Below are 42,487 nucleotides of genomic sequence, written 5' to 3'. Positions count from 1 at the left end.
CCGGCGAACCCTCACCCTCGCAGCCTGATTCGATCCCCTGACCCACCGACACAAAAACACAGCCAGATCTTCCCGCTCGCATCCGACCTCCCGTCGGGACCGCGCACGTACGTAGACAACTCCATAGTGTGAGAGCGCGTGGTGCTGCCGCCCCGGACCCCGTTGCGGCGGTGGCACCACGGTGCCCGAAGGGCCTCAGTCGTCGGCGAGGCAGTAGCCGGCACCCCGGATCGTCTGAATTGAGTTGGCGCCGAAGGGTATATCGATCCGCTTTCGGAGGTAGCGGATGTACACCTCGACGATGTTGACGTCACCTTCGTAGTTCTCGTCCCAGATCGCTTGCATGATCTCGGTTTTGGTGACCACCCTCCCCTTGTTGCGCATCAGGAACTCGAGCACCGAGTATTCGCGGGGGGTCAGCTTGATCGGGGCATCGTCGCGATGCACGCCATGGTCGGACGGGTTGAGGGTGAGCGACCCCGCAGACAGGACCGCCGGCCTTTCGCGGACGCCCCGCCGCAGCAATGCCCGCAACCGCGCCTTGAGGACAACCACCGAAAACGGTTTGATCAGGTAGTCGTCGGCACCGTAGTCGAGCGCCTCGGCCTGGTCGTATTCACCGTCCTTGGCCGAGAGCATGAGCACCGGAGTCCACACCTGCTTGCCCCGCAACCCTTTGATGACCTCATAGCCGTTGAGCTTCGGAAGCATGATGTCGAGCACGATCACATCGAAGTCGTGTTCGGTGGCCTGCCACAGTCCCTCGGCACCGTCCCGTGCGGTGACCACACTCCAGCCGTCGCTGATCAGCATCCGCCGGACCGTCTCGGCCGCGCGAACGTCATCCTCGACCACGAGAACACGCACTACCGAGCCTCCTCCGGGCTGACCATCGCGATTCCAGCGTAGGGCAGTCCGTCGACCTGATCACACCGAACACCAATCGATGGCGTCGGCTAACACTGGTACCCGTCACAACGAAAGACATGTCATGAGCAGATTCTTGTCCGCTCCGCCTCCCGACACCGGATTGCGTCCTGTGCAGGGCCCGCGAACTCTGCCGTTGATCTCGACGTTGAAGCTGGTCCGCAAACCGACCGATCTGGCCGTGTCGCTGCGGCATGGGTACGGCGACATCGCGTTGACGAGTGCGCTAGGCCGCAATGTCGTGGTGGCACAGGGACCGGCAGCAGCCGAAGAGCTGACACTCAATCGCGACAAAGCCTTTTCGACAGAACCTGTCTATGGGTTCGCATTGGGCAAGTTCTTCCAACGCGGAGTCCTCTTGATGGACTTCGAAGAGCACCACCGGGATCGCCGGATCATGCAGCAAGCGTTCACAGCAGACCGGCTCGCTTCGTACCACCGGCAGGTGGTGCGCAAAGTGCGGGAGTCGATCAATGAACTTCCGGTTGGCCCGGGCGTCGACCTACGAGCGGTGTTCAAGAACCTCACGTTGGACATCGCTCTGGAAGTGTTTGCCGGTGCGGAGCTCGACGCCGCCGCGGCCGCCGCCCTGAACCACGCCTGTGTCGATCTGATCGAAGCGGGCGGCGCGCTGATCCGGTTCCCGATCCCGGGCCTACGGTGGAGCCGTGGTCTACGGTCCCGGCGCCGGCTCGAAACTTTCTTCAGCGATCTCGTTTCGGCGAAGCGGTCCGGAGAAGGCGACGATCTGATGTCCGAATTGTGCCGCGCAGAGGTGGATGGTCAGCGTCTGAGCGACGCCGCGGTGATCGACCACATGATCTTCATGATCTTCGCCGCCCACGACACCGCAACCGTCGCGCTCACCGCCACCGCATGCGAGTTGGCGAAGAGCCCGGAGTGGCAGGACTGCGTCCGGGCCGAGGTTCAGATGCTGCCGGAAACCATCACCTACGACGATCTCAATTCGATGCCCCTGGCCGAGCTGGTCATGAAGGAATCGATCCGGCTTCGGCCTCCGGTCCCGGTGTTGCCGCGCGCAGCCGTGAAAGACACCGAACTGTGCGGCTTCCACATTCCGAAAGGCACATTTGTCATCGTCCTTGTTGGTGCAAACCATCAGATCGACGATGTCTGGCCCGATGCCGCCCGTTTCGACCCGGACCGATTCCGAACCTCCGAACATGATGCCGGCCGACATCGGATGGCGTGGATGCCATTCGGTGGTGGCGTTCACAAGTGCATGGGTATGAACTTTGCCCGGATGGAAGTACTCACAGTCCTGCATCGCATGCTTCGCGAGTACGAGTGGTCGGTGCCGCAAGACTTTTCGATGCCGGCCGAAGACGGTTCGCTGACCGTGAACACCGGCTTCCCGGCAACCGTTCGCAGACGCTCAGACCATCCTGCGGGTGATCGTAGCCGGTAGATGGCGCAGAGCCAGGTCGATCGCGGTCCATGGCCAGCGCGGCACCACCGTACGGTCGCGTTCGGAGTCGATCGCAGCAACCAGAGCCGTCACTCCGGAATCGAGATCGGTCATCATCCGTGTCTTCACACCGGCGTTGATGTCGGTGGAGATGTAGCCGGGCAAGATGACGCTGACCTTGATGGGCGAACCGGCCAGCTCTGCCTGCAGCCCCTCGCCGAGTGCTGACAGCCCCGCTTTGGACGCCGAATAGGCGGCCTGCGCCCTCGGGAGCCCGTGTACCGCGCTCATCGAGCTGATCAGCACCAGATGTCCGGAGTTCTGTGCCCGGAAGATCTCCATCGCCGCCTCGACCTGGGCCAGCGCGCCGATCAGATTGGTCTGCACTGTTTGGAGATTGGCGTGGGCCTTCCCGGTCCCGATCGGGGCGCCCTTGCCCAGCCCGGCGTTGACGATCACGCGGTCGAGCCCACCGAGTTCCTCACGGAGCGCACCGAACACGATCGGAACGGTGTCGACGTCGGTCACGTCCAGTCCCGCCACGGCGATCTGCGAGGCCTGCCCGCCCAGCTCTGCCTTCAACTTATCGAGCCGCTCGACCCGCCGGGCGCACAATGCCAGCGCATGACCTTGTGCCGCATAGCTTCTGGCCATCCCCTCGCCCAGTCCGGAGCTGGCACCGGTGATCAGTATCTTGTTGCGACTCATGGCAGGAACCTACCCTCTTGCGCCGCACGCGGCGGTCACCGGATTCGGTCGTACCGCCGACCCGCCCGGCAAACGGGACACGAATGTCCCATCGCCCCACCGAAACGCCAGGCCCGGAACAGGGAAGTCGGTGCTGATCATGTGGGCACCCGACGCCAGCGCCAGTGTCGGACGACGATGTTGGTCGGCTTTTGCCGTCGACACCGGATCATCGGATCGGGTCCGCACCAGATATCCCCGGTTCACCAGCTCACGAATCCGCAGGAAGCCCTGTCCACGCGGATCGTTGTGCATGATGAAAGCCGAATCCGGTTGTCCGGGAGGTGGAGTCGTGAATGCCACCCGACCTTCCAGGCTCGGCCGGCCGGCGCGATAGTTGTCGCGGATGTAGTCCTGATCGCCGTAGTCGAGGAAGAACAGCACCGTGCCACGGACATCGTCCACCCGTGGCCAGCCCGGCCCCAGCACCGCCTGCTCCAGAGTCGATGCGTCGCCCCGGATCCGGTCGGGTGTCAACAAGGCCGACTCGGTGTCGAAGACCGAGCGGATCTCGGTGTCGAGTGCATCGAGCACCTGCGGCGACCACCGCGGAACCCTGGCGCCACGCAGCACCAGGGCCCAGGGCCACGACGCCTTGAGTTCGAGTTGGATCACCACAGGGCTATGCCCGGGATGTGCCCGCGACCAGCGCTTCACGGTCTGCAGTGCGCCCGCCAACGTCGGAACGCTCGTCCGATAGTCGGCGTCTGGTGCGTGCATCACCTTGAATCCGGGCCGGTGCCAGAGAGGTTCGGGGCGTGGTCCACGTCCGCGCCACCTACGCGCCAGCGGCCACGTGTACCGGCCACCGTCAGGGTCCGGATAGACGTCCAACTCGATCCCCCGCACGTGCTGGTCGCTCAGCTGCTGGTCGAGCGGAAGGTGTTCGTAGCGGTACGAATCCAGATTGGAACCCATCAGCCAACCGATCCGTTCGTCGGGTGCCATCAGTTGGTGCGACGAGTTGTGGGTGGCCATGAACTGGATCTGGTTGATGCGCAAGCCCTCCGGAAGCGGATCCGGGGTCATTTGAGCAATCTCGACATCCGTCGGTCGGCCAGGATCTTGCCCCCGGTCTGGCAGGTCGGGCAGTACTGGAATGACCGGTCGGTGAACGAGACCTCGCGCACCGTGTCGCCGCAGACCGGGCACGGCAGACCGGTGCGGGCATGGACCCGCAGCCCAGATCGTTTCTCCCCCTTCAGCCGCGCCACCTCCTGGCCCTCGAGCCGGCCGATCGCGTCGCGCAGGACCTCACCGGTGGCCGAGTACAGCGCATCGATCTGCTCGCCCGTCAGGGTTTTCGACGTCGCAAAGGGTGACAACTTGGCGGTGTGCAGGATCTCGTCGCTGTAGGCGTTGCCGACGCCGGACAGGATCCGCTGATCGGTGAGCACCGTCTTGATCCGGGCCCCGGTCGTTTTCAGCACCTCGGCCAAGTCATCGCGGCTCAGCGACAACACATCCGGCCCCAGCGTCTTGATCCGTTCGACCTCGGCCGGATCACGGACAATCCACACCGCGAGCCGTTTCTGGGTGCCCGCCTCGGTGACGTCGAACCCTTCACCGGGCATCCCGCAATGCACCCGCAGCGCGATGGGTCCCTTGCCGCCGGGGCGGGGCGGCGCGGGTGACAGGTTGTCCGACCAGCGCAGCCATCCGGCCCGCGACAGGTGGATGATCAGGTGGATCGGGCCACCGTCCTCACCCGCGGTGGTGATGACCAGGTATTTCCCGATCCGGGTCACCGTTTCGATGGTGCGCCCGGCCAGCGCGGTGTACGGCGGATCTGCGGTTTTGAGCACCGCCAGGGAGGCGACGTCGACACGGCGGATGGGGAATCCGGCAGCCCGGCCGTCGACATAGTCGGCGATCGCCTGCACCTCAGGTAACTCCGGCATCTGCCCAGTATGTTCTAGTATCCAGATGCGCTCCAGTGGTTCGGTGACCGATGCCGAGTTGGCCAGGATGCTGGCCGAAGGCGCCGGGAAGATCCTGGTGGACATCCGGTATCAGCAATTGCTCGGCGGATATCTGCTCGGTGACGTCGGTGATGCGATGGCGCAAGCCTGGATCGGTGCGATCCTCGCCCAGCATCGTCCCGCCGACGCAGTGCTCTCCGAGGAGGCCACCGACAACGGCCGCCGGCTGACCTCCGACCGGGTCTGGATCATCGATCCGCTCGACGGCACCCGTGAATTCTCGTCCGGACGCGACGACTGGGCCGTCCACATCGCCCTGACGATCGACGGTCAGCCCGCCGATTGTGCGGTCTCGTTGCCGGCCATCGGCGAGATCTACACCACCGACACCGTGCCCTCGGTCGGCGGAGACCTGACCGGCCGGATGGTCGCCTCTCGGGGCTGGGCCTCGTACGAAGCCGGGCACGTCTCGAGCCGGCTCGGCCTGGACATGGTCCCGATCGGTTCGGCGGGCGCCAAAGCGATGGCCGTCGTCCGCGGTGACGCCGACGCCTACGTCCATGCCGGCGGACAGTACGAATGGGACAACTGTGCACCGGTCGGTGTCGCCCAGGCCGCGGGACTGCATTGCAGCCGCATCGACGGATCCGACCTCGAATACAACCGGCGCAGCCCGTTCATGCCCGACTTCGTCATCTGCCGCTCCGAACTCCGGGACCCGATCCTCTCCGCACTGGCCGAGATCGCCTAGCAACCCCGAAAGTGGTGGCTTTTGGCGACGCTGACCTGCGGAAATGCTCGCCAGAACCCACCACTTTCGGGTCAGGATCTGAGTAGGTAGATGTCCATGATCCAGCCGTGCTCTTCGCGGGCTCTGGTGCGGGTCGCGCGGATCTGCTCACCGACCTCGCCGACGGTCCCGGCGATCAGCAACTGATCGGGTGTGCCGAGGTAGGCGCCCCACCAGATGTGGTCATCCGCCGACGCCGTCTGCAGGAACGTGCAATCGGCATCGAGCATGACAACCTGATTGGCTGCGGCCCCTGCCGGGGTGTCGGCCAGCCGCCGTCCGGTGGTGATGTGGATCGGTTCACCGATGCGGTTGAGCAGGATCTTGTGCGCCGCGGTCAGGGACGCGAAGCTCGTGATGCCCGGGATCACGGTGTGCTCGAGCTCGATGCGACCGCGGGCGATGATGGTGTCGACGATGCGGAGCGTGCTGTCGTACAGCGCCGGGTCGCCCCACACCAGGATGCCCCCGACGCCGTCATCGGACAGCTCGGTGGCCAGTGCCTCCTCGATCAGGTCAGCGCGGGCGTCGTGCCAGCGCCGGACCTCCGCGGCGTAGTCGTCGGGCGTACGGTCGCGCGCCGGGTCCGGGACTTCGACGAAGCGGTAGCCGCCGTCGAGATAGCGGTCGCAGATCTCCTGGCGCAGGCCCACCAGGGACTGCTTGACCGCGACACCGCGCTCGGGTGCCTTGTCGAGCACAAAGAACGCGTCGACGGACTTCATCGCATCGATGGCCTCGATTGTGATCTGGCGGGGATCACCCGGTCCGATGCCGATGACAAGTAGTTTGCGCATGTGTCAGGGCCTGGCCTTGGAGAGTCCGTGGAATCGCCCGGTGATGTCGCCGATCGTCCGGCGCGGCAGCAGCCGGCGCAGAGCGAAGACGATCGGAGCCTTGTTGCCCTTGGCATACAGCGGTTTCGGGTCCTTCGACAGCGCGGCTTCGACGATCACCTCAGCCATCGGTGTGACCGCCAGACCCGAGTCCTCGTTGCGGCGGGTGGCGGCGGCAACAGTGTCGTAGTCATCGCGGTAGGGCGAGTTGTCGGCGATGTAGTAGCCGCGTCGGTCTCCGATACCGGTCGCGATGGTTCCCGGCTCCACGGTGCAGATCGCGATTCCGAAGGGCGCGAGTTCGCGGCGGGTTCCGTCGGCGAAACCCTTGAGCGCCGACTTGGTTGCGCCGTAGGACGACCGGAATGCCAACGGGAAACTCGACAACATCGAACCGACCATCACGATGGTCCCGCGCCGACGCTCCCGCATGCCGGGAAGCACCGCCTTCGTCAGGGCGATCGGGCCGAAGACGTTGGTGGCGAACAGCTTCTCGATGACGTCCATCGGGGTGTCCTCGAGCGGACCCATCTGCGATTCGCCGGCGTTGTTGATCAGGATGTCGACCGCTCCGGCCTGCTCGGCGCAGCGCGCGATGCTGGCCGGATCATTCTGATCGAGTTCGAGATAGGTGACGCCGGGTATCGGGTTGGCGATGGCGTCGGGCCTGCGGCTCGTGCCCAGCACCGTCAGCCCGCGGGCGACCAGTTGCCGGGCGACTTCGGCGCCGATTCCACTCGACGCACCGGTGATCAACGCGGTTTGACTCATCGTTCAAGCCTAGTGCGGCACCACGATTCCGCCGCCACAGGCCGCACCGGAACCCCGCCCGGCGACCACCCGGTGTCGGCCATCCCACAAAAATCAGTGGCGAACCTGGGAAATACCTGAGCATCCTTGATGCGTTGCACACATCAAGTGCGGTCGAAGGGGTGTCTGGAATTGTTGCTCGGAGTGAGTCTGGCGATCATCGCGGCGGTGGGCTATGGCCTGTCGTCGGTGATGCAGGCGCTCGGAGCCAGGCAGGCGGCCCGCGCCAACATCGACGACGAGCGGATGGCGACAGCTGCCGGTTCACCATCCTGGCGCTCAACCGTCGCCACCGCGATGACCGGGGTCTTTGTGGTGGGTGCGGTCTTCGACGTTCTCGGCTTCGTCGCCGGCGCCGGTGCGGCACGGATGCTTCCTCTGTTCCTGTCTCAGACGATCGTCGCCGGCAACCTCATCATCACGGCGCTCCTCGGGATCCGGCTGCTCGGCATCAAACTGCACCCACGCGACTACATCGCGATGGGCACGGTCCTGCTGGCCCTGTTGCTGCTCGGTTCCGCGTCACAGCCGCATACCGCGTACTCGACTCCTCGAGCACTGCACTGGGCGCTGCTGGCCGTGACCGTGGTGCTGGTCGTCTCGTCGCTGTTCACGGTTCGCCGGATCGGACGCGCGGGGTCGGTTGCCGCCGGTGCCGCCGCGGGCCTGCTGTTCGGGGCGGTGGCGATCGGTGTGCGGATCCTCGACGGCATCGAACCACTGTCACTGCCCACGATGCTGGCCGATCCCGCGGCCTGGGTGATCGCCATCGCCGGAGCGGCGGGGTTCTATCTGCACACCGTCGCTCTGCAACTGGGCGAGGTGAACGGGTCGACGGCGGCTCTTGTGGTGGGCGAAACTGCCGCACCCGGCATCGTCGGTGTGCTGTGGCTCGGTGACTCGACGGTCCCCGGCATGCAGTGGATGGCCCTCGCCGGATTCACGTTCGCCGTGCTCGGCGCAGTTGCGGTCGCGATGTTCGGGTCTGCCGAAGCCGAGCGCTCGGCGGAAGAGGACTTGACCAAGGCAGCGGACACCGATTTCGGCTCGACGCCGTTCACCGTACCGGCTGACTGCAGCTCGTTGGAGCATCCACCAGCGAACAGAACTCCGCCGGACGGGTCGGCCGATAATTGGCCGGAACGCCTCCGCCGGCAATGATCTCGCGGTAGGCGGCGACAGCCGGCGTGGCCTGGCGGGTCAGCGTGGGATCCGACATCACGTCCACCTGGTAGAGACCGAAACGTGGTGTGTAGCTGCCCCACTCGTAGTTGTCGGTGATCGACCAGTAGTTGTACCCGACGACGTTCATCCCGTCGGCACGCGCGCGGGCGAGCCAGTACGCCGCATCCCGCAGCTGGTCTTCCCGCTGATACCCGTCAGGCCGAGGGTTCCCGTTCTCGGTGGGCATTCCATTCTCGACGATGTACAGCGGCTTGCCCGGGAACTTCCGTGAGTAGTAGCGCAACGCGTAGTAGAGACCGTCGGCCGCCGACGTCGCCTTCCAGAACTCTTCGGTCGCTGCGTTGTACGTGTTCAGGTCTGTCGCCGACACCGAGTAGTAGTAGTCGATGCCCACGAAGTCCTGTTTGTCGGCGATCCGGTCGAGGAACATCGCGTCCAGCGCCGGCTGGACCGTCGGCAGGTACGCCGAGTTCGATGTCACCCAGGCTTCCGGCTGCTGTGCGTGGATGTAGTCGTAGATGCTCCGATGGACAAGCACGAGCTGGTCGAGCATCAGCGGGACGTTCTGGACCGCGATACCGCCGAACGCCAATTCCTTGAGATAGGTGTAGACAATCGGTTCGTTGACCGTGACCCAGATGGGATCGAACCGGGCGTAGCGGTCAACCACCTTGCGCGCGTTGGTCAGCCAGCTCGCGGCCATGTCTGGGTTGTTCCAGCCACCGCGATCGGCCACCCAGCCCGGATAGACCCAGTGGTCCAGGGTGATCATCGGGCGCATCCCGGCCAGCAGGATGTGGTGAACGACCCGGTCGTAGTATTCGAGTTCGCGTTGATCCCAGACGCCCGGCTCCGGCTGGATCCTGGCCCATTCCACGCTGATCCGGTACACCTTGACGCCCATGTCCCTGGCGTTGTTGATGTCCTCGACGTAGCGGCTGCGGAAGTCGACCGATGTGCCCACCGGATCGTCGACCCGGTCGCTGTTCGAGTACCGCCTCCAGTTGCTGTCCGGTGAGGAACCCTCGGACTGGAAACCGGCCGACCCGACGCCCCAGAGGAACCCCGGACCCAGTCCTCGATCCTGCGCAGCGGCCGGTGCCGCCGGAATCACGATCACACACACCAGTAGTGAGAGCACCACCGCGAACAGTCGTCGCATCTTCCCCCCAAGGATCAGCGTTCCGATCACATCACAAAGGCCAGATCGGCCAGTACCTTCTCGCCCAGTTCCCGGTCGCCGGAGATGACGACGGCCCCTTGCGAACCGGTGGCGCGACCGCCGGCCAGACGGGCGAATTCAGTGTAGTTGAATGTCAATGTCAGATCTGGATCTCGGTCGAGTTCACGAACAATTCCCGCGCGACCGTCGACCGCGATGTTCAACGTCCGGGGAACCGGGCCCTCGATGACAAACCGGACCCGGCTTCCGTCCGGGGCTCCGGCCTTCTTCCCGACCACGTACGGCATGCTCGCGAAGATCTCGTACATCGCGGCGACGATGGGGATGGGGTCCACGACCAACTCAACACCGAGTGTGTCGCAGAGGTCCAACTGGTGCATCCAGCAGTCGAAGACCCGGATCCGCATGAACCTGCCGTAGGTGTCGGGCCCGGCCGGTGTGAACGAATCGGCGTCGAAGTCCTCCTGCGTCATCGCGGCCAGGGCTGCGGTCCGGCGCGCGATGACGTCTCGATAGTCCGCGAGGACCGTGGCCCGGTCCTGCATGCGGTAGTACTCCAGCCACCGCTCGTTCATCGCTCCGATGCTGTTGCACACGTGGTCGAACGCATCGACGTCGGCCGCGACCTCGGGCACCGGATCTCCGAGCAGCATGCGCTCGGTGGCCATGACATGGGCCACCACATCGCCCACCGACCATCCGGGCAGAATCGACGCGCGACGCCACTGTTCGTCGGTGGTGGCGGTGGCCAGGGTCTCGACAGCGGACCACACGGCCGTCAACGCTTCGACGAGTGGTTCCTTCGGCAAGACGGTTCGGCTCATACCGGATGACGATACGTCCCACCGGCGCCGGACGCGGCCAAGAATGTCGTGGTGCCCTAGGCAGGATTCGAACCTGCGACCTACCCTTTAGGAGAGGGTTGCTCTATCCCCTGAGCTACTAAGGCGCTTCGGCTGACGACTTTACCTGCGCGACGGCGACACGCGGTCAGTGGCACGGAAAAAGCTCCGTCGCCACAATCTGGACACGCAGTTGACCGGAATCTGCCACCAGACGCAACTTAGTGGGACCTTACTGCAATACTTGTATTCGCTTGTCGCCGTTCGAGAGGGGTATGACATCAAAAAGTTTCTGGCACCGGCACTGATCTTCTTCGGGATCGCCCTGGTGACCGCTGCAATTGCAGTTCCGTTGTGGTTGGTTCCCAAGCTCAAAGTGGTTCCGTTGGACCTGGATATCACTTCGGTGGCGACCTCGGTACCCGCGGGGCTGACTGATGACAACAACACCCCGGCGCGCGTTTTCAACCGCTGCTCGATCAGTGAGCCGAGGGCTGAGGTCTTTGATGCGCATCTGACACAGCAACGTCGCAGCATCATCATCAACCCGTCGGACTCCGATCAGGCAACGTTGCAGTCCGGGCAGACGGTGATGATCGACCTGATCCGCGACGGCGACGAGACCTACGAGCCCACCGCAGAACCGGTCGACGCCAAGCGCACCTGTGAAGATGCCGTTCTCACCTCGAATGTCGATGTCGTGTCCGTGGATCGCGAGACAAGCAAGCCCAACGGCAACATCGCGCGCATCCACACCGTCCAGGCACCCGAGGGCACCGTCACCATCGAGGCCACCGACAACTTCGTCGAAGCACCTCGCGAGGGCTACCAGTACAAGTTCGGCTTCGACGTCGAGAAGACCGATCAGCTGTACTACGACGCCAACTCGCGCCAGGACGTGACCGCGACGTTTGTCGAAGAAGAAGAGATCAACGGACTCACCGCCTACCACTTCGTCAGTGATGTTCCCGAGGTCGATCAGGTCACCCTGCCGACACCGAACGGTGAGCCCGCACTGGGTACCTCGCTGGAGAAGCCGGCCAGCTGGTGGGGCATCAAGGGTGTCCCCGCCAACGAACTCGTGGTGATGGACCGCTTCGCGAAGGCCACCCGCCACGTCTGGGTGGAGCCCCAGACCGGCACCATCCTCAAGGGCATGGAAGAACAGCATCAGTACTTCAAGTCCCCGGGCTGGGAAGATCCTGATCTGGCCGCCCCGATCCGGGAGTTCCGGATGGACGCCTTCGCCGCCACGATGGAATGGCAACAGACCACCGTCGAACGTCAGTCCGACAAGGCATCCGGCTATGTCGACCAGCTCCGTCTCGGTGGTGTGATCGTTCCGGCGATCATCGGCACCGTGGGTGGTCTGCTCTTCATCGCAGGTGTGGTCCTGCTGCTCCGGCGCCCCAAGGACACCGGCGACAACACCGACACCGTGCAGTTCAACAAGGTCTGACCCTCGGGTCCGGCCGATATCGGTGCCAGGAAGCCCCCGAGCGAAAGCCCGGGGGCTTCCTGGCATCTCTGCGCCAGCGTCGATCAAATGCGAAGTGCGAGGGCCACAACCAGCCGGGTGGCCTGGTCCCCCAGATCCAGCCCGGTCAGTTCGTGGGCCCGACGGAGCCGGTACCGCAGAGTGTTCGGATGGATGTGCAGACCGGTGGCTGCGGCCCGGACATCGCCGAACGCATCGAGATAGGCCCGCACGCTCGACACCAATTCCGTCCCGTGCGCGGTGTCGTAGTCACCGAGCTCGGCCACTCGCGGATCGATCAGATCCGGGTTGGCGGTGAGCAATCCGACGATCTCGCCGAGGAGCACCGGTGTGCGCGACTGCTCCACGGTGGTCACCTGGTCGATCAAAGCGCCTTCGTGGAGGGCGGCATCGATCACCCGGTCCACCTCGCCCCGCAACCGGGCCGCATCGATCACACCCGCACCCTCGGCGACGACAGCCCGGATCCGCAGACCGAATTGTCGTTCCGCGGCCGCGACGGTGGCGCGCGCCCACCGCACCGTCGCCGGGCCTCCCCCGGTCCGGGGGAACAGCACGTAGACCCGGCCACCGACCGCGGCGGTCACCGAGTCGGGCCGAAAAGCGCTGGCATGCAACGTGAGGGCGGGCAGGTTCTGCTCGCCCGGATCCGGGCGGCGACCCCCGTTTCCGTCATGTTCTGACGGCGCCAGCCCGACAACGACGACCGGGCCGTCGGCCGGAATGTTCAGCGCCTGAGCAAGATACGTGACATCGACGTCCTCGCCGCGGAATCCGAGTAGCCGCTGAACCTGCTCTCCGTGCACCGACGGCATCGACACCGACTGCGCGATGATCCGCGCGGCGACCGCGGCGGCACCGGTGATCACCTCGGCGGAATCCGGAGCCGGATCGGCGTCGGTCTGCTGCAGCCACAGGGTCCCGAGATATGCCTGACCGCCGGGTTCCCGGATACCGACGGCCAGCCGAGGCCGCAGACCGAGGTCGTCGCGCTGCGCCACCGACACTACGTCCGTCGCGGCGCGCAGCGCACCGAAGACACCCCATTGGCGCAGCCAGTCGAGCATCTCCGGCGGTCCTTCACGCCCGAGAATCGACAACCGGCGCAGTTCGTCGGCATGCTCATCGGAGGTGCTGTACGCCAAGACGTGTGAGTCGGAATCCTCGATGCTGACGAGGCCACCGGTGCGGTCTGCGACTGCTTGCGCGAGTGCGAACAGGTCACCCGCGGTACCGCTGGCCATCGACTCCGCACTCCCCGCCCTGGCCTGCTCCAGGACCCGCCCGATCAGGTTGTAGATGCGCTCCCATCGCGCATGTGGGTCGACGGCCACCACTGCAACCCCGGCGGCCGCAGCCCGGCGCACCAATCGCGTCGTCGGCGACTTCACCAGAATCGCAACGGGCGGCCGGGAACCGAGTGTTGCCAACCAGGAGATCACCGGGTCGGCACCCACCCCGACCAGCAGTGCGAGGTCAGCGCCCCGCGCGGCGCGGCCGACACCGAGTCTGAGGTCATCGTCGTCGAGCAGCGCCATCGACGCCACGGGACGATCCAGACCGTCGGGTGCTTCGACGAGTGTGACCAGGGTGCCGTCCAGGGCCAGGAGCAGTCTCCCGAGGGTGCTCGACATCGGTGATCCGGGTTCCGACATCCACGTCTCCTTTGTTCAACTGAACCAAGGATAGGCCCTCAGTTTAGCTAATTGGCTATCGTTTCTGGGTCGCTGCCGGGTTGTCATGGATAGATGGATGCCATCACCACACCTCCCCGCGCACACAACGAGCCCGTGCACTCCTACGCCCCGGGATCTCCGGAACGTCGCCGGATCATGGACGAACTGGGCAGCCTCACCGCAGACGGCCCGATCGACCTACCCCACGTGATCAACGGTGCTGACGTGATCGGCACCGGCACGTCAACCCCCGTTGTCCAGCCACATGCCCATCACGAGGTCCTGGGCACGTTCCGCAATGCCACCCACCACGACGCCCGCGCCGCGATCGACTCCGCACTGGCGGCCGCGCCGGCCTGGAATGCCACCGAGTTCGATGTACGCGCCGCAATCCTGCTGCGCGCGGCAGACCTGTTGTCCGGACCGTGGCGGGAGACGATCGCCGCGGCCACGATGCTCGGACAGTCGAAGACCGTGCAGCAGGCCGAGATCGACGCACCGTGCGAACTCGTCGACTTCTGGCGCTTCAACGTCGGATTCGCACGGGAGATCCTCGCCGAACAACCCGAGTCGGGCGCGGGCGTATGGAACCGACTCGATCACCGTCCCCTCGAAGGCTTTGTCTACGCGATCACACCGTTCAACTTCACAGCGATCGCCGCAAACCTGCCCACTGCCCCGATGTTGATGGGCAACACCGTGGTCTGGAAACCCTCACCGACACAGACCTATTCGGCGTACCTGACCATGAAGCTGCTGGAGGCCGCGGGGCTGCCGCCCGGCGTGATCAACCTGGTCGCGGGTGATGGCATCGCGGTGAGTGACGTGGCGCTGAGCGATCCCAACCTCGCGGGAATCCATTTCACCGGGTCGACCAACACCTTTCAGCATCTGTGGCGCGAGGTCGGAACGAACATCGACCGTTTCCGCGCCTACCCGCGACTGGTGGGTGAAACCGGCGGCAAAGACTTTGTGCTGGCCCACAGTTCGGCCGATCCCGATGTGCTGCGGACCGCATTGATCCGGGGTGCCTTCGAATATCAGGGCCAGAAGTGTTCGGCGGCGTCGCGTGCCTACATCCCGCGGTCGGTGTGGGCCACGATGGGCGACGACTTCCTCGCCGAGGTGAACACCCTGAGCTACGGCGACGTTCGAGACCTGACCAACTTCGGAGGTGCGGTGATCGACCAGCGCGCATTCGACAAGTCGTCGGCTGCCATCGAGCGGGCCAAATCGGTACCGTCCCTGACCATCGCGGCCGGGGGCGATCACGACGATTCCGACGGATACTTCGTACGGCCGACTGTGCTGCTCGGTGACGATCCCACCGATGACGCATTCGCCACGGAGTACTTCGGGCCGATCCTCTCGGTCCACGTGTACCCGGACGACGACTTCGAACCGATTCTGCGGCAGGTCGATTCGACGGCCCGCTACGCGCTCACCGGAGCCGTCATCGCCGACGACCGGTCGGCGGTCAGTTCCGCGCTGTCGGGGCTCCGCAATGCGGCCGGCAATTTCTACATCAACGACAAACCGACGGGAGCGGTGGTCGGGCAGCAGCCCTTCGGCGGCGGACGCGCATCGGGTACCAACGACAAGGCCGGGTCCAGGCAGAACCTCATGCGCTGGACGTCGACCCGGACGATCAAGGAGACGTTCACTCCCGCAACAGCTGCCGGATATCCGCATATGGCCGTCGACACCGCAGACGGCCGACCGTGAGACCGACCACCGCTGCCGCAACGCGCAGCATCATCACCGCGGCGAGCCGGAGCGACCGGATCAAACGCCTCAGCGAGCACCTGCCCGTGACACGGAATGTGGTGCAGCGCTTTGTACCCGGTGAAACCCATGAGGACGTCATGGGTGTCGGTGCAGCGCTCTTGAATTCCGGGCGGATGATCTCCATCGACCACCTCGGCGAGGACACCACAGACGAAGGCCAGGCCGAGCACACCGTCCAGGCCTACCTGCGGCTGATCGGGATGCTCGCCGATCATGGTGCCGGCCCGGACCCGATCCCCGCCGGCCATCCGATGGAGGTGTCGTTGAAGTTGTCCGCGCTCGGCCGCTCACTCCCCCGGTACGGCGAGAAGATCGCCCTGGAGAACGCACACCGCATCGCGTCCGCGGCGACGAGTGCGGGCGTGTGGGTGACCATCGACGCCGAGGACCACACCACCACCGACTCGACTCTGCGGATCGTCCGCGAGTTGCAATCCGACTTCCCCGATCTCGGCACCGTGTTGCAGTCCTACCTGCACCGCACCGAGGACGACTGCCATGCGTTCGCAGGTCCCCGGTCACGAATCCGATTGTGCAAGGGCGCGTACGCCGAACCTGAGGCAGTCGCCTTCCAAGACAAGACCGAGGTCGATTCCGCCTTTCAACGCTGCCTGCAGGTGTTGATGGCCGGAGACGGTTACCCGATGGTCGCGAGCCACGACCCGGTGATGGTGGCCGCCGCCGAGGCCATGGCAGACGCCTGCGGCCGAGGCACCCACGAGTGGGAGCACCAGATGCTCTACGGCATCCGAGACTCCGAACAACGCCGACTGGCCCAGGCCGGGCGGCAGATCCGGGTCTACGTTCCGTTCGGTTCCCAGTGGTACGGCTACTTCATGCGTCGCCTCGCCGAACGTCCCGAGAACCTGACGTTCTTCTTGCGCGCGCTGGTTTCCCACAACTGACCGGTCCGAATGTTCACTTTCGGCGATCCAACGTTGCTGAGTCAGCGATTCTTCGGCACTGTTGAGTACATGAGCGAAAACACAAAGGTCACAGTCGAACGCACGATCGAGGCGCCCGTCGACGCGGTTTTCGACATCCTCTCCAATCCCGAGCGACATCCAGGGCTCGACGGGTCGGGGTTCATCCGCAGCGTGGATCACGCCGATCGGATCCAAAAAGTCGGCGAGGTGTTCACGATGAACATGCAAGGCGATCACATGGGCGGTGAGTACCAGACCGACAACCACGTATCGGGCTACGCGAAAGACATGCTGCTGGCCTGGAAGACCGCGCCCGCGGGCACCGAGCCTCCCGGGTGGGAGTGGCTGTGGGAGTTGGAGTCCCAGGGACCGAACGAGACGTTGGTCCGGCACACCTACGATTGGTCGAAGGTGACCGACAAGAAGCTGCTCGAGCAGGTGAAGTTTCCGCTGGTCAGCGAGGAACAATTGACCGACACACTCGGTCGGCTGGCCGCTGAGGCTTCGTCCTGATCACAGCGGGATTCGGGCGCGGGATGCCACCGTCGTGGTGGAGCCGGATCAGGCGGCGATGACGGTGTCGTAGTAGCCGTCGGCGTTGGTGTCGTACTGTTCGATTGCCATGGGGGTGAGTCCTTTTCGGTCGGTGCGTGGATCTTCGGTGGTACCGCGAATGTGCGGCGGTCGAAGATAGGAGCACCGGCGGCGGCGGAAAGTTCCCGCCGCCGCGACATGGGTCCTCAGTAACCGATGAAGCGATCGGTGTGCAGGCGCCAGGGCTGCCACCGCAAACCGGGTTCGGCCCGCAGCAACATCGGCTTGATCGCATCGAGCATGGCGGGCGGACCCGACAGGTAGTAATGCGATCCCGGATGCGCGACGGCGGCGACATCGTCGGCACTCACCAGGCCACCGGTCACGGTCACCACCGTGGCACCGGCGGCACGCGCGCTGTCCAGGACGTCGCCGTACACCAGGCGATCATCACCGTTGGCCGCGTAGATCAGCGAGACCTTCGACATGTCCGCGCCACGGCCGCAGAGGTCTGCGAGCATCGACCGGAACGGGGTGACCCCGATACCGCCCGCGACGAAGACGATCGGCGCCGACAACGAGCTCGGAAGTGTGAAATCGCCACCGATCTCGTCGATGTACAGCCGGGTGCCGGCGCCATCGTCGATGAGACGCTTCTTGAAGGGCGACTGCTGCGCTCCGGCGGTGAATCCGAATCGAGTGTGCGTTTCCCCCGGCGCGCCGGCCATCGACAACACGCGCCGCGTGCCCTGCTTCTCGATCGCCGGGCTCCACGTCGGAGCCGACACCAACGCCCACTGCCCGGGGCGGAAGCGCACGGCAGGTGAAGCGAGCACCTCGTAGGTGTCGGTGCCGATCGGCTGCACGGAATCGACGGTGAGCACGGTGCGGCGCCATCTGCGCGCGGCGACAAAAGCGAACAGGTTGCCGGCGAGCAATGCGATCTCCGGCGTGAAGACCAGTGTGTAGTCGTCGGTGATCTCGAACGTCTCACCCCAGTACATGAGGATGCCGACGATCGCCGCGTAGATGACCGACTGCACGCGGGTCGACGGCGATGTCAGCGGTTCGGTCAGCATGATCGCAGCCACGAACAGCAGCGGAGTCGACTTGACGGCGAGCTCGAGGGCATCGCCGAGCGGGGTGTCGATGTCGAGTGCCACGTAGATGGCCGTCACCAGGGAGACAACGAGAAATGTTCCCACCAGCCACCATTCGCGCAACTTCCAGACCACTGCCAGTCCGATCACGATCATCGGGATCAGGAGTTGTTCGGCAGCCACCCACCAGAAACCGAACAGGAACGGTCCGACCTCGAAATACGCGAACAGGTAACAGATCACCGCTGCCGCGACGGCCGGGTTCACGATATGGCGACGGCGAAACGCGATCACGTACTTCGATGCGCTGGCGATCGCACCCGCCAGCACGAGTCCCCAACCGGTGTCGGCATCGGTGAGTCCCGGGAAGATGAAGAACAAGATCAACGCGGTGATCAGCCACGATTCGCTACCCGGTGGCACCCGGACGACCGCCGCGCAGGCGTAGGTCACGACAGCGCAGGTCACCACGAGAATCGCCAGTGATCCGAGCAATTCACTTGCGGTATAGGCGAATTCGGAGTCAAACGCGGCGACACCCAGCGCGTAGACCGCCAGCACCACCAGCGCGAGCAACACAAACCGATACATCGAGAGGCGATCGATCAGCCTGACGAACCTCATAGGAACAACTCCAGTTCTCGCGCGTGTGAATGTTCGACGGTGCCGTTTGAGCGCACCACCACATAGTCGAAATCAAAGTGGGACAACAGTTTCTGCGGAGGCGTGAAGAACAGCGCCGTCGCCAGCCCGTCGGCCGTCATCGTGTCTTCCGCGATGGCCCAGGTGGCGAGGACCTCCCTGGTGGGGGTGCCGGATCGCGGATCCACGATGTGATGCCAGTCCGCCCACGCCCGGCGGTTGCCGGCAGACGCGCAGATCGCGTTGTTCTCGATCACGACCGTGCCGATGGCCTTGGTCGGATCGGTGGGATGCTCCAACCCGATTCGGTGGGGGTGGTCACCGGCCCGGATGTCGCCGCTTCCGTTGATCAGGAACTCGTCGAATCCGTGCTGCCGGACCAACTGCGCCACCCGGTCGACGGCAAAGCCTTTTCCGGTGGCGCCGATGTCGATCAGGACGGGACGCACGACGTCGAGCGCCCCCTGCCACCCGGCGAGAACGTCATCCCACGGCGGCACCTCGGCAATCACATCCGCCGGCCGCAGGGAGTACTTGGAGTCATACCCGGCGTCATCAAGGGTTTGCCCGACCATCGGCGTCACCATCCCGCCGGTCACCTCATACAACGTGCGATGCAGGTCGATCACCGGCTGGTCCGACGGCAGGATCGGGTAGCGGCCGGCGGTGCCCGCCATCTCGGCAACTGTGGAATCGTCGCGGAACCTCGACCACACCAGATCGATCCGTTCGAGCTCGGCGCTGATTGCCGACTTCAGCTCGCCGGGTATCCCTCGCCCGAGAGCGACGCCCCACGAGGTGCCGAGTGCGTCGAACTCCCAGGCGGTCGGGTCGTTCACTGTGTCATCGGTTCAGGCCTGGGCCTCGGACTTGATCTGATCGATCGCGTCGTTGAAACCACCTGAGGTCAGCGATGATCCGGAGACCGTGCTCACGTCGAGCTCGTCGATGTTCTTGCCGACGACGAGGGGGTCGATACCGCTCTTGAACTTGCCCTGGAATTCCGCCGACGTGCCCTTGGTCTGACTGATGTCCACCGAGAGGGCGGTGATCACCGAGTTCGACAGGGTGACCGTCACACCCACTTGCTGTTGGCCACCTGGCGATTGGTAGCTGCCGGTTGCCGAGTACTCCCCGTCTTCGTACGGCGAGGATGCCGATTCGTTTTGTATCGCACCGGATTCGGCCGTCGCCGTGTTCTGGGCAGCTGCCGTGGCGGTGGCGTCGGAGCTGCTGCCGCCATCGTCGCCACAGGCGGCGATGACGGCACCGGTTGCGGCGATGACGGCAGCAACCTTGCCCGCGTTGACAATTCGGCTTTTGGAATATGAAGTCGTTGTCGAGGTCATTGGTCTATAGTGCCTTTTCTGGGTCGACCGTGGTCCGCTTGCAAGGTGATTGCCAGGAGACTCTCAGTTCTCATCCAGCTTTAAGCAAGAACGTGGTAGGGCGTTCCGCCCGGACCTCACGCTTTCGCCTGCTCCTTGATCTGATCGATCGCGTCGTTGAAACCCCACGGAGACAGCGACGAGCCGGCCATCGTACTGACCACCAGATCGTCGATGCTCTTGCCCGCGACCAGGTTGTCCTTGATCAGCGCCTCTTTGACGTTGTTCTGGAAGACCTGCGGCAGTCCCTCCGACATGCTGGTGTCGATCTCGAATGTGGTGATCACCGAGTTCGCGAGGTTGACGGTGACGCCGATCTTCTCCTCTTTGCCACCGGGTGTGGTGTACGTGCCGACCGCCGTGTACTGGCCGTCTTTGTAGGAGGAATCGGAGATAGCCTCCGCCTTGGCGACACCAACCTCGGAGGTCTCGGTGGTCGTGGCAGCCTTGGGTGCCGCAGTGTCGCTGCCACCGCATGCGACGAGCGCGGCGGTTGCGCCGCCGACGAGTGCAACCGCTTTACCTGCTTTGGCGAGACGCGCGCGCCGTGACGATGTCGTCGAGAAAGTCATGTGAAGATCATGCACTGCGAAGTAGGACCGCAGTCCACTTATCGCGAATATTGTTAGGTTAGTCTCACCTATGTTGCCAACGGACAGGAGATTTGCATCACCTCCCAGCGGCCTCGATCCGGGCCGCCACGGCATCGACGAACACCGTCGAGATATCGGCCGGGGTCCTGGCGATATAGCTGGTGCCACCGGTCGCGTCGGCGATCTTCTTCAACGACGCAGCGTCGGCATCCTCGGTGATACCGATCGTCAGGATCAGCACCGGACGAGCCGGATCCTCCAGTCGCTTCAACTCGGCCAGGAGTTCATCAAGCGAGATCGAACCTGGATCCTCGTTCTGCCCGTCGGTGAGCAGGATGACGCTGTTCGAATAGTTGGGGTCGTACGAGTTCTGAACCTCCTTGAACGCAGCCAGGGTGGTGTCGTACAAGCCGGTCGCCCCACCCACCCGGTCGGGTAGGGTCAGGAGCTGCTCCTGGAGGTACTCACGGTGCGTCTGGCCGTCGTCATCGACGGCGTCGAGGCGTTCGATCGGCGCGATCGGGAGCCAATCCTGACCGTCGCCGCCCATGTCGATGGAGAACAGCCAGCTGCCCAGCGCGGTGGTGTTCGGAAACAGCCTCAGGCCGTTCTCGCTGGCTTCCACGAGCATGTCGGCCCGCGTGGAGTTCCCGGCCGGGGCCGCCATCGACCCGGACGCGTCTTCGACGACCAGACTTCGGATCGGCACGCCGAGAACCGCCCACTGCCGCAGCGCCTTCGCCTCACGATCCGGATCAGACAGTGTGAGAACAGTCACATCGCCCACTCCTCCCGGGGGTGCCGGCGCATCAACCGATGTCCGGAATCCCGCGGTGGTCATCGCCTGGGCCCCATCCTCGGACTTGATCACGTCGAGCAGTTCTTGTCCGGCCTTGCCGACAACCTCTTTGCGCGCCGCGGATGCAGTGTTGAGCATCGGGAAATCGAGGATGACGGTGCCGTCGGCCGGAACCGCGGCCGCAAGGCCACTGTCCGGATCGAGGCGCTGATAATCGATGAAATGCTGTTCACTGACCACTGTCGGTTCGCTGCTCGTCGCAGCGAGCGTGAGACGGTGATTGTCTGAATCCTGTGCCATTCGGGCGTTGCCCTGCTGCAGGGCGAGCAGCGTCATCGCGTCCGTGAACGACTTCTGGTCGATGGCTCCCGCCTGCTGGGCCGCAAGTGCTCCCACGATCGGTGCGTCACCGGTACTCGAATCGATCGGGTTACCCAGCCGCAGACCGGGCAACTTCATCACATCCACCCAGTTCTGCAGTGGCGGAACGTCTTTGCCTGCGACCACCACGGGGCTGGCGGCAACCGAGTCCGCGACCACGTCGTCGTCGACCCGGGCCTGGCCGGTGACCGACCGGGCGCGGGCGGACGAATCGGCGATCCACAGATCCGGCGCGTTCTCGCCCTTCGTGAGCTGCCCGGCAACGTTCGCGCCGGTGACCGCGGTGACGGTGAAGTCGTAGCAGGAGTCACTCGACGCAGTGCCGGCGAGGGGTTTGATGGTGGCCGCCATCGTGGGGTCCGCAATGACCGACACGGCTTCGCGGGAGTCGCAATCCGGACCCGATCCGGTGCCGATCGTCCGCCACAGGATCACCCCGGCGACCAAAAGCGCGACGAGTACCAGCGCCCCCAGCACCCATGCCGTCCCGTGTCCCTTGTCGCCATCTCGGTGCCCGCTGAATCCGAACTCATCTCCAGCGTTGCTGTCGACCCCATGCCGCCCCATGTGTTACCGCCCTTGTTTCGAGGTTCGCCGGGATTCTATACACAGCGGCAGGGGCCACCGACCGCATCTGGCGGCCGGACGAGCGAGGGCGCGGGTGGTGTCACTCAGGAATACAGATCATGAAATTTCTTCAGTGAGTCTTCGACCTCGCTCTTGACAACCTTCGCGGTGATCTTCCCGATCGGGCCGATCAACGCCAGTCCACCGAGTTCGATCTCGAACGTCAGCTTCGACCCCTCGGCTGCCGGGTCCACGGTGAGGATCAACGTCACCTTGATCCCACCCTTCCCGGTGCCTTTCAGACTGACCCGGTGCGGCGGGTCGTAGGCGTTGACCGTCCACTCGAAACGGACCCGAGTGCCTCTGGACGCGATGATGGACGACACCTTGGTGCCCTTACCCACCTCATCGGGCCCGGGAAGAGGACTGCGCCAGGCCTCGTGGATCGTCAGCCACTCGTCGTAGCTCGCCAGGTCCAGAACGTGCTCCCAGGTCTTGTCCGGGGCCACACCGATCTCTATCGAGTCCTTCACCTTTGCCATGGCGCAGACGTTATCGGTCCGGCTCCGTCCGGTCCCGTCAGGCCGGGCACGTGTCGGGCGCGGGCTCGCCGGCAAAGCGGTCGGAGATCCAGTCGACCGCGTCCCCGGTGACACCGAGATTCGTATGTCCTCCCTCCGGCTTGCGCACGATCTCGATCACGTCGCCCTGCGCACAGGCGCGCTGCAGCGCGGCAGTGGTCCAGGCCGACAGAATGATCGTGTCCTTGTCCCCGTACGCGACGAACAGTGGACCTGCAGCCGGTTCCGCCGGCAGGGCATCGGATTTCAGGATCTCCCGCAGGCGATCGACTGCTTCCTGATCGGCGATCGCGGCGTCGCCGGGGGCGATGTCCATGGCCGCCGAGAACCTGTCGGCGGTCGAGGTGGGTCCGCACGAGGTGAAGGCAGGCGCTCCCGCCGCCAGACCACCGCGCATGTAGTCTCCGGGATCGAGATCGGGATGCACTTCCCGAAGTCCCGCAACAAGATTGGGAATGAAGATCTTCTGCGTATCGGTGTACGTCACGTCCAGTCCGGCGTCGGTGATCGGCGACAGGTCGGCCGCCGGGGCCAGCGCGGCGGCGCCGACGAACTCGAGCCCCTGCCCGTAGTCATCGGCGTGCTCGGCGGCGGCCCAGGCCGCCTGCCCGCCCTGCGACGCACCCATCGCGGCCCACCGAACCGAGGCTTCGGGCACCACATTCCGGGCCGCGCGAACCGCGTCGATCATGTTGTACGCCACGGTTCTCGGTTCCAGATACGGATGCGGACGAGCATCCTCGACGCTGGTCCCGAGGCCCTGGTAGTCGGTGGCGGCAACCACGTAGCCACGGGCGACCAACCGCGCGACGTTGCCGTCCTCACCGAGCAGATCCGGATAATCCGACGGCCCGCAGGTCACACCGGTCCCGGTGGTGCCGTGGCCGAGCGCGACAATCGGCCACCCGCCGGACGGCGGAGCCCCGGCCGGAACCGCCACCACACCGGAGACCTCGGTCCCGAACCCACCCGCGTAGCCGGCGGTCGAACGGTAGACGACGTGGATCAGCCGACCCGCATCAGCCAGCTCGTCGTTGCCCTGAAACGGTCGCTGCTCGACGATTGCACCACGATCCGCGAGATCAGGCGCGGCAGGCAATGAGGTCGTCGTGCCGGACAGAGGCGGGGCCGACGACGGCATCACGCCGTCGTCGGCCCCGCCGCCCGAACAACCTGCCAGGAACAGTAGACCCGACACCAGCAACACCCCGGCCAGATGCACGCCGGGCCTTCTGATCGTCAACGCCTGTGAACCCCGGTGTTGTTACTTGGGCTGATCCGGCTTCTTGTCGTCCTGCGCGAACTTCTTGGCGGCGTCCGCACCCTTCCGGATGTGGCCGGCGTACTTGCCCTTGGTCGCCTTGTTCACCGCGTCAGCACCCTGGTCGATGACCTTGGTGTTCTTGCTCAGCGCATCCTTGCCCTTGTTGATCAGACCTTTGAAGTCCATGCTGGTCCTCACCTTTCTCCGGCGCCGGATACTTTGTCGGCGGTATTTGATTCTTTGGATCGGACCTTCAGCTTACTGGTCCATACTGCGATGGCCGGATTCAATCGCCACAGGATCTCCACCGCGACGATTCCGACCGCGGCAGTCCCCAACGCGATCGCGGTTTTGCCCCAGTCCGTCGGATCCAGTTTGAACATCTCCTGGGTGAACGGCAGCGAGAAGATCAACACATACATCAGCACCGACACCGTGAGCAGCACGATCTTCCACCAGTTATAGGGACGCGCGACCACGGCGAGCACCCACATGGAGATGGCGATCATGGTGATCAGGGCCGTGGTGGCGGCCTGCATCTGATCCGGCGTCATGTCCACCGAATCCTTGGAGCCGAGTTCGAGTCCCGACCCACCGGGATACACCAGCGCGTAGGCCACGAAGGTACAGACCGCGATGACGATGCCCGACGGGATCGCCAGCCGTAGGACGCGACCGACGAACCCGGTTCGGGCCCGTTCGTTGTTCGGGGCGAGGGAGAGGACAAATGCCGGAACACCGATGGTGAACCAGGCCGCGATCGTGACGTGGATCGGCTGGAAGGGGTACGACATCGGGGTGAATCCGAAGATCTTGCCCAGCACCCCGGCGATTCCGATGGTCATGGCCAGCAGTACGGCATACACGGTCTTCGTCAGGAACAGGTTGGAGACCCGTTCGATGTTCCCGATGACACGGCGGCCTTCGCCCACCACATACGGCAGCGTGGCGAAACGGTTGTCCAGGAGGACGATCTGGGCCACGCTGCGGCTCGCCGAGCTTCCGGACCCCATGGCCACACCGATATCGGCATCTTTGAGGGCCAGCACGTCGTTGACGCCGTCACCGGTCATCGCCACCGTGTTTCCGCGAGACTGCAGCGCACCGACCATGGCCCGCTTCTGATCCGGGCGGACCCGGCCGAAGGTGGTGTGGGTGTCGACGATGTCGGCGAGCTCATCGGTGTCGGTGGGCAAGGTGCGTGCGTCCACGGCATCATCAACCGTTCCCAGCCCCAGCGACCCGGCCACCGCGCCCACCGAGATCGCGTTGTCGCCGGAGATGACCTTGACCGAGACATCCTGCGAGGCAAAGTAGTCCAGCGTCTGACGAGCATCTGGCCGGACACGCTGCTCCAGCGCGATCAAGGCCCGCGGCGTGAGCGCACCCGGCGCGGACAGTCCGTCGGCCGCTTCGGTGTCGACCGGCACATCGGTGGACGCCAGCAGCAGCACCCGCAGGCCACCGGATCCCAACTCACCGGCCTGCGAGGCGGTCTCACTCTCGGGTGGCAGCAGCATGTCGGGTGCGCCGAGCAACCAGTTGCCGCGAGCCTCACCGGAAGCGCTGTCGGAGAAGGAGATACCACTCCACTTCTTGGCCGATGTGAACGGCGCAATGCTGCTCGACGACCACTCCGGTGCGTCCGGGTACGCCTCGGCCATGGCCTGGACGCTGGCGTTGGGACGGGGATCGTGTGCGGCCAGAGCCGACAGCGCCTGCTCCAGCTCGGTGCGGTCGCCCTGCACCGGAACCAGTTCCGACAACCTCATGCCGTTCTCGGTGAGGGTTCCGGTCTTGTCCGCGCACACCACGTTGACCCGGGCCAGCCCCTCGATGGCGGGCAGTTCGTTCACCAGGCACTGGCGCCGGCCGAGCCGGACCACACCGACCGCAAACGCGATCGACGTCATCAACACGAGACCTTCGGGCACCATCGGTACCAGTGCGGCAACCATTCCCAGCAGACTCGCCTTGATGCCGTTCTCGCTGATGAAGAGCTGATTGACAATGGTCAGCACACCTGCGGGGATCAGCAGGTAGGTGATGATCTTCAGGATCTTGTCGATCCCGTTGCGCAGCTCGGAGTTGACGAGCGTGAACTTGCTGGCTTCTTCGGCGAGCTGGGCCGCGTACGCGTCGCGGCCGACCTTCGTCGCGCGATACGCACCCGAGCCGGCGACCACAAAGCTGCCCGACATGATCGGATCGCCCACCGCCTTGTCGACGGCGTCGGCTTCACCGGTCAGCAACGACTCGTCGATGTCGAGGGACGCCGATTCGAGGGTCTCGCCGTCGACGACGATCTGATCGCCGGGGCCGAGTTCGATGATGTCGTCGAGAACCACCTCACCCGGATCGATCTCCGCGGCAACACCATCGCGTCGCACCATCGGCCGGGTCTGGCCCACGATCGCCAGCGCGTCGAGGGTCTTCTTCGCCCTGATCTCCTGGATGATGCCGATGCCACTGTTGGCGATGATCAGCAAACCGAAGGCGCCGTTGATGATCGAGCCCGTGCTCATCACGATGATGAACAGCACCCCGAGTATTGCGTTGATGCGGGTGAAGATGTTCGCGCGGACGATGTCCGAGACGCTTCGACCGGACCGATCGGGTTGGACGTTGACCTGACCCGCCGACACCCGCTCGGCCACCTGGGCCGAAGTCAGTCCTGCTGTCAGATGCTTTTCGTTGATCGCGGTCACGCCGCACCCTCCCACCATGATTGGGTCTCGAATCCGTGTCCGCTGCGCGAGTGGACGTCAAAACGCGCGCCCGGCATCGGGGTGATCACCGGGATCTGCAGTTCCGCGGCCGCCGGGAGCAGCCGCTGCACCGGATCTGCCCACTCGTGCAGGGCGAGATTGAATGTGGCCCAATGGATGGGGAGCAGCAACGAGTCGGAGAGATTGGCGCTGTTGAGCATTCGATGCACGTCCAGCGCCTCCTCCGGGTTGAGGTGGATGTCGGGCCAGAGCCGGTCGTAGGCGCCGATTGCGATCAGCGACAGCCCGAACGGACCGAAGTCGGCGCCGACCTGCCCGAACGACTCGGTGATGCCGGTGTCGCCGGAGAAGAAGAAGTTGTTACGCGGGCCGGACACGGCCCAACTCGCCCACTGTGTCGTGTTGCGCTGCAGTCCCCGTCCGGAGAAGTGGCGGGCGGAGCAGCAATTGAAGGTGAGGTCGCCGATGGTGATCGACTCGCCCCAGTCGGCTTCACGGATCCGGCCGGGATCGATACCCCAGTACTCCAGATGCGCACCGACCCCGATCGGCGTCACGAAGACGGATTCGGGGTGGGTCCGGGCGAGCCCCCGCACCGTCGCGGTGTCGAGGTGGTCGTAGTGGTCGTGGCTGATCAGCACCACGTCGATGGGCGGCAACTCGTCGAGCTGGTGTGGCACCGGGTGCATCCGGGCCGGTCCGACCACGCTCGACGGTGAGCAGCGTTTGCTCCACACCGGGTCGGTCAGGATCCGGTGTCCGTCGAGTTCGACAAGCACCGATGCGTGCCCGAACCAGGTGGCGGCGAGGTCGGCGATCTCCCACGGAAGCGGTGAGGAATCGAACTCGAGGCGGACCTTCGGCTTCCCGATGTCGCCGCGACGGAGCATCGCGAGCGCGGCCGCCCGGTCGCCGTCGACGGGTCGCGGTGGTTCGAGATTCCCGAAGTTCCCACCCGTTTGGTAGGGGGACGCACTGATATGTGGGAGCACAAGATCTTTCGGCGCCCCCATCGCGCGGTACACCTCCGTGCCGGCACTCACGCCGACGGCGGCAAACGCCACCCCGGCAGTTGCAGCACCGGCCAAGAGCCTCGGACCGGTCAGGGGATTCGGTAGGCGCGACACTCCCGACACACTACCGGCCGGTTGTCACATTTCCTCGACGCACAGGTGGCGACCGAACCTGAGTCGAGACCCGCTGTCGACAAAGGGGAATACCTCGGGGTATATCTGACTTATACAAACCATAGTCAGCCAAAGGAGAAGGTCATGGCCCAGATCGTTGATGCAGTAATCGTCGGTGCGGTACGTACCCCGATCGGAAAGGGCAAACCCGGACGGGTGGTCGACGGTGCAACCGTCGGGGCTGGTGGACTGCACGGCATCCACCCGGTCGACCTGCTCGCTCATAGCCTCCGAGCAGTGGTCGAGCAGACCGGCATCGATCCGGCCCTGATCGACGACGTGATCGCCGGTGCCGTCACCCAGGCCGATGAGCAGGGCCAGAACATCAGCCGTAAGGCCGCGCTGGCCGCAGGCTTTCCCGAATCGGTTCCGGGCACCACCATCAATCGACAGTGCGGATCGAGCCAGCAGGCGATCTCGTTTGCCGCCCAGGCTGTGATGTCGGGAGTGCAGGACGTCGTGGTCGCGGCCGGTGTGGAATCGATGAGCCGGGTGCCCATGGCCTCGGATGTCCGGCCAGGTGTCGACGCGTCCGGTATCGGTTTCTCGGAGCGGTACTCCGACGGACTGATCTCTCAGGGTCTGGCCGCCGAGTTGATCGCGGCCGACTGGGGCTTCTCCCGGACCCAGCTCGACGAGTTCGCGCTGTCGAGCCACGACAAGGCCATCGCCGCCACCAAGGCCGGCCGTTTCGACCGTGAGATCGCACCGATCGCCGGGCTGAGCACCGACGAGATGATTCGTCCCGGTGGCACCGTCGAGCAGTTGGCTTCGCTGAAGCCCGCGTTCTATTACCCCGCGATGCAGGAGCGGTTCCCACAGATCGAATGGCAGATCACCGCGGCCAACTCGAGTCCACTGTCCGACGGCAGTGCGGCGGTACTGATCATGAGCAGCGCCAAGGCCTCCGAACTCGGCCTCACCCCGCTGGCGCGCCTGCACAGTTTCTCGGTGGTCGGTTCCGATCCGCTCTACATGCTCACCGGTGTCATCCCCGCGACCGAAAAGGTACTCAAGGCGGCCGGCCTGACCGTCTCCGACATCGACCTGTTCGAGGTGAACGAGGCCTTCTCCCCCGTGGTCCTCTCGTGGGCCAAGGACACCGGTGCGGATCTTTCGAAGACCAATGTCAACGGCGGCGCGATCGCATTGGGTCACCCACTCGGCGCCAGCGGTGCCCGGATCATGACCACCATGGTCAACGCACTGCAACAAACCGGTGGCCGCTACGCCCTGCAGACCATGTGCGAGGCCGGCGGCATGGCCAACGCCACCATCATCGAGCGGCTGTAGCCCCTCCCGCCCCCGTCCCTCCCGCGAACGCTCCACCTATACGAAGACGCTCCACATACACGTGGAGCGTCTTCGCAAACCCGGAGCGTTTGCGGGTGCGGTCACCGTAAACCCGCCCGCCGCAGGTTGTTCAGCAAGATCTCGCGGAGGCGCTGCGGATCCATGAGGTCATCCCAACCCCAGCGGGCGACCACAAATCCCAGTTCATTCAGGCGTTCCTCGCGACGCTTCTCGCGGTACACCGCATCTGCCGGCGTCTCACCGGGACGCAGGTAGCGGACGTATTTGCCTTTGCCATCGAACTCACCGAGTAGGTGCCGGTCGATCCGGAAGTCTGTCCGCGCCACGAATTCACCTGCGGGACCGAATATCTCCGGCTGCAACTCCGGTACCGGAACGTCCGGCATCGCATCCATACGGGTACGCGACAAGGATTCGCCGACGCTCTCCGACGCACCGTCGGCAAATGCCACCGCTGCCTTGGCTCTGCCCACTCCCTTCCGCCGGCCTGCCCGCGCGAGCACCGTCTCGAGCTCCGCCCTGGTCGCACCCATCCGCAGCGCCGCGTCGCAGACACAGACGGACTGATCGAAGCTTCCGATGCGCGCGATGTCGACAGCCGTACGAGCAAGGGTCGTCACCAGTAGGCCTGGTAAGACCAGGACCTCGTCCGGTTCCCAGGTGGCGGCGTGCACACGACAGGCCCGATCACGGCTGCGACCACCGCCGGTGCGATTGACCGTGAAGTGGACCCGATCCAAATCCGCGTCGAACATCGGCAGACCCAGGAGCGCGGCGGCGGACCAGTGGCTGACGGCCTTGGTTCCCTGGCCCGCATCAACTGCTCCGAGCACCTTCAGGCGGTACCGACGCTCCCGCGCGACGCGACTGCTCGCGTCCCCGTCCGAACTCGCCGGGACGTACATACCCCGATAGACGCGCTCCAGACTTCCCTGCCTCGTCGCAGCCTGCAGCGCATGGTCACTGAAGCCCGAAGACACCGCGATTCGTCTCAGGACGAGGCCATCCGCGGTCAGTTCGTAATCTCCCATCCACCGATTCTGTGCGCGGCCGCGAGGTCACGAGTCGCTCCGAAACCGATATGTGGACAACATCCCCTCATGTGCACAACGCAGACGCTCCACCTGTGCGACGACGCTCCGCGTGTACGCGGAGCACCTTCGTAGAAGTGGAGCGTCTGGGAGGGTGGGCATCACTAGGCTGAGGCGGTGGCAGATCATCTGGTCCTGGCGATCGACCTCGGTGGCACAAAAGTGGAAGCCGCGCTCGTCGATCCGTCCGGCAACGTGCTCAGCGACAGTCGAAGTCGCGCACTCACCGGTTCGAAGGCCTCACCGACGGACCTCGGCGAGGGCGTCCTGCGGGTTGTCGAACACGCGTTGGCGAACGTGCCCGACACCTCCGAACTGGTCGGTGTCGGCATCGCAGCGGCCGGACCGGTGAACGAACAGGCCGGCACCCTGTCCCCGATCAACATCCCCCGATGGCGGGACTATCCGCTGCGGACGCTGGTTGCCGACCACGTACGAAACAGTCTGGGCGACGTACCCGTCCGCTTCCATCGCGACGGGATTGCCATCGTGATGGCCGCACACTGGCTCGGCAACGCGCGCGACGTCGACAACCTCCTGGGCATGGTCATCTCGACCGGGATCGGAGGCGGATTCATCGTCGACGGACGGGTCCTGGCCGCCAACAGCGGACACATCGGGCAGATCCAGTTGTCGGGATTCGCCGGCGAGCTGAGCATCGGCAGCCGCACCACCCTCGAATCGGTGGCCTCGGGTCCGCACATCGTCGCCTGGGCCAACGCACAGGGCTGGACGGGTCACACCGGCGAGGACCTCGCGCAGGCATACCGCGAGGGCAATGAGATCGCCCGGCGCGCCATCGTCCGGGTATCCGAGGCGGTGGGTCAAGCGATCTGCAGCGCAACGGCAATGGTGGAGGTCGATGTCGTCGCGATCAGCGGAGGGTTCTCGAAGGTCACACCCGATCTGTTGCCGATGATCGGGGCCGTCGTCGAGCGCCATCCGCTGCCGTATGTCTCCCGCGTTCGGGTCATCGATGCCGGCCTACCGGACACCGCGCCACTCGTCGGTGCCGCCGCGCTGGTCTACCGGCGAACCCACGTCGGACTGCCCACCTGACAGCTGCTCCACCTGTGCGAAGGCGCTCCACATATTTGTGGAGCGCCTTCGCGAAGGTGGAGCGTTTGCGGGAGACTAGGTGGCCAGCGAGCGACTGATGACGAGGCGCTGAATCTGGTTGGTTCCTTCGAAGATCTGGGTGATCTTGGCTTCCCGCATCAACCGCTCGACGCGGAAGTCCTTGGTGTAGCCGTACCCTCCGAACACCTGGACCGCATCGGTGGTCACCTTCATCGCGGCGTCGGTGGCGATCAGCTTGGCCACGGACGCATTGCGCGAGTACGGCACACCGGCGTCACGACGACGAGCGGCGTCGATGTAGGTGGCGCGGGCCGAATCCACGGCGGCTGCCATGTCGGCGAGCAGGAAACCCAGGCCCTGGTGATCGATGATCTTCTTGCCGAAGGTCTGCCGTTCCTGCGCGTAGGCGACCGCTTCGTCCAGTGCGGCCTGGGCGATGCCCACAGCGACCGCCGCGATCCCGAGACGGCCCGAATCCAATGCGCTGAAGGCGATCTGAAGACCCTGCCCTTCGGTTCCGATTCGACGATCCTCGGGGACAAACGCGTTGTCGTACGTGGCCGAAGTGGTGGGGACCGCGGCCAATCCCATCTTCTCTTCCGGCTTGCCGAAGCTCAGACCCTCGGTGTCGTCGGGGACGAGGAAACACGAGATGCCCTTCGACCCCTCTCCGGTGCGCGCGAACAGGTTGTAGAAGTCGGCGACCCCACCGTGGGTGATCCAGGCCTTCGATCCGTTGACCATGTAGCCGCCGTCAGTGGCCGTGGCCTTGCAGGACAATGCAGCGGCGTCGGAACCGGCCTGAGGTTCGGACAGGCTGTAGGCACCTATCTTCTCACCGCCGAGCATCTCGGGAAGCCAGCGTTGCTTCTGCTCGTCGGTCCCGAACGCCATCAGCGGATGACAGGACAAACTGTGCACACTCACCGCGACGGCCACGGCTGCCCAGCGCGCTGCCAGTTCTTCGAGTACCTGCAGGTAGACCTCGTACGGTTGGCCGCCACCACCCCACTCTTCGGGGTACGGCAGGCTCAGCAGACCGGTCTGGCCGAGCACCTTGAAGGCATCAGCTGGGTACTTCTCCGCTTTCTCGTATTCGTCGGCGATGGGCGCGAGCGCCTTGTCCGCGACCTCACTCGCCAACTGGATCAGGTCACGGGCTTCTTCAGTGGGCAGCAATCGGCTGACGGACATTGCGTACTCCCTCGATCTTCGGAACAGACATCGGCGGCACGGACAGGCAGTACTGCCACAGGCCATTCAGTACTACTGACAGTACTCCACAACGCGAAGCAGTACCATGAGCGCCATGGTTCCGTCCGTCTCCCCAGCACACGCGACGGCCCGTCGTGCGCAGTTGTTCGACGAGTTGGTCGCCCTGTTCCTCGATGAGGGTTTTGCGCACCTGACGCTGGATCAGATCGCCGCGCGTCTGCATTGCTCCAAGTCGACGCTGTACACACTCGCCGGCAGCAAAGATGAGCTGGTCCGCGAGGTGACCGTGCACTTCTTCCGGTCGGCGACCACCGAGGTGGAGGCGGCGGTTGCCGACGCGACCGGCACGCGCGAACGACTGACGGCCTACCTGACCGCGGTGGGCGCCGCCCTGGCCCCGGCCCACGAGCAATTCATGGAAGACCTCGCCGAATTCCCACCCGCCCGCGACATCTACGAACGCAATACCCGCGCGGCCGCGGACCGTGTCCACGAACTCATCGACGACGGTGTCGCCGCCGGCGATGTCCGCGATGTGCACGCCGCGTTCGTCGCCGACATCGCCGCGTCGGTGATGGTGCGGATACAGCAGCGCGCCATCAAAGCGGCTGTCGGACTCGATGATTCGGTGGCATACCTGGAACTCGCTCAGCTTCTGACCGAAGGGATCGGTCGCTGACATCGTCGCCCGTGGGCGCGATGTCGGACTGTCGGCCGGTGAACAGGGAGGCCACCGCTCCGATCAGACAGACGATCGCAAAGGTGAAGGCCGCCGTGAGACCGTCGGCAAACGGGTCCGAGATCAGATGCGGGAAGAACCTCAGGCCCACGAGGGTGTTCTGATCGTCAGTCGGGAGCGTCGTAAGATGCTCGCCGACAAGCTGTTTGATGGGGTTGTAACCCAGGAACGCTCCGAACAGGATCGACACGGTGGTCAGGTGTGAAATCTGGTCGGCATCCGCCGCCGGAACCCCGGTCGGGTTCGGGCATGATGGCCCCCCGCGCGTCCGCCGGCAGGCTGTTCACAACCTGAGCCCGATTCGGCGAGGTGAACAATCCCATGCCGATCCCGTTGACAAAAAGCACCACGGCGAAGGCCCAGTAGTTGAAATCGACCGGCAAGGCGATGAGCGCGACAAAGGTACCCGCAGTGGTCAGCATCCCCACTGTCGTGAACCACTTGGAGCCGCACCGGTCGGACAGCACCCCCGACACCGGTGCCGCCAACAGGAATCCGATCGTCATCGGAACCATGTAGATCGCCGCCCACAGCGGCGTGCGTGTGTAGTCGTACCCGTGCTGCGGCAACCAGATTCCCTGCAATCAGACGATCAGGATGAATTGCAGTCCACCCCGGCCGATCGAGGCCATCAGATTGGCGATGTTGCCGAACAGAAACGTCCGGATGCGGAACAGGCTCAGATTGAACAGCGGGTTGTCGACCCTCCCATCATCATCCAGAGCAGATAGCTCGTGTTCTGCGGCTCGAGGGGATTGAGATGAATGCCCTTGAAGATATCCGGCAGTGCGATGAGCACAATCGAAGAATTGATCGTGGCGATGAGCATCCCGAGGGTCGTATTCGAGAGTGCAATCCACTTGCAATGCGGACCGAGTTCAGCCGCGGTGCGGATCCTGTTGCGCCCGGGGCGTTGCATCGACCCGATCCCGGTCAATTCGACGTCCTCCAGATCAGAGTCGGAACTGTAGGTCGTTTGTGTCATCACCACCAGCCGGAGTCAATTCGCTGCTTTACTCGGCCAAGAATAGTTGCGTAGTACTAAGTAATCGAATTGGAAAGTCCGAATTATCGGTAGTGTCGGAGAAGACGCAAATGCGGGTGGGCCCCAAGCTGTTGTCAGCGCGCGGCCACGACCGGCGCGCTGACAACGGGGTGATGCGAGGTGTCGTGGCGCGCAATGGTCAACGCGCCGACCACAATTCCGAAGATCACCCCGACCGCGCTGTCCAGCACCCGATCCAGTGCGACCTCGGGCGTCAACCCGGCCCCGAGTGCGGTGAGCAACAACGCCATCGGGGTCACCGCCATCGAGCACAGGCCATAGTTGACAGCCACCAAGATCTCGGCCGCGACCTGCAGCGCCACGATGAGAACCACTGCGCCCCAGTAACCCAGCGGAAGCGCGAGCAAACCCGCCGCGATCAGGGCTCCCACGATATTTCCGATGAATCTCTGAACGCCGCGGTGGACAGTGAGGTGGTAGTTCAGTCCCTGCAGGGTGGCGATGGCGCCCATGGCCGCCCACATCGGATGGGCCATGCCGGCTGCGGCCGCCACTCCTGCCGCCAACGCACTCGCCACCGCGACGCGCACGGCAGAGGTCACCAGGTCGCGGTCGGTGACGCGCCGTAGATCGGCCCACACCGACGCCCGTGCCGCGCCACCGTCATGGCCGATGACACGGGCGGCATCGAACGCCCACGGCGCCAGCGAGGCAGCGATCCCGATGATCGAACCGATCACGGCGACAACAGTGACCTCGGCGATGTCGTGCAGTGAGTTCGCGTAGCCCACCGCAGCGGCGGCGGCGAAGATCATGACCACGGGTCCCGGCCCGGCAATCCGGCACGCGCCCAGAACGAGAACGGCCACCGCAGCCGCGATCGCCATACCGATCACCTGGACGGTCATCGACACACCGGCCGCGCCGAGCAGGCCTCCGAAAACGACAAACAGCACCAGCGTTCCGGAGGTCACCAGCAATTTCGGCAGCCGGACGCGGTAGGGGTCTGCCCGGCAGAACGCCGAGGTCAACGCGCCCAATGCCGCAAAACCGGCGATATCCCCTCGGCCGGCCAGTCCCCCGGCGACAAGGACGACCGCGATCGCGATGCCAACACGGATCGGCACCCACACCGCAACCTGACCACGGTTCAGCGTCGTCGCGGCGTCGCGCCAGGTGCGCGGCGTCAGCGAGTGTGCCAACGCGCGCCGACTGTGCAGGTAGTGGTCGGAGAGGTTCTGACTGATCGGCATGACAACTACTTTACAACTATTTTATCTATAAAGTACATCGCACACGTGACCTAGGATGGCATCGTGAACCCAGAGACCGACCCGGCCGATGTCGTCGAACGCGTGAGCCAGGAATGGGCAAATGCGTACCCCGACCTCGACACCACGCCCATCGAGGTGTTCGCCCGCGTCAACCGCATCTCGGCGGTTCTCGCCCACCAACTGGACCGGGAACTCGATCGCCACTCCATCGGCCGCTCGGAGTTCGAGGTTCTCGGTGCGCTCGCAAGATCAGATCGCCCGCTCCGCGCCAGCGAGGTCGTGTCGACGACGATGCTCAGCGGCGCCTCGATCACCAAACTCACCGAACGCCTGGGTGACCTGGGCCTGCTGCGACGCAGGAAATCCGAGCGGGACGGTCGGGTGGTCCTGCTCGAATTGACCGACACCGGAAAGGAACTCGTCGACACTCAGTTCCCGCGGCGACTCGCCCGGGACGAGGCACTGCTGCAACCACTGACGACCGAGGAACGATCGGCCCTGATCACCCTGCTACGCAAGATCTCCCGGTCGATCGACGTTCACTAGCACTGCCCGGTGGCCGGATCGATCCCTCGCGTACACAGATTGTCGGCAGCCCACTGGGTGAGCCCTTGGAGGATCGGCATCAGGGCCTCACCCGACGACGTCAGCCGATACGAGACCGACACCGGCGGACCCGCCTCGACCGTGCGCTCGATCACGCCGGCCTCGGCCAATTCGACCAACCGCCCGGACAACACCGAGTCGCTGATCCCACCGGTTGCGGTACGCAGTTCCGCGAATCCCGCAGGCCCGTGCATCAGACTGCCCAGCAGGACACCGTTCCATCGCTTGCCGAGAAGGGCGAACGCATCCCGCAGCGCACCGTCACACGCACGTGGGTCGTGCGTCACTTCTACTTCCCGGGGCATCGGACCAGCATACCGTTTGCTACAGTCATCCAGAGTAGCTTTTATTTTAGTAGTCCCTTGATAAAAAGGAGCACACGATGTCCTCGACCGACTCAGTCACCACGCTCGATGCCCACGCGCGGGAGCTGCTCTTCCGCAACGCCCGCACAGCCAACACCTTCAGCTCGGAACCGGTGAGCGACGAGGTACTCAAGGAGGTCTGGGAGCTGGCGAAGTGGCCACCCACCGCCGCCAACACCCAGCCGCTGCGCGTCCTCTACGTCCGCAGCGACAAAGCCAAAGAACGCCTGCTCCCCCATGTCGCCGAAGGCAACGTCGACAAGGTCCGCAGCGCACCGGTGACGGCCGTGCTGGCGATGGATTCTGCGTTCCACGAGCACATCCCGACCGTGCTTCCCTTCCGGCCCGAGATGAAGGACGCGCTGGAGGCCAATGAGGACATGCGCACCTCGATGGGCACGTTCGGGAGCACCCTGCAGGCCGGATATTTCATCCTCGCGGTCCGATCCGTGGGTCTGACCGCCGGGCCGATGGCCGGATTCGATTCCGCCGGTGTCGATTCCGAGTTCTTCGGCGACGGTCGCTGGAAGTCGACGCTGCTGGTCAACGTCGGACATCCGGGCAAGGACCCCTGGTTCGACCGGCTTCCCCGCCTCGACGACGACGAGGTCCTACGCTTCGAGTGACAGCACCCCGATCTTGGTGGACTTTGGCGACGCCGACCTGCGGGTTTGCTCACCCGAACCCACCAATTTCGGAGAGCCTGTCCAGGAACGGACGCTGACCCTTCAACAGCTTGTCGCGGGCCGCGTCGATGCCGAACCAGTCCACTCTGTCGACTTCGGGATAGGACCGGATCTTGCCGGATCCGCGGGGCCATTCCATCTCGAATGTGTTGCTGACGGCATCGGTGATGTCGAGGTCGGACTCGACGGCGAAGGCGGTCACCAATTTTCCGCTCGGTTGTCTGATCTCTCCGAGTTCGACGACGTTCCCGTCGGGGACGGGCAGCCCGACCTCCTCGGCGAACTCTCTCCGGGCCGCCGCGAGGGGCTCTTCGTCCTCGTCGTAGAGACCCTTCGGTATCGACCAGGAACCGTCGTCCTTACGTGCCCACAACGGCCCGCCCGGATGCGCGATCAACACCTCGAGACCGACCTCGCCCCGGCGGAACAACAACATCCCCGCACTACGCTTCGCCATCGCGCGCCTCAGTCCACAAATGAATCGGACACGGTCAGTGCCGCATCCAGGATCTCCAGTCCCTCGGCCACCTCGTCGGCGGTCACCGTGCACGGTGGCACCATGTGGATCCGGTTGAAGTTGGCGAAGGGCAGCAGGCCTCCCGCCCTGCATTCGCGGAGCACCTCGGCCATCGCCGGACTCGAACCCCCGTAGGGCGCAAGCGGTTCGCGGGTATCGGGGTTCTTGACCAGCTCCACCGCCCAGAAGACGCCCGTGCCCCGCACATCTCCGACGCTGGGATGCTGTGCGGCGAGCTTCTCCAGTCCCGGCCCCAGCACGTCCGATCCGATGGCCGCGGCGTTGTCCACGATGGCTTCGTCGGTCATCGCGTTGATGGTGGCGACGGCTGCGGCGGTGGCCAGCGGATGGCCCGAGTACGTGAGTCCACCGGGATAGGGCCGATCGGCAAACGTCTCGGCGATCTCGCTGTTGATGGCGACACCGCCCAGCGGGACGTATCCCGAGTTCACGCCCTTGGCGAAGGTGATCAGATCGGGAACCACGTCGGCATGGTTGATGGAGAACCACTTTCCGGTCCGGCCGAACCCGGCCATCACCTCGTCGGCGACCATCACGATCCCGAAGCGATCGCACAGTTCACGAACTCCAGCCAGATAGCCATCCGGTGGGACCATGATGCCGGCGGTCCCCGGAATCGGTTCCAGCACGATCGCCGCGATCGTCTGCGGCCCCTCCATCGAGATCACCGACTCGAGGTGTTCGAGCGCACGCTCACATTCCTGTCGCTCGTCTTCTGCGTGAAATCGGCTGCGGTACAAGAAGGGACCGAAGAAATGGACCACACCCGCCGATCCGTAGTCGTTGGGCCATCGACGGGGATCGCCGGTCATGTTGATCGCGGTGTCGGTGCCACCGTGGTAGGAGCGGTAGCGGGTGAGAACCTTGCGCCGACCGGTGTGCAGGCGCGCCATCCGCACGGCGTGCTCCACCGCATCCGCGCCGCCATTGGTGAAGAACACCTTGTCGAGGTCTCCGGGAGTCCGCTGCGCGATCAGGTGGGCCGCCTCCGACCGGGCATCGTTGACGTGCGCCGGCCCGATGGTGCAGAGCTTGTTCGCCTGCTCGGCGATCGCGGCGACCACCTTGGGATGCTGATGCCCGATGTTGGTGTTCACCATCTGCGACGAGAAATCGATCAGCCTGCTGCCGTCGCCATCCCAGACGTAGGAGCCCGACGCCGCCAGGATGGTCATCGGGGTCAGGTGAGCCTGCGCCGACCACGAATGGAATACATGAGCCCGGTCCAGTTCGTAGGCCCTGCGCCCGGCGGCCTTTGCCGCTTCGAGTTCGCCCGCGTCGGCGAACGGCGAGTTGTCGCCGGACAGCGCATTTGTCATCAGAGAGCACCTTCCACCATGCGACCGACGGTCTCGGTCAGAACATCCACTCCGGCCGCAAGGTCGGCGTCATGAGTGTATTCATTCTCCGCGTGGGACACGCCGTCGACACTGGGAATGAACAACATCACCGTCGGAACAAGGTCTTTCATGTTTGTCGAATCGTGGCCGGCCCGGGTCCTCACCTGCATGTGACTGTGACCAAGCGCGTCGATCACGTTCTCTGCCAACGCAACTCCCTCTGGCTGGTATGTATGGCCCTTCCAGGTGTGGGCGAAACGTCGCTCGATCTCCACATCGGCCGCGACCTCGATCTCCGCAAACGCCCGATTGAGCTTCACGTCGGCCTCGGCCAGTAGTTCGTCGGAGGGTGAACGCAGATCCAGGTGCATGTGGACCTCTCGGGCCACGACAACCGGCGAGTTCGGATACACGGTCAGCTGACCGCACGACGTGTGCAGGTCCTCGCCGTACTCATCGGCCAGCTCGCGCAGGGCCACAACTGCTTTCGCTGCCCCGAACAGCGCATCCTGCCGGTCTGCGATGGCGGTGGCACCGGTGTGCGCTTGCGCACCGATGACCGAGATCTCGTACTTGTTGGCACCCCAGGTGGACGGCACCACGCCCATGAGCACGCCCGCCTTGTCTAGTTCGCGCCCCTGTTCAATGTGGATCTCGGCGTAGGAGGCGACCTCGAGCCCACCAGGAGTGTGATGCTCACCGGTGGTGAAGACGTCCTTGTCCCCCAGCATGTTCAGCTCACCGAGCGCGGCGGCGACCGTGACCCCGGCGACGTCGGTGGTGTCGAGTGCGGCCTGCAGCTCGAGCTTGCCGGTGAAGACGCCGCTGCCCTGCATCGACGGCTTGAAGCGTGAGCCCTCTTCGTTGAACCAGTTCACCACCGCCAAGTTGTACACGGCCTCATCAGGATTGGCGAGGTAGTACTTCCGGAGCCGGTCCATGGCGTGCGCCGCCGCCAGCACCCCGTAGGCGCCGTCGTAGCGACCGCCCCGGGGCTGACTGTCCAGATGCGACCCGGACAGCACGTAGGGCGCACCCGGCAACAGTTCAAACAGACCGAACATGTTCCCGATCCGGTCGTACGCCACCGTGAAACCGCGTTCGGTCAGCCATCCGGCCAGCCACCGCCTGTTCTCACCGTCGGCGTCGGTGGCGGCCTGGCGTTCCACCCCGCCCGCCGCCGTCGCGCCGAATGTCGACATTGTGGTGAAGTCGTCGATGAACGCACTGTCGGTCGCCGGGTCGGTGGTGACCCGAACGGCGCTGTCCTGCATCGATCCCGAAGAACTCATCCGAGGATCCTTTCGTCTGTGTAGGTCAGGAGCGGGCGGCGAGAGTCGGCGCCATTGCCGGAATGATCTTCTCCCCGTATGCCTCGAGGGTCTGGTCCTTGCCGTCGTGCTGCAGGTAGATCGAGAACTGGTCGACGCCGAGGTCGCGCAGTTCCTGCAGCCGGGCGATGTGTTGTTCCGGCGGTCCGAGCAGGCAGAAGCGGTCGATGATGTCGTCGGGCACAAAACTCGTGTGGCTGTTGCCCACCCGCCCGTGCTCGTTGTAGTCGTAGCCCTGACGGTTCTTGATGTAGTCGGTCAATGCGGCGGGGACCCCGGCGCCGTCGCCACCGTACTTGCCCACCAGGTCCGCCACGTGGTTGCCCACCATCCCGCCGAACCAGCGGCACTGATCACGTTGGTACGCAAGATCATCACCGACGTACGCCGGCGCCGCGACCACGATCTTCACCTCGTCGGGGTCGCGTCCGGCGGCCTCCGCGGCGGCCTTCACCCGCTTCACCGTCCACTCCACGATCGCCGGATCGGCCAGTTGCAGGATGAAGCCGTCGGCGACCTCCCCGATCAGGTCCAGCGCCTTCGGCCCGTATCCGGCGCCGTAGACATCCAGTCGTGAACGAGCGGCCCACGGGAATCTGATCTCGGTGTCGTTGATGGTCGCGGTCCGGCCGTTGCCCAGTTCCTTGATGACGGAAATGCTGTCGCGCAGGATCGCCAGGGTCGACGGCTTGCCCGAGATCACCCGGACCGCCGAATCACCGCGACCGATACCGCAGATCGTCCGGTTGCCGTACATCGAGTTGAGGGTGGCGAACGTCGACGCGGTGACGGTCGCATCACGGGTGAGCGGGTTCGTCACCATCGGCCCGACGATGACGTTGCGCGTCGCGGCCAGGATCTGGCTGTAGATCACGTTGGGTTCCTGCCACAGCACGTGCGAATCGAAAGTCCACACGTACGAAAAGCCCCGGTTCTCGGCCGCAACGGCGAGTTCGACGACCCGAGATGCCGGCGGATTGCATTGCATGACAACACCGAAGTCCATGTGGTGCTCCTTCTCGATTGTTGGTGCTTGCTGCGCTGAGCGGGGGGGTGTCAGATCAGGTTCTGCGACAGTTCTCGCCGCACAAAACGTCCGTCGGTCTTCTTTCCGAGATACTCACCGGCATCGACGATCACCGATCCGCGCGACAGCACCGTCTGCACGGCCCCGTCGATCTCGTAGCCTTCCCAGGCCGAGTAGTCCATGTTCATGTGATGGCTCTTGCCCAGGCCGATGCTGGTGTGCCCGGCCGGATCGTAGATGACGACGTCCGCGTCGGCCCCCGGTGAGATGACACCCTTGCGCGGGTACATACCGAACATGCGGGCCGGTGTCGTGCAACAGACCTCCACCCACTTCTCCAGGCTGATCCGCCCGTCCACGACACCCTGGTACATCAGGTCCATCCGGTGCTCGACGCCGCCGATTCCGTTGGGGATCTTGGAGAAATCGGCGATGCCCAGCTCTTTCTGGTCCACCATGCAGAACGGGCAGTGGTCGGTGGCGACACCGGCGACATCCCCGGTCCGGATGAACTTCCACAACTCGTCCTGATGGCCTTCCGCGCGCGAACG

Annotated in this window: 40 protein-coding genes, 1 tRNA gene and 1 pseudogene; 12 read left to right on the top strand and 30 right to left on the bottom strand. The window is 64.7% G+C overall.

Annotated elements, in window-relative coordinates:
• Positions 1-195 precede the first annotated feature (195 nt).
• Positions 196-867, bottom strand: coding sequence for a response regulator transcription factor (locus tag VIQ49_RS16980; protein WP_331886700.1), 672 nt, complete (start codon positions 865-867; stop codon positions 196-198).
• Positions 868-991: 124 nt separating this feature from the next.
• Here VIQ49_RS16980 and VIQ49_RS16975 point away from each other — a divergent pair, with 124 nt between their 5' ends.
• Entirely contained in the window at positions 992-2,356 is a 1,365-nt protein-coding gene (locus VIQ49_RS16975; RefSeq protein WP_331886698.1) for a cytochrome P450, read from the top strand.
• Here VIQ49_RS16975 and VIQ49_RS16970 read toward each other — a convergent pair.
• Genes VIQ49_RS16970 through VIQ49_RS16960 form a run of 3 tightly spaced genes read right to left on the bottom strand, consistent with a single transcriptional unit; the run spans position 2,324 to position 5,004 of the window.
• The gene (locus tag VIQ49_RS16970; RefSeq protein WP_331886696.1) at positions 2,324-3,064 is read right to left on the bottom strand and encodes an SDR family oxidoreductase; all 741 of its coding nucleotides are present in this window, start codon (positions 3,062-3,064) and stop codon (positions 2,324-2,326) included. The genes VIQ49_RS16975 and VIQ49_RS16970 overlap by 33 nt on opposite strands.
• 9 nt (positions 3,065-3,073) lie before the next feature.
• On the bottom strand, positions 3,074-4,132 hold the full coding sequence (locus VIQ49_RS16965) for a Ca2+-dependent phosphoinositide-specific phospholipase C (RefSeq protein ID WP_331886694.1): 1,059 nt from the start codon (positions 4,130-4,132) through the stop codon (positions 3,074-3,076).
• Positions 4,129-5,004 (bottom strand): Fpg/Nei family DNA glycosylase, encoded by an 876-nt coding sequence (locus VIQ49_RS16960; protein ID WP_331886692.1) that lies wholly within the window; start codon positions 5,002-5,004, stop codon positions 4,129-4,131. The genes VIQ49_RS16965 and VIQ49_RS16960 overlap by 4 nt, the downstream gene beginning before the upstream one ends.
• A 25-nt stretch (positions 5,005-5,029) precedes the next feature.
• Here VIQ49_RS16960 and VIQ49_RS16955 point away from each other — a divergent pair, with 25 nt between their 5' ends.
• The gene (locus VIQ49_RS16955) at positions 5,030-5,776 is read left to right on the top strand and encodes a 3'(2'),5'-bisphosphate nucleotidase CysQ (protein ID WP_331886690.1); all 747 of its coding nucleotides are present in this window, start codon (positions 5,030-5,032) and stop codon (positions 5,774-5,776) included.
• A 71-nt stretch (positions 5,777-5,847) separates the two neighbouring features.
• On the opposite strand, the gene cobF is transcribed toward VIQ49_RS16955, so the two are convergent.
• On the bottom strand, positions 5,848-6,612 hold the full coding sequence (gene cobF / locus VIQ49_RS16950; protein ID WP_331886688.1) for a precorrin-6A synthase (deacetylating): 765 nt from the start codon (positions 6,610-6,612) through the stop codon (positions 5,848-5,850).
• A gap of 3 nt (positions 6,613-6,615) precedes the next feature.
• Positions 6,616-7,422, bottom strand: coding sequence for an SDR family oxidoreductase (locus VIQ49_RS16945; RefSeq protein ID WP_331886686.1), 807 nt, complete (start codon positions 7,420-7,422; stop codon positions 6,616-6,618).
• A gap of 183 nt (positions 7,423-7,605) precedes the next feature.
• Here VIQ49_RS16945 and VIQ49_RS16940 point away from each other — a divergent pair, with 183 nt between their 5' ends.
• Complete coding sequence (locus VIQ49_RS16940) at positions 7,606-8,622, top strand: hypothetical protein (protein WP_331886684.1); 1,017 nt, start codon at positions 7,606-7,608, stop codon at positions 8,620-8,622.
• Here the strand turns inward: VIQ49_RS16940 and VIQ49_RS16935 are convergent.
• From VIQ49_RS16935 to VIQ49_RS16925, 3 genes are all read right to left on the bottom strand, one after another.
• Positions 8,519-9,808, bottom strand: a complete 1,290-nt coding sequence (locus tag VIQ49_RS16935; RefSeq protein ID WP_331886682.1) for a family 1 glycosylhydrolase — start codon at positions 9,806-9,808, stop codon at positions 8,519-8,521. The genes VIQ49_RS16940 and VIQ49_RS16935 overlap by 104 nt on opposite strands.
• 26 nt (positions 9,809-9,834) lie before the next feature.
• Complete coding sequence (locus VIQ49_RS16930; RefSeq protein WP_331886680.1) at positions 9,835-10,653, bottom strand: maleylpyruvate isomerase family mycothiol-dependent enzyme; 819 nt, start codon at positions 10,651-10,653, stop codon at positions 9,835-9,837.
• Positions 10,654-10,702: 49 nt separating this feature from the next.
• A tRNA-Arg gene (locus tag VIQ49_RS16925) sits at positions 10,703-10,778 on the bottom strand.
• A 137-nt stretch (positions 10,779-10,915) separates the two neighbouring features.
• On the opposite strand from VIQ49_RS16925, the gene VIQ49_RS16920 reads away from it, so the two are divergent.
• Positions 10,916-12,130: a DUF3068 domain-containing protein gene (locus VIQ49_RS16920; protein ID WP_331886678.1), complete on the top strand. Its 1,215-nt coding sequence runs from the start codon at positions 10,916-10,918 to the stop codon at positions 12,128-12,130.
• Positions 12,131-12,213: 83 nt separating this feature from the next.
• On the opposite strand, the gene VIQ49_RS16915 is transcribed toward VIQ49_RS16920, so the two are convergent.
• Positions 12,214-13,824 (bottom strand): helix-turn-helix domain-containing protein, encoded by a 1,611-nt coding sequence (locus VIQ49_RS16915; protein ID WP_331886676.1) that lies wholly within the window; start codon positions 13,822-13,824, stop codon positions 12,214-12,216.
• Positions 13,825-13,917: 93 nt separating this feature from the next.
• On the opposite strand from VIQ49_RS16915, the gene pruA reads away from it, so the two are divergent.
• The 3 genes from pruA (at position 13,918) to VIQ49_RS16900 (ending at position 17,072) form a co-directional block, all read left to right on the top strand.
• Positions 13,918-15,570 (top strand): L-glutamate gamma-semialdehyde dehydrogenase, encoded by a 1,653-nt coding sequence (gene pruA / locus VIQ49_RS16910; protein WP_331886674.1) that lies wholly within the window; start codon positions 13,918-13,920, stop codon positions 15,568-15,570.
• Positions 15,567-16,538 (top strand): proline dehydrogenase family protein, encoded by a 972-nt coding sequence (locus tag VIQ49_RS16905; protein WP_331886672.1) that lies wholly within the window; start codon positions 15,567-15,569, stop codon positions 16,536-16,538. Before pruA ends, VIQ49_RS16905 begins: the two co-directional genes overlap by 4 nt.
• Before the next feature lie 69 nt (positions 16,539-16,607).
• On the top strand, positions 16,608-17,072 hold the full coding sequence (locus tag VIQ49_RS16900) for an SRPBCC family protein (protein WP_331886670.1): 465 nt from the start codon (positions 16,608-16,610) through the stop codon (positions 17,070-17,072).
• Between the two features lie 227 nt (positions 17,073-17,299).
• Here the strand turns inward: VIQ49_RS16900 and VIQ49_RS16895 are convergent, their stop codons facing one another.
• The 10 genes from VIQ49_RS16895 to VIQ49_RS16850 form a co-directional block, all read right to left on the bottom strand.
• Positions 17,300-18,817: an oxidoreductase gene (locus tag VIQ49_RS16895; protein WP_331886668.1), complete on the bottom strand. Its 1,518-nt coding sequence runs from the start codon at positions 18,815-18,817 to the stop codon at positions 17,300-17,302.
• Positions 18,814-19,674, bottom strand: a complete 861-nt coding sequence (locus VIQ49_RS16890; protein ID WP_331886666.1) for an FAD:protein FMN transferase — start codon at positions 19,672-19,674, stop codon at positions 18,814-18,816. Before VIQ49_RS16890 ends, VIQ49_RS16895 begins: the two co-directional genes overlap by 4 nt.
• Before the next feature lie 12 nt (positions 19,675-19,686).
• On the bottom strand, positions 19,687-20,184 hold the full coding sequence (locus VIQ49_RS16885) for a calcium-binding protein (RefSeq protein WP_331886664.1): 498 nt from the start codon (positions 20,182-20,184) through the stop codon (positions 19,687-19,689).
• A gap of 116 nt (positions 20,185-20,300) precedes the next feature.
• Positions 20,301-20,795: a calcium-binding protein gene (locus tag VIQ49_RS16880; RefSeq protein WP_331886662.1), complete on the bottom strand. Its 495-nt coding sequence runs from the start codon at positions 20,793-20,795 to the stop codon at positions 20,301-20,303.
• A gap of 97 nt (positions 20,796-20,892) precedes the next feature.
• Positions 20,893-22,563 (bottom strand): substrate-binding domain-containing protein, encoded by a 1,671-nt coding sequence (locus tag VIQ49_RS16875; protein ID WP_331886660.1) that lies wholly within the window; start codon positions 22,561-22,563, stop codon positions 20,893-20,895.
• A 104-nt stretch (positions 22,564-22,667) separates the two neighbouring features.
• Entirely contained in the window at positions 22,668-23,105 is a 438-nt protein-coding gene (locus VIQ49_RS16870; RefSeq protein ID WP_331886658.1) for a type II toxin-antitoxin system Rv0910 family toxin, read from the bottom strand.
• Between the two features lie 37 nt (positions 23,106-23,142).
• Positions 23,143-24,387, bottom strand: coding sequence for a lipase family protein (locus tag VIQ49_RS16865; RefSeq protein ID WP_331886656.1), 1,245 nt, complete (start codon positions 24,385-24,387; stop codon positions 23,143-23,145).
• Positions 24,388-24,408: 21 nt separating this feature from the next.
• Positions 24,409-24,594, bottom strand: coding sequence for an Rv0909 family putative TA system antitoxin (locus VIQ49_RS16860; protein ID WP_331886654.1), 186 nt, complete (start codon positions 24,592-24,594; stop codon positions 24,409-24,411).
• Between the two features lie 8 nt (positions 24,595-24,602).
• Complete coding sequence (locus tag VIQ49_RS16855) at positions 24,603-27,134, bottom strand: cation-translocating P-type ATPase (RefSeq protein ID WP_331886652.1); 2,532 nt, start codon at positions 27,132-27,134, stop codon at positions 24,603-24,605.
• A complete protein-coding gene (locus VIQ49_RS16850) occupies positions 27,113-28,264 on the bottom strand; it encodes an MBL fold metallo-hydrolase (RefSeq protein WP_331886650.1) in 1,152 nt (383 codons plus the stop codon). Before VIQ49_RS16850 ends, VIQ49_RS16855 begins: the two co-directional genes overlap by 22 nt.
• Before the next feature lie 144 nt (positions 28,265-28,408).
• Between VIQ49_RS16850 and VIQ49_RS16845 the strand changes: the two genes are divergently transcribed.
• Complete coding sequence (locus tag VIQ49_RS16845; RefSeq protein ID WP_331886648.1) at positions 28,409-29,617, top strand: thiolase family protein; 1,209 nt, start codon at positions 28,409-28,411, stop codon at positions 29,615-29,617.
• Between the two features lie 101 nt (positions 29,618-29,718).
• On the opposite strand, the gene VIQ49_RS16840 is transcribed toward VIQ49_RS16845, so the two are convergent.
• On the bottom strand, positions 29,719-30,669 hold the full coding sequence (locus VIQ49_RS16840) for a hypothetical protein (RefSeq protein ID WP_331886646.1): 951 nt from the start codon (positions 30,667-30,669) through the stop codon (positions 29,719-29,721).
• Positions 30,670-30,846: 177 nt separating this feature from the next.
• On the opposite strand from VIQ49_RS16840, the gene VIQ49_RS16835 reads away from it, so the two are divergent.
• Entirely contained in the window at positions 30,847-31,788 is a 942-nt protein-coding gene (locus VIQ49_RS16835; protein ID WP_331886644.1) for an ROK family protein, read from the top strand.
• A gap of 75 nt (positions 31,789-31,863) precedes the next feature.
• Here VIQ49_RS16835 and VIQ49_RS16830 read toward each other — a convergent pair whose 3' ends face one another.
• Entirely contained in the window at positions 31,864-33,003 is a 1,140-nt protein-coding gene (locus VIQ49_RS16830) for an acyl-CoA dehydrogenase family protein (RefSeq protein ID WP_331886642.1), read from the bottom strand.
• 115 nt (positions 33,004-33,118) lie between these two features.
• Here VIQ49_RS16830 and VIQ49_RS16825 point away from each other — a divergent pair, with 115 nt between their 5' ends.
• Positions 33,119-33,703 (top strand): TetR/AcrR family transcriptional regulator, encoded by a 585-nt coding sequence (locus VIQ49_RS16825; protein WP_331886703.1) that lies wholly within the window; start codon positions 33,119-33,121, stop codon positions 33,701-33,703.
• Here VIQ49_RS16825 and VIQ49_RS16820 read toward each other — a convergent pair.
• A pseudogene (locus VIQ49_RS16820) lies at positions 33,624-34,682 on the bottom strand (MFS transporter). The gene VIQ49_RS16825 and the pseudogene VIQ49_RS16820 sit on opposite strands and share 80 nt — an antisense overlap.
• A 200-nt stretch (positions 34,683-34,882) precedes the next feature.
• Complete coding sequence (locus tag VIQ49_RS16815) at positions 34,883-36,022, bottom strand: FUSC family protein (RefSeq protein ID WP_331886640.1); 1,140 nt, start codon at positions 36,020-36,022, stop codon at positions 34,883-34,885.
• Between the two features lie 63 nt (positions 36,023-36,085).
• On the opposite strand from VIQ49_RS16815, the gene VIQ49_RS16810 reads away from it, so the two are divergent.
• A complete protein-coding gene (locus VIQ49_RS16810) occupies positions 36,086-36,589 on the top strand; it encodes a MarR family winged helix-turn-helix transcriptional regulator (RefSeq protein ID WP_331886638.1) in 504 nt (167 codons plus the stop codon).
• Here VIQ49_RS16810 and VIQ49_RS16805 read toward each other — a convergent pair.
• Positions 36,586-36,954, bottom strand: coding sequence for a helix-turn-helix domain-containing protein (locus VIQ49_RS16805; RefSeq protein WP_331886636.1), 369 nt, complete (start codon positions 36,952-36,954; stop codon positions 36,586-36,588). The genes VIQ49_RS16810 and VIQ49_RS16805 overlap by 4 nt on opposite strands.
• 77 nt (positions 36,955-37,031) lie before the next feature.
• Between VIQ49_RS16805 and VIQ49_RS16800 the strand changes: the two genes are divergently transcribed.
• Complete coding sequence (locus VIQ49_RS16800; protein WP_331886634.1) at positions 37,032-37,640, top strand: malonic semialdehyde reductase; 609 nt, start codon at positions 37,032-37,034, stop codon at positions 37,638-37,640.
• A gap of 49 nt (positions 37,641-37,689) precedes the next feature.
• On the opposite strand, the gene VIQ49_RS16795 is transcribed toward VIQ49_RS16800, so the two are convergent.
• The 5 genes from VIQ49_RS16795 to VIQ49_RS16775 form a co-directional block, all read right to left on the bottom strand.
• Positions 37,690-38,157 (bottom strand): NUDIX domain-containing protein, encoded by a 468-nt coding sequence (locus VIQ49_RS16795; protein WP_331886632.1) that lies wholly within the window; start codon positions 38,155-38,157, stop codon positions 37,690-37,692.
• Positions 38,158-38,165: 8 nt separating this feature from the next.
• Positions 38,166-39,557: an aspartate aminotransferase family protein gene (locus tag VIQ49_RS16790; RefSeq protein ID WP_331886630.1), complete on the bottom strand. Its 1,392-nt coding sequence runs from the start codon at positions 39,555-39,557 to the stop codon at positions 38,166-38,168.
• Positions 39,557-40,852: a M20 family metallo-hydrolase gene (locus VIQ49_RS16785; RefSeq protein ID WP_414731652.1), complete on the bottom strand. Its 1,296-nt coding sequence runs from the start codon at positions 40,850-40,852 to the stop codon at positions 39,557-39,559. Before VIQ49_RS16785 ends, VIQ49_RS16790 begins: the two co-directional genes overlap by 1 nt.
• Before the next feature lie 43 nt (positions 40,853-40,895).
• Complete coding sequence (locus VIQ49_RS16780) at positions 40,896-41,915, bottom strand: TIGR03842 family LLM class F420-dependent oxidoreductase (RefSeq protein ID WP_331886626.1); 1,020 nt, start codon at positions 41,913-41,915, stop codon at positions 40,896-40,898.
• Positions 41,916-41,965: 50 nt separating this feature from the next.
• Positions 41,966-42,487 (bottom strand): amidohydrolase family protein (locus VIQ49_RS16775; RefSeq protein WP_331886624.1); only part of this gene is annotated, 522 nt, incomplete at its 5' end.

Source organism: Williamsia sp., assembly GCF_036566845.1.
Classification (GTDB): Bacteria; Actinomycetota; Actinomycetes; order Mycobacteriales; family Mycobacteriaceae; genus Williamsia.
The sequence above is the reverse complement of the archived record's forward strand: the minus strand, read 5'-3'. Positions and strand labels throughout refer to the sequence as shown.

Bases quoted from the DNA above. Each gene is read 5' to 3' on its own strand.
- VIQ49_RS16975 (WP_331886698.1), top strand. From the start codon at position 992: ATGAGCAGATTCTTGTCCGCTCCGCCTCCCGACACCGGATTGCGTCCT.
- VIQ49_RS16970 (WP_331886696.1), bottom strand. From the start codon at position 3,064: ATGAGTCGCAACAAGATACTGATCACCGGTGCCAGCTCCGGACTGGGC.
- VIQ49_RS16965 (WP_331886694.1), bottom strand. From the start codon at position 4,132: ATGACCCCGGATCCGCTTCCGGAGGGCTTGCGCATCAACCAGATCCAG.
- VIQ49_RS16960 (WP_331886692.1), bottom strand. From the start codon at position 5,004: ATGCCGGAGTTACCTGAGGTGCAGGCGATCGCCGACTATGTCGACGGC.
- VIQ49_RS16955 (WP_331886690.1), top strand. From the start codon at position 5,030: ATGCGCTCCAGTGGTTCGGTGACCGATGCCGAGTTGGCCAGGATGCTG.
- cobF (WP_331886688.1), bottom strand. From the start codon at position 6,612: ATGCGCAAACTACTTGTCATCGGCATCGGACCGGGTGATCCCCGCCAG.
- VIQ49_RS16945 (WP_331886686.1), bottom strand. From the start codon at position 7,422: ATGAGTCAAACCGCGTTGATCACCGGTGCGTCGAGTGGAATCGGCGCC.
- VIQ49_RS16935 (WP_331886682.1), bottom strand. From the start codon at position 9,808: ATGCGACGACTGTTCGCGGTGGTGCTCTCACTACTGGTGTGTGTGATC.
- VIQ49_RS16930 (WP_331886680.1), bottom strand. From the start codon at position 10,653: ATGAGCCGAACCGTCTTGCCGAAGGAACCACTCGTCGAAGCGTTGACG.
- VIQ49_RS16915 (WP_331886676.1), bottom strand. From the start codon at position 13,824: ATGTCGGAACCCGGATCACCGATGTCGAGCACCCTCGGGAGACTGCTC.
- pruA (WP_331886674.1), top strand. From the start codon at position 13,918: ATGGATGCCATCACCACACCTCCCCGCGCACACAACGAGCCCGTGCAC.
- VIQ49_RS16900 (WP_331886670.1), top strand. From the start codon at position 16,608: ATGAGCGAAAACACAAAGGTCACAGTCGAACGCACGATCGAGGCGCCC.
- VIQ49_RS16895 (WP_331886668.1), bottom strand. From the start codon at position 18,817: ATGAGGTTCGTCAGGCTGATCGATCGCCTCTCGATGTATCGGTTTGTG.
- VIQ49_RS16885 (WP_331886664.1), bottom strand. From the start codon at position 20,184: ATGACCTCGACAACGACTTCATATTCCAAAAGCCGAATTGTCAACGCG.
- VIQ49_RS16880 (WP_331886662.1), bottom strand. From the start codon at position 20,795: ATGACTTTCTCGACGACATCGTCACGGCGCGCGCGTCTCGCCAAAGCA.
- VIQ49_RS16875 (WP_331886660.1), bottom strand. From the start codon at position 22,563: ATGGGGCGGCATGGGGTCGACAGCAACGCTGGAGATGAGTTCGGATTC.
- VIQ49_RS16870 (WP_331886658.1), bottom strand. From the start codon at position 23,105: ATGGCAAAGGTGAAGGACTCGATAGAGATCGGTGTGGCCCCGGACAAG.
- VIQ49_RS16860 (WP_331886654.1), bottom strand. From the start codon at position 24,594: ATGGACTTCAAAGGTCTGATCAACAAGGGCAAGGATGCGCTGAGCAAG.
- VIQ49_RS16855 (WP_331886652.1), bottom strand. From the start codon at position 27,134: ATGGTGGGAGGGTGCGGCGTGACCGCGATCAACGAAAAGCATCTGACA.
- VIQ49_RS16845 (WP_331886648.1), top strand. From the start codon at position 28,409: ATGGCCCAGATCGTTGATGCAGTAATCGTCGGTGCGGTACGTACCCCG.
- VIQ49_RS16840 (WP_331886646.1), bottom strand. From the start codon at position 30,669: ATGGGAGATTACGAACTGACCGCGGATGGCCTCGTCCTGAGACGAATC.
- VIQ49_RS16830 (WP_331886642.1), bottom strand. From the start codon at position 33,003: ATGTCCGTCAGCCGATTGCTGCCCACTGAAGAAGCCCGTGACCTGATC.
- VIQ49_RS16825 (WP_331886703.1), top strand. From the start codon at position 33,119: ATGGTTCCGTCCGTCTCCCCAGCACACGCGACGGCCCGTCGTGCGCAG.
- VIQ49_RS16815 (WP_331886640.1), bottom strand. From the start codon at position 36,022: ATGCCGATCAGTCAGAACCTCTCCGACCACTACCTGCACAGTCGGCGC.
- VIQ49_RS16805 (WP_331886636.1), bottom strand. From the start codon at position 36,954: ATGCCCCGGGAAGTAGAAGTGACGCACGACCCACGTGCGTGTGACGGT.
- VIQ49_RS16800 (WP_331886634.1), top strand. From the start codon at position 37,032: ATGTCCTCGACCGACTCAGTCACCACGCTCGATGCCCACGCGCGGGAG.
- VIQ49_RS16795 (WP_331886632.1), bottom strand. From the start codon at position 38,157: ATGGCGAAGCGTAGTGCGGGGATGTTGTTGTTCCGCCGGGGCGAGGTC.
- VIQ49_RS16790 (WP_331886630.1), bottom strand. From the start codon at position 39,557: ATGACAAATGCGCTGTCCGGCGACAACTCGCCGTTCGCCGACGCGGGC.
- VIQ49_RS16785 (WP_414731652.1), bottom strand. From the start codon at position 40,852: ATGCAGGACAGCGCCGTTCGGGTCACCACCGACCCGGCGACCGACAGT.
- VIQ49_RS16780 (WP_331886626.1), bottom strand. From the start codon at position 41,915: ATGGACTTCGGTGTTGTCATGCAATGCAATCCGCCGGCATCTCGGGTC.